Source organism: Kitasatospora cystarginea, from assembly GCF_039533515.1.
Classification (GTDB): Bacteria; Actinomycetota; Actinomycetes; order Streptomycetales; family Streptomycetaceae; genus Kitasatospora; species Kitasatospora cystarginea.
In genome coordinates this window covers 141231-197834 of sequence record NZ_BAAATR010000002.1, presented here as the reverse complement: position 1 = coordinate 197834, position 56604 = coordinate 141231, and the positions used below count along the sequence as shown (strand labels likewise).

50 protein-coding genes and 3 pseudogenes (2 of these 53 running past the window's edge) are annotated in these 56604 nt (G+C 72.2%); 28 read left to right on the top strand and 25 right to left on the bottom strand.

Annotated elements, in window-relative coordinates; translation table 11 throughout:
* Positions 1-282: the 5' end (the start) of a TetR/AcrR family transcriptional regulator gene (locus ABD369_RS02835; RefSeq protein WP_344634570.1), read on the bottom strand. 345 nt of this gene lie to the left of the window's left edge; only the first 282 of its 627 coding nucleotides appear in the window; it begins with the start codon at positions 280-282; its stop codon lies beyond the left edge, outside the window.
* Between the two features lie 261 nt (positions 283-543).
* Between ABD369_RS02835 and ABD369_RS02830 the strand changes: the two genes are divergently transcribed.
* Positions 544-2157 (top strand): MFS transporter, encoded by a 1614-nt coding sequence (locus tag ABD369_RS02830; RefSeq protein WP_344634569.1) that lies wholly within the window; start codon positions 544-546, stop codon positions 2155-2157.
* Between the two features lie 451 nt (positions 2158-2608).
* On the opposite strand, the gene ABD369_RS02825 is transcribed toward ABD369_RS02830, so the two are convergent.
* On the bottom strand, positions 2609-3457 hold the full coding sequence (locus tag ABD369_RS02825) for a patatin-like phospholipase family protein (RefSeq protein ID WP_344634568.1): 849 nt from the start codon (positions 3455-3457) through the stop codon (positions 2609-2611).
* Between the two features lie 85 nt (positions 3458-3542).
* On the opposite strand from ABD369_RS02825, the gene ABD369_RS02820 reads away from it, so the two are divergent.
* Positions 3543-4103, top strand: a complete 561-nt coding sequence (locus ABD369_RS02820; protein ID WP_344634567.1) for a TetR family transcriptional regulator — start codon at positions 3543-3545, stop codon at positions 4101-4103.
* 172 nt (positions 4104-4275) lie between these two features.
* On the opposite strand, the pseudogene ABD369_RS02815 reads toward ABD369_RS02820, so the two are convergent.
* Both ABD369_RS02815 and ABD369_RS02810 read right to left on the bottom strand, forming a co-directional pair.
* A pseudogene (locus ABD369_RS02815) lies at positions 4276-4416 on the bottom strand (IS5/IS1182 family transposase); the annotation flags it as partial.
* Positions 4417-4577: 161 nt separating this feature from the next.
* Positions 4578-5150, bottom strand: coding sequence for a TetR/AcrR family transcriptional regulator C-terminal domain-containing protein (locus tag ABD369_RS02810; RefSeq protein ID WP_344634566.1), 573 nt, complete (start codon positions 5148-5150; stop codon positions 4578-4580).
* Positions 5151-5276: 126 nt separating this feature from the next.
* Here ABD369_RS02810 and ABD369_RS02805 point away from each other — a divergent pair, with 126 nt between their 5' ends.
* Positions 5277-6446, top strand: coding sequence for an FAD-dependent oxidoreductase (locus ABD369_RS02805; protein ID WP_344634565.1), 1170 nt, complete (start codon positions 5277-5279; stop codon positions 6444-6446).
* A 111-nt stretch (positions 6447-6557) separates the two neighbouring features.
* Positions 6558-7271, top strand: a complete 714-nt coding sequence (locus tag ABD369_RS02800) for an alpha/beta fold hydrolase (RefSeq protein WP_344634564.1) — start codon at positions 6558-6560, stop codon at positions 7269-7271.
* A 134-nt stretch (positions 7272-7405) separates the two neighbouring features.
* Here ABD369_RS02800 and ABD369_RS02795 read toward each other — a convergent pair whose 3' ends face one another.
* The 5 genes from ABD369_RS02795 to ABD369_RS02775 form a co-directional block, all read right to left on the bottom strand.
* On the bottom strand, positions 7406-7987 hold the full coding sequence (locus ABD369_RS02795) for a GNAT family N-acetyltransferase (protein WP_344634563.1): 582 nt from the start codon (positions 7985-7987) through the stop codon (positions 7406-7408).
* The gene (locus tag ABD369_RS02790) at positions 7984-10038 is read right to left on the bottom strand and encodes a penicillin acylase family protein (protein ID WP_344634562.1); all 2055 of its coding nucleotides are present in this window, start codon (positions 10036-10038) and stop codon (positions 7984-7986) included. Before ABD369_RS02790 ends, ABD369_RS02795 begins: the two co-directional genes overlap by 4 nt.
* On the bottom strand, positions 10035-10973 hold the full coding sequence (locus tag ABD369_RS02785; RefSeq protein WP_425557520.1) for an ABC transporter ATP-binding protein: 939 nt from the start codon (positions 10971-10973) through the stop codon (positions 10035-10037). The genes ABD369_RS02790 and ABD369_RS02785 overlap by 4 nt, the downstream gene beginning before the upstream one ends.
* Positions 10974-11019: 46 nt before the next feature.
* Entirely contained in the window at positions 11020-12048 is a 1029-nt protein-coding gene (locus tag ABD369_RS02780; RefSeq protein WP_344634560.1) for a FecCD family ABC transporter permease, read from the bottom strand.
* Positions 12049-12118: 70 nt separating this feature from the next.
* Positions 12119-13183 carry a FecCD family ABC transporter permease gene (locus tag ABD369_RS02775; RefSeq protein ID WP_425557519.1) on the bottom strand — a complete coding sequence of 355 codons (1065 nt, stop codon included), beginning with the start codon at positions 13181-13183 and terminating at the stop codon, positions 12119-12121.
* A gap of 124 nt (positions 13184-13307) precedes the next feature.
* On the opposite strand from ABD369_RS02775, the gene ABD369_RS02770 reads away from it, so the two are divergent.
* The 8 genes from ABD369_RS02770 (at position 13308) to ABD369_RS02735 (ending at position 23016) form a co-directional block, all read left to right on the top strand.
* The gene (locus ABD369_RS02770) at positions 13308-14360 is read left to right on the top strand and encodes an ABC transporter substrate-binding protein (RefSeq protein WP_344634559.1); all 1053 of its coding nucleotides are present in this window, start codon (positions 13308-13310) and stop codon (positions 14358-14360) included.
* A 3-nt stretch (positions 14361-14363) separates the two neighbouring features.
* Positions 14364-15218: a siderophore-interacting protein gene (locus ABD369_RS02765; RefSeq protein ID WP_344634558.1), complete on the top strand. Its 855-nt coding sequence runs from the start codon at positions 14364-14366 to the stop codon at positions 15216-15218.
* 191 nt (positions 15219-15409) lie between these two features.
* The gene (locus ABD369_RS02760) at positions 15410-16948 is read left to right on the top strand and encodes a pyridoxal phosphate-dependent decarboxylase family protein (protein WP_344634557.1); all 1539 of its coding nucleotides are present in this window, start codon (positions 15410-15412) and stop codon (positions 16946-16948) included.
* 37 nt (positions 16949-16985) lie between these two features.
* Complete coding sequence (locus tag ABD369_RS02755) at positions 16986-18284, top strand: lysine N(6)-hydroxylase/L-ornithine N(5)-oxygenase family protein (RefSeq protein WP_344634556.1); 1299 nt, start codon at positions 16986-16988, stop codon at positions 18282-18284.
* Positions 18281-18856, top strand: a complete 576-nt coding sequence (locus ABD369_RS02750; protein WP_344634555.1) for a GNAT family N-acetyltransferase — start codon at positions 18281-18283, stop codon at positions 18854-18856. Before ABD369_RS02755 ends, ABD369_RS02750 begins: the two co-directional genes overlap by 4 nt.
* Before the next feature lie 86 nt (positions 18857-18942).
* Positions 18943-20670, top strand: coding sequence for an IucA/IucC family protein (locus ABD369_RS02745; protein WP_344634745.1), 1728 nt, complete (start codon positions 18943-18945; stop codon positions 20668-20670).
* Positions 20667-22241 carry an MFS transporter gene (locus ABD369_RS02740; RefSeq protein ID WP_344634554.1) on the top strand — a complete coding sequence of 525 codons (1575 nt, stop codon included), beginning with the start codon at positions 20667-20669 and terminating at the stop codon, positions 22239-22241. Before ABD369_RS02745 ends, ABD369_RS02740 begins: the two co-directional genes overlap by 4 nt.
* Positions 22234-23016, top strand: coding sequence for an arylamine N-acetyltransferase family protein (locus ABD369_RS02735; protein WP_344634553.1), 783 nt, complete (start codon positions 22234-22236; stop codon positions 23014-23016). The genes ABD369_RS02740 and ABD369_RS02735 overlap by 8 nt, the downstream gene beginning before the upstream one ends.
* Positions 23017-23069: 53 nt before the next feature.
* Here the strand turns inward: ABD369_RS02735 and ABD369_RS02730 are convergent, their stop codons facing one another.
* From ABD369_RS02730 to ABD369_RS02700, 7 genes and pseudogenes are all read right to left on the bottom strand, one after another.
* The gene (locus ABD369_RS02730) at positions 23070-23837 is read right to left on the bottom strand and encodes a VOC family protein (protein WP_344634552.1); all 768 of its coding nucleotides are present in this window, start codon (positions 23835-23837) and stop codon (positions 23070-23072) included.
* Between the two features lie 118 nt (positions 23838-23955).
* Positions 23956-24072: a hypothetical protein gene (locus tag ABD369_RS02725; protein ID WP_344634551.1), complete on the bottom strand. Its 117-nt coding sequence runs from the start codon at positions 24070-24072 to the stop codon at positions 23956-23958.
* A gap of 40 nt (positions 24073-24112) precedes the next feature.
* A pseudogene (locus ABD369_RS02720) lies at positions 24113-24514 on the bottom strand (FAD-dependent monooxygenase); the annotation flags it as partial.
* Positions 24507-25094, bottom strand: a complete 588-nt coding sequence (locus ABD369_RS02715; RefSeq protein WP_344634550.1) for a PadR family transcriptional regulator — start codon at positions 25092-25094, stop codon at positions 24507-24509. The pseudogene ABD369_RS02720 and the gene ABD369_RS02715, both read right to left, overlap by 8 nt.
* Positions 25095-25323: 229 nt before the next feature.
* Positions 25324-26325, bottom strand: coding sequence for a DUF1259 domain-containing protein (locus tag ABD369_RS02710; RefSeq protein WP_344634549.1), 1002 nt, complete (start codon positions 26323-26325; stop codon positions 25324-25326).
* A gap of 213 nt (positions 26326-26538) precedes the next feature.
* A complete protein-coding gene (locus tag ABD369_RS02705; RefSeq protein WP_344634548.1) occupies positions 26539-27594 on the bottom strand; it encodes a type III polyketide synthase in 1056 nt (351 codons plus the stop codon).
* A gap of 331 nt (positions 27595-27925) precedes the next feature.
* Positions 27926-29131 carry a cytochrome P450 gene (locus ABD369_RS02700; protein ID WP_344634547.1) on the bottom strand — a complete coding sequence of 402 codons (1206 nt, stop codon included), beginning with the start codon at positions 29129-29131 and terminating at the stop codon, positions 27926-27928.
* 777 nt (positions 29132-29908) lie between these two features.
* On the opposite strand from ABD369_RS02700, the gene ABD369_RS02695 reads away from it, so the two are divergent.
* Positions 29909-31615 carry a flavin monoamine oxidase family protein gene (locus ABD369_RS02695; protein ID WP_344634546.1) on the top strand — a complete coding sequence of 569 codons (1707 nt, stop codon included), beginning with the start codon at positions 29909-29911 and terminating at the stop codon, positions 31613-31615.
* Between the two features lie 89 nt (positions 31616-31704).
* On the opposite strand, the gene ABD369_RS02690 is transcribed toward ABD369_RS02695, so the two are convergent.
* Complete coding sequence (locus ABD369_RS02690) at positions 31705-32670, bottom strand: LppU/SCO3897 family protein (protein WP_344634545.1); 966 nt, start codon at positions 32668-32670, stop codon at positions 31705-31707.
* Between the two features lie 61 nt (positions 32671-32731).
* Complete coding sequence (locus ABD369_RS02685; RefSeq protein ID WP_344634544.1) at positions 32732-33271, bottom strand: LppU/SCO3897 family protein; 540 nt, start codon at positions 33269-33271, stop codon at positions 32732-32734.
* Between the two features lie 209 nt (positions 33272-33480).
* On the opposite strand from ABD369_RS02685, the gene dacB reads away from it, so the two are divergent.
* From dacB to ABD369_RS02655, 6 genes are all read left to right on the top strand, one after another.
* Positions 33481-35019 (top strand): D-alanyl-D-alanine carboxypeptidase/D-alanyl-D-alanine endopeptidase, encoded by a 1539-nt coding sequence (dacB, locus tag ABD369_RS02680; protein ID WP_344634543.1) that lies wholly within the window; start codon positions 33481-33483, stop codon positions 35017-35019.
* 118 nt (positions 35020-35137) lie between these two features.
* On the top strand, positions 35138-36763 hold the full coding sequence (locus tag ABD369_RS02675) for a peptide ABC transporter substrate-binding protein (RefSeq protein WP_344634542.1): 1626 nt from the start codon (positions 35138-35140) through the stop codon (positions 36761-36763).
* Positions 36764-36820: 57 nt separating this feature from the next.
* Complete coding sequence (locus tag ABD369_RS02670) at positions 36821-37747, top strand: ABC transporter permease (RefSeq protein WP_344634541.1); 927 nt, start codon at positions 36821-36823, stop codon at positions 37745-37747.
* Complete coding sequence (locus tag ABD369_RS02665) at positions 37740-38684, top strand: ABC transporter permease (protein WP_344634540.1); 945 nt, start codon at positions 37740-37742, stop codon at positions 38682-38684. Before ABD369_RS02670 ends, ABD369_RS02665 begins: the two co-directional genes overlap by 8 nt.
* Before the next feature lie 45 nt (positions 38685-38729).
* A complete protein-coding gene (locus tag ABD369_RS02660) occupies positions 38730-40103 on the top strand; it encodes a M20/M25/M40 family metallo-hydrolase (RefSeq protein WP_344634539.1) in 1374 nt (457 codons plus the stop codon).
* Between the two features lie 311 nt (positions 40104-40414).
* Positions 40415-41254 carry a poly-gamma-glutamate hydrolase family protein gene (locus ABD369_RS02655; protein WP_344634538.1) on the top strand — a complete coding sequence of 280 codons (840 nt, stop codon included), beginning with the start codon at positions 40415-40417 and terminating at the stop codon, positions 41252-41254.
* Between the two features lie 32 nt (positions 41255-41286).
* On the opposite strand, the gene ABD369_RS02650 is transcribed toward ABD369_RS02655, so the two are convergent.
* The 3 genes from ABD369_RS02650 to ABD369_RS02640 all read right to left on the bottom strand — a co-directional run bounded on the left by ABD369_RS02650 (position 41287) and on the right by ABD369_RS02640 (position 43507).
* Positions 41287-41898, bottom strand: a complete 612-nt coding sequence (locus ABD369_RS02650) for a VC0807 family protein (protein WP_344634537.1) — start codon at positions 41896-41898, stop codon at positions 41287-41289.
* A 242-nt stretch (positions 41899-42140) separates the two neighbouring features.
* The gene (locus ABD369_RS02645) at positions 42141-42539 is read right to left on the bottom strand and encodes a peptidase inhibitor family I36 protein (protein WP_344634536.1); all 399 of its coding nucleotides are present in this window, start codon (positions 42537-42539) and stop codon (positions 42141-42143) included.
* A 260-nt stretch (positions 42540-42799) separates the two neighbouring features.
* On the bottom strand, positions 42800-43507 hold the full coding sequence (locus ABD369_RS02640) for an RraA family protein (RefSeq protein WP_344634535.1): 708 nt from the start codon (positions 43505-43507) through the stop codon (positions 42800-42802).
* A gap of 215 nt (positions 43508-43722) precedes the next feature.
* Between ABD369_RS02640 and ABD369_RS02635 the strand changes: the two genes are divergently transcribed.
* The 3 genes from ABD369_RS02635 (at position 43723) to ABD369_RS02625 (ending at position 45837) form a co-directional block, all read left to right on the top strand.
* Positions 43723-44235 (top strand): mycothiol transferase, encoded by a 513-nt coding sequence (locus tag ABD369_RS02635; protein WP_344634534.1) that lies wholly within the window; start codon positions 43723-43725, stop codon positions 44233-44235.
* A gap of 186 nt (positions 44236-44421) precedes the next feature.
* Complete coding sequence (locus tag ABD369_RS02630; RefSeq protein WP_344634533.1) at positions 44422-45186, top strand: serine hydrolase; 765 nt, start codon at positions 44422-44424, stop codon at positions 45184-45186.
* A 252-nt stretch (positions 45187-45438) separates the two neighbouring features.
* Entirely contained in the window at positions 45439-45837 is a 399-nt protein-coding gene (locus ABD369_RS02625; protein WP_344634532.1) for a cupin domain-containing protein, read from the top strand.
* Between the two features lie 142 nt (positions 45838-45979).
* Here ABD369_RS02625 and ABD369_RS02620 read toward each other — a convergent pair.
* Positions 45980-46849: pseudogene (locus ABD369_RS02620) on the bottom strand (D-2-hydroxyacid dehydrogenase family protein); the annotation flags it as partial.
* A gap of 364 nt (positions 46850-47213) precedes the next feature.
* Between ABD369_RS02620 and ABD369_RS02615 the strand changes: the two are divergent.
* Complete coding sequence (locus tag ABD369_RS02615; RefSeq protein WP_344634531.1) at positions 47214-49433, top strand: NADP-dependent isocitrate dehydrogenase; 2220 nt, start codon at positions 47214-47216, stop codon at positions 49431-49433.
* 313 nt (positions 49434-49746) lie between these two features.
* On the opposite strand, the gene ABD369_RS02610 is transcribed toward ABD369_RS02615, so the two are convergent.
* On the bottom strand, positions 49747-50115 hold the full coding sequence (locus ABD369_RS02610; RefSeq protein ID WP_344634530.1) for a WhiB family transcriptional regulator: 369 nt from the start codon (positions 50113-50115) through the stop codon (positions 49747-49749).
* Positions 50116-50250: 135 nt separating this feature from the next.
* On the opposite strand from ABD369_RS02610, the gene ABD369_RS02605 reads away from it, so the two are divergent.
* The 3 genes from ABD369_RS02605 to ABD369_RS02595 all read left to right on the top strand — a co-directional run bounded on the left by ABD369_RS02605 (position 50251) and on the right by ABD369_RS02595 (position 52005).
* On the top strand, positions 50251-50415 hold the full coding sequence (locus ABD369_RS02605) for a hypothetical protein (protein ID WP_344634529.1): 165 nt from the start codon (positions 50251-50253) through the stop codon (positions 50413-50415).
* Between the two features lie 104 nt (positions 50416-50519).
* Complete coding sequence (locus ABD369_RS02600; RefSeq protein ID WP_344634528.1) at positions 50520-50777, top strand: GlsB/YeaQ/YmgE family stress response membrane protein; 258 nt, start codon at positions 50520-50522, stop codon at positions 50775-50777.
* 310 nt (positions 50778-51087) lie between these two features.
* Complete coding sequence (locus ABD369_RS02595) at positions 51088-52005, top strand: SigB/SigF/SigG family RNA polymerase sigma factor (RefSeq protein ID WP_344634527.1); 918 nt, start codon at positions 51088-51090, stop codon at positions 52003-52005.
* Here the strand turns inward: ABD369_RS02595 and ABD369_RS02590 are convergent.
* Entirely contained in the window at positions 51999-53999 is a 2001-nt protein-coding gene (locus tag ABD369_RS02590) for a hypothetical protein (RefSeq protein ID WP_344634526.1), read from the bottom strand. The genes ABD369_RS02595 and ABD369_RS02590 overlap by 7 nt on opposite strands.
* A 312-nt stretch (positions 54000-54311) precedes the next feature.
* Between ABD369_RS02590 and ABD369_RS02585 the strand changes: the two genes are divergently transcribed.
* Positions 54312-54650, top strand: a complete 339-nt coding sequence (locus tag ABD369_RS02585; RefSeq protein WP_344634525.1) for a hypothetical protein — start codon at positions 54312-54314, stop codon at positions 54648-54650.
* Between the two features lie 154 nt (positions 54651-54804).
* Here ABD369_RS02585 and ABD369_RS02580 read toward each other — a convergent pair whose 3' ends face one another.
* On the bottom strand, positions 54805-55590 hold the full coding sequence (locus ABD369_RS02580) for an HAD family acid phosphatase (protein ID WP_344634524.1): 786 nt from the start codon (positions 55588-55590) through the stop codon (positions 54805-54807).
* Between the two features lie 469 nt (positions 55591-56059).
* Here ABD369_RS02580 and ABD369_RS02575 point away from each other — a divergent pair, with 469 nt between their 5' ends.
* Positions 56060-56604 carry the beginning of a PP2C family protein-serine/threonine phosphatase gene (locus tag ABD369_RS02575; protein ID WP_344634523.1) on the top strand. The gene runs 562 nt beyond the window's last position, so 545 of the gene's 1107 nt are visible here — the first part of the coding sequence; its start codon is at positions 56060-56062; its stop codon lies beyond the right edge, outside the window.

The following is a 56604-nucleotide window of genomic DNA, read 5'->3' as shown; positions in this document are numbered from 1 at the left end:
GAACCGGGCGAACGCCTCCTCGGGGCCCGGTGCGGGACCTCCGGCGGTGGTCAGCACCTCCCGCAGGGCTGTCGCCGCCTCCTCGGCGAGCGCGTCGAGCAGTGCGGCGCGGCCGGGGAAGTGGCCGTAGACGGTGCGGCGGACCACCCCTGCCGCGCGGGCGATCTCGTCCAGCGTGGCATCGGGCCGGGCGCCGAGTTCGCGCCGCGCGACCTCGAGGATGCGGGCCCGGTTGGAGCGGGCGTGGCTCCGCTGGGGAGTGCCGTCGGCGGGATCCGCCATGCCAGGGACCTCTCAGGAAATGCGGTGGGGTGGGGCGGAGTCAGCCTATGCGATCGCGAGCCGGAGGCCGGAGCAGTATTTGCACGCCAATGTGCAAGTAGCTAACCTGCACATGAGTGAGCAAGTAACTCGGGTCGGGGCCTGCCACGGCAGGTACCCGCCCCGACCCGTGCTCGGCCCGTCCGGCGCCGCTTCTCTGCCCGTGCCCTTCCCGTCCGTGTCCTCGCCACCAGTGCTCGCGCTCTCCCGAAGGAGCGACCCATGCCCGTCCTCGCCTCCACACCCGTCGACCGGATGAACGGCCCCTATCCACGCCGCTGGTGGGCCCTGCTGGTGCTCTGCCTCAGCCTGCTGATCGTGGTGATGGCCAACACCTCACTGATCGTCGCCGCCCCCGACATGACCCGTGACCTGGGCCTGGACAGCAGTCAGCTGCAGTGGGTGATCGACGGCTACACGGTCCCGTACGCCGCGTTGATGCTGTTGCTCGGCGCAGTCGGCGACCGCTACAGCCGACGGGGCGGGCTACTGGCCGGGCTGGCCGTGTTCGCCGGGGGCGCGGTGCTGGGCGCCGCGGCACACAGCGCGGGCGCGGTGATCGCCGCCCGTGCGGTCATGGGCGTCGGCGCGGCCACCATCATGCCCGCGACCCTTTCGTTGCTGGTCGCGACCTTCCCGCGGGTCGAGCGGGCCCGTGCGATCACGGCCTGGACCGCCACCTCCGGACTCGCGGTCGCGGTCGGCCCGCTGGTGGCCGGCTGGCTGCTGGAGGACCACGCCTGGGGCGCCACCTTCCTGATCAACATCCCGATCGCGGCCGTCGCCCTGGTCGCCGCGCTCTTCCTGGTGCCGCCGTCCCGTGCCGAGCGGCAGGGCCGGCTCGACCTGGTCGGCGGAGTGCTGTCGATCGCCACCGTCGGTTCGCTGGTCTACGCGATCATCGAAGGGCCGCACTTCGGCTGGGGCGCCGGACCGGTCACCGCGGCCGTGGTGGCCGGGACCGGCCTGGTGGCATTCGTCCTTTGGGAGCTGCGGCACCCGCAGCCGCTGGTGAACGTGCGGATGTTCCGCCTCCGCGCGTTCAGCGGCTCGATGCTCGCCGTGCTGATGTTCTTCCTCGGCACCTTCGGCGCCCTCTACTACGCCACCCAGCACTTGCAGTTCGTGCTCGGCTACGCCCCGCTCGCCACCGGGGTGCGGCTGCTGCCGCTGGCCGGCGCGGTCTTCGCCGGCGCCGCGCTGACAGGTGTGGCCACGCCCCGGCTCGGGATGAAGCCGATGGTGGTGGCGGGCATGGCGATCGGCACGGCCGGCGTGCTGCTGCTCACCCGGATCGACGCCGGTTCGACCTACGCCGACTTCCTGGCCCCGTTCCTGCTGCTCGGCTTCGCCATCGGCCTCAGCGTCGCCCCCTGCACGGACACCATCATGGGCCTGTTCCCGGAGAGTGAACTCGGTGTCGGCGGCGGCCTCAATGACACCGCCCTCGAACTCGGCGGGTCGCTCGGCATCGCCGTGCTCGGCTCGATCCTCGCCACGTCCTACCGCCACAATCTCACTGCCGCGGCCGGCGACCACCTGCCGCCCGCCGCGCTGCACCTCGCCCAGGACTCGGTCGGCGGCGCCCTCGCGGTCGCCCAGCGGGTCGCCGCCGACCCGGCCGGCGGACCGCAGGCGGCCGCGCAACTGGTCGCCGCCGCCCACCGCTCCTTCGCGGACGCCGTCGCCCACACCAGCCTGATCGGCGGGATCGTGATGGCGGCCGGTGCGGTGCTGGTGCTGCTGATCCTGCCCGGGCGGGGCGACGGCCGACGGCCGCAGGCGTGGCTGGACAGTGAGCCGGTGGCGGAGGAGGTGCCGGCCGGCTCGGTGTGAGCAACCGGTGTGAGCTGCTGGAGCGAGCCTCCGGTGTGACCAGCTGTCGGCGGAGACCAGATCCACCCCGCTAGCCGGCCACCCGGCCGACCGCCGGCTGTCCGCAGCGGCCGATCGTCCGCAGTGCGAGGCGAGTTCCGCCCCGCACTGCGGACGGCTTTTTGGGCTGGGAGCTGCGCGAGCGGCAGGGTGCGCCGGGCGCCTCCGTCGCCGTGCCGCCCGGCCGACCCGCCGGGGTGCTTCGTCGTAGTGGGGCTACTTGGAGGTGGCGCAGATGGGGCGATGGCACCCCAGTAGCAGCGCAGGCACAGGTCTTGGCGATCATGGAGTTGCGACGCTTCTGTGATCACCGGGGAGACCTGTGCCTGTACTTCCAGCATGGCTGGCCGAACCGCCTCGGGGTCAATTCGGCGCTGGGCTGCCCGAGCGGTCGGCCTGACCTGATCGGCGGTCAGCCCGCGTCTGCTTCTGTCCTCCACGCGGAGCGGAGCTGCGCGCCGACGTCGCCGGCCTGGCGAAGACCCGCCCGGTAGGCCGGTTCCCAGGCTGCCAGGTCGCCCGGGTCCGAGCCGAAAGCGCGCACCGAGGCCGGGTCGGGGCCGATGGTCACCACGGCGTCCGCCCCCACTGCCGCCAACTGCTGGTTGAGCGGCTCGCGGGGAAACAGGTGGGCCATCGGCTCGACCACGACCAGCGTGCGGGCTCCGGCCGCGAGATCGGCGTTGGTGCCCGCCCGCAGCGCACCGTCCATGTACCGCCGACCGTCGATGACAACCGGCGGCGCGGCCCCGGGGAAGGTGCTGCTCGCCGCCACCGCGGGCACCAACGGCACGCCGCTGTCGCGGTCCCACACCACGGGCTCACCGGTGGTTGCGCAAACGGCGGTGATCAGCAGTCGTCGCTCCGGCCACGCGTCCGCACCGATCAAGGCAGCGCGTCCCGCGATCAGCGCCTCCTCGGCCTGGGGGTCGATGCCTTCGAGTGCGAGGCGGCCGACGCGACGCCTGGCCTCCCCGGGTTCCAGGCTGCGGTCGCCGAGCACGGAGAACACCGCGCCCATCCGCCCGGGGGCCGCCTCGAGCCGGTGAGCGGCCGGGCGAGCCGAAGTCGCGAGCCGCCCCGGGTCCTGCCCAGTGGCGAGTAGTGCGCCGACGATCGCGCCGGCCGACGTCCCGACGATCAGGTCGGCCTCGCCCAGATCCACGCCGTCGCGGCGCAAACCGTAGGCCAGCCCGGCCATCCAGGCCGTGCCAACGTGACTCCCGGGACCCAGGACTAGTACTCGGTCGAAGGTGTGCATGGTGGTCTCCCCTCGTTGTTGAAACAGTCGTACCATATACTCGCTAATACTGTTTCACTTCCGAGTCGCTGAGAGGAGATCCACCGTGGGGCGACCCGCAGATCCCGCCCGTCGCGAGCGCACGCTGGCGCGGGCGACCGATTACGTGCTGGCACACGGCTTGGGCGGGCTGAGCCTGCGACCACTGGCCGAGGCCCTCGATACCAGCCCACGGATGCTGCTCTACGACTTCGGCAGCAAACAGGAGTTGGTCGCGGCGGTCCTCGCCGAGGCCCGCCGCCGAGGTGCGGTGCGCCTGGCCGAGCACCTTCCGCCGAAGACGGGTTCCGTGCAGGAGCGGCTGCGTGGCATCTGGGCGTGGATCAGCGCAGACGAACGTGCGCCGTTCGTCCGGCTGTTCTTCGAGGTGCACGCCGACGGCCTGGTCCACCCCGAGAACTACCCCGACCAGGGCGAGGCGATCACGGACTGGTTCGACACTCTCGGTGCCGCATTCCGCGACGTCTCCACCGGTCCTGACGACACCGTCACGCCCACGTTGGTCATGGCCGTTGTCCGGGGTCTACTGTTCGATCTCACGGCCACCGGCGACCGCCACCGCACCGATCGTGCGCTGGACCGCTTCGCTGAACTCCTGAAGCAGTGAACGCGCGAGAGGTGTGGGGCCGCGCCCGGGGGGCACCGCCCCGGGCAAGGACGGAAGCCGATCCGATGCCAGTGTCGGGAACACCGCCGAGTGGGTCAGCGGTGCCGCGACCGCATCGGGCTGGTTGATGCCCGGCTTGGCCCAAAGGTCGGCGCCTGTCATGGACGGCGGTTCGGGCGTCTCCGGCCAGCACGCGACCCAACGGGATTCCACAACCATCCGTCATGCCGGAGCGTTCCAAGCCCTGTTCACCGCGATCGACCGGCGACCGCCCTGCGACATCACCACCGCCCGGGGCTCCGGTGATGGAGCCGGCGGTTGCCGGGACGCACCACCGCGCCCATCTGCGTGGCCTCCTAGCTGTTCCGATCCGGGCGCCTGGCACGTTCACCCGGAATTTCGGCCACGTGTCCGAACGAGCGGGGTCCGTGGCCGCGCCGACCCGCATGGCGACCGACCGGCGGCGAGTTCCGCTCAGTCGCGCAGCAGCCGCGCGCGGATGCCCGCGATCACGATGTCCAGCTCCAGGCGGAAGGTCGCGTCGCGCTGGTCCAGGGGGATCAGGGCAGCCTGGCGGGCCTGCTCCTCGAGGGTGTAGCCGTTGACGAAGCTGGTGATCACGTCCGCGCCGAGGTGGGCGGCCGAGTCGTCGGCACCGGCCGAGCGCAGGGCGTCGACCAGGGAGCCGAAGTAGGCGAGGGCGTTGGGCGGCGGGGCGGTGAAGGAGACCACGAGCCGGGCGCCGTCGCGGTGGGCGAGCATGGTCGCGCGGGCCCGGGTGGCCAGGTCCCGGAGCCGGTCGGGCCAGTCCTGCTCGGCGACGGGGGCGGCGCCCGGGCCACTGGCGGGCGGCTGTGTGAGCATCTCGCCGATGATCCGGTCGGCCAGCGCGTCCAGCAGTGCCGCCTTGCTCGGGTAGTGCCAGTACAGGGCACCGGCGCGGACGCCGAGCCGCTGGGCCAGGCGACGGGTGGTCAACTCGTCGAGGCCGTCCTCGTCGAGCAGTTCCATCGCGCCCTGCAGCACATCGGCCTGCCGGAGTGGCATCGGGTCCCCCTTTCGTATCCCTTCCTGCTACCGGAGCATCTTGCCACTTGAACACCGGCCAAGTAACTTGAACGGCGACCAAGTGAACGGTGTTCAAGTTACGGTGTCCAAGTTTGGGGGATCGACATGCGGGTTCTGGTGATCGGCGCCGGAATCGGCGGTCTGTGCCTGGCGCAGGGGCTGCGGCAGGCCGGGATCGACGTGCGGATCTACGAGCGCGAGGCGAGCGTGCGGGCCCGGTACCAGGGCTTCCGGATCGGCATCGGCGGCCCGGGACTGGCCGCGCTGCGCGAATGCCTGCCGCAGGGCTTGCACCCGCTGCTGGAGGCCAGCACCGGAGAGCTCTCGGGTGAGCGGCGGGTGGTCGACGAGCAGCTGCGCGAGATCCGCCAACTCGGCGCGCTGCACGGGGGCACGGCCACCGACCGGCACGTCCTGCGGCATCTGCTGCTGGCCGGGCTCACCGACCGGATCGAGTTCGGCAAGCGGCTGATCCGCTACACCGAGCTGACCGACGGCACCGTCCGGGCCGAGTTCGCCGACGGGAGCAGCGCCACCGGCGACCTGCTGGTGGGTGCGGACGGCGGCAACTCCCCCGTGCGCCGGCAACTCCTGCCCGACGCCGAGGTGGTCACCCTGGACGGCAACGGCCTGCTCGGCCGCACGCCGCTGACGGAGCGGTTCGCCGGTCTGGTCCCGGGCTTCGGCACCGTGGTCCACGGCCCCGAGGTGCGGATGCTGCTCGGCAAGATGGAGTTCCGCCGCCCGCCGCACCTCGTCGCCGCCGAACTGGCCCCCGATGTCGAACTCCCGGAAACCGGAAGCTACCTGCGCTGGGCTGCGTTCCTGCCCGAGTACATCAGGCCGCTGCCCGCAGACTGGCCGGCGGTCCGCGACCTGCTGCTGGGCGGCATCGCCGACTGGCACCCCGATCTGGTGGAGCTGGTACGGCAGTCGGACGTGGTGAACAGCTCCGTGCTGACGGTCCGTTGCGCGAAGCCGGTGCCGCACTGGGGCACCCGCCGGGTCACCCTGCTCGGCGACGCCATCCACGTCATGCCGCCGAGCGGCGGCATGGGCGCCAACACCGCGTTCCGGGACGCGGCAGGGCTCTGCCGCGCGCTCACCGCGGTCGAGCGGGGCGAGGCGGAGCTGCTGCCGGCCGTCGAGCGGTACGAGCGCGAGATGCTCGAGTACGGCTTCGCGGCGGTCGCGGAGAGTCTGGAGCAACTGCCAGCCTTCGCCCCGTCGGTCACGGCGGGCGCAGCTCCGGCGGGCGCGGCGAGCGCACACTGACGGGTGGCACCGAACCGTGGGCGTCGACGGCGTGCACGCCGGTCGATGAACGCGAACGGCTGAATGCGGACAGGTGGCCGCCGACGGGCAGACCGGGTTAGGTTCGGCGACATGACTGAGCGTCACGAGGTGGTTGTGAGTGGCGGGCTCCGGCTGGCCTACCAGGTGTCCGGGCCGGCGGGGGCACCGGCGTTGTTGCTGCTGCACGCGCTGGGAGAGGAGGCCTCGGGGTGGGAGGGCGTGGTGCCCGCGTTCGCGCGGGACTGGCGGGTCCATGCGCTGGACCTGCGGGGGCACGGGTGCAGTGACCAGCCGGGGGAGTACTCCTTCGAGCTGATGCGGGAGGACGTGCTCGGGTTCCTGGACGAGCTGGGCCTCGACCGGGTGGATCTGGTCGGGCACTCGATGGGCGGGGTGGTGGCCTATCTGCTCGCCCAGGAACACGGGGAGCGGATCCGGCGGCTGGTACTGGAGGACGTACCGCCACCGTTCCCGCGTGAGCCGTCCACCCCGACGAAGCCCGAGGAGCCAACGGTCTTCGACTGGGCGGTGGTCCCGGCGATCAGGGGGCAGGTGGACAGCCCCGACCCGGGGTGGCTCACGCGGATGCCGGAGATCACGGTGCCCACCCTGGTGGTGGCCGGCGGGTCCGGCAGCCATGTGCCGCAGGACCGGATCGCGGAACTGGCCTGGCGGCTGCCGGACTGTCGGATCGTCACTCTGGAGGCCGGACACATGGTGCACAACACCATGCCCGAGGAGTTCGCCGAGGTGGTCCTGGAGTTTCTGCGGCCGGCGGTGGGTGCTGCCACGGCCGGCCGCTGAGGGGCGGTTGTCAGCCCTGGAGTCCCTGGCCGTGACCGGGTAGCCCCGCCGCGGCGGATGCCCGGTCCGCCACGCGCCCGCGCGCGGCGCGCTACTGGTAGGCGGTCGTGGAACCGGGTGGCCCGGGCCGTCGGTCAGCCCGCGCCGGTGAAGTCGGCCCGGTCGAGGAAGAGCAAGCGGGCGCGCTTGTGCGGCAGTTGGATCTCCGGCCCGGGGGTGAAACCGGTCCGGATCAGCCGTGCGATCGCCCGGTCGTTCCGGGCGTCGGGTTCGGCGACCAGGCGCAGCCGGGCCGGGTCCGCCAGCACGTGGCCGAGGAAGACGGAGAGCAGGGTGCCGGTCCAGCCCGGCACCGGGTCGCCGAGCACGGGGCCGATCAGCAGGTGGATGCCGAAGTCGCCGGGCCGGACCTGGTAGCACTCGCCGACCGGGTCGTGCTCCGGTTGGTAGGTCTGGAACAGTGCGGCGGGCCGGTCCTCGTGGTGGATCAGGTACGCGTGGTGGGTGCTCAGCGAGTCCACGTACTCGTAGATCTCCTGGACGCGTGCCCGGTCGGCGTCGAGCATGCCCCAGAACCGGGCCCGCTCCTGGGTGACCCAGCCGTGGACCACCCCGGCGTCGGTCGCGGGGTCGAGCGGGAGGACGCGGACGGTGCCGAAGCCTTCGACGGTCCGCTCGTGGACGGCCGTGCGACGGTGGGCCAGGGGGTCAGTCATGTTCGTTCCTCGGTCAGCAGGGTGAAGTCGGTGATCACGGGGACGAGGTCGCCGCGCAGCCAGAGCGGCAACTGGTCGTGGTGGTGGGCGCTTCGGGGTCTGCCGCTGGCGCCGAGCGGTACCACCCAGAGGCTGTCCTCGCGGCGGGCCAGGTCCCACACGTAGCGGGCGGCGGGCCCTCGGGCACTGAGGTCGGTGACACCGGGGACGCTCGATGTGGAGAGCACGCAGTCGTGGTCGCCGGCCAGGGCGGGCCAGGCGCCCTCAGGTGGACCGCCGGGCAGCGCCTGCCAGGGCGCGAGCCGGTGGAGCATGCCCCAGGGGGTGTCCGGCTCCCCGGCGGTGGCCACCTCCTCGACGGCCGCGCGGATGAGCTCGGCCCGGTCGGACTCGGGCAGCAGGTCGCTGCCCAGCAGCGCCTGAAGGCCGTACGCCACGCGCGGGACGAGGGCCAGCCAGGGTAGGAAGACCTCCGGGTACGGCACCGGGCCGGACAGCGCGGACAGCGCGGGATGGGCGGCCAGTCTGCGGACCACCGCGCTGCGCAGGCGCGCGTATGACGTGGCGTCGGTGCTGTCCGCCGCCATCCGCCGGTCCCAGGCGAGGAGACGGTCCCGCAGGCGGGCGGCCTCCGGGCTCAGGCCGGGGAGCGCGGCCAGCGGGTCGAGCAGCGGGCGGGCCGAACCGAGGTGGGTGTCGGTGTGGACGGCCGCCATGTCCGGACCCGTCCAGGCGGAGTGCCGGCCGAGCAACTCGCCGATCCGATCGGCCCGGTGCGATGGGGCGAACTCGACGCCCAGCGGCTCGGCGATGCCGCGCTGGTTCGCCATCACCGCGACGCCCGTCACCACCTCGCGCGGCATCGGCCCGTACCAGCCACGCCATTGGTGGCCGGGCCGCCAGGCGTCCACCACGCGAAGGCGGTTGTCCGGGTGCCGCAGCGGTACCGTGCCCGCGACCCGGTGCAGCATGCCGCCCTCGGTGTCGGCCGCCTGGACCACGTTGACGGGCTCCGCCCAGTGGTCGAAGGCCCGGTCGACGTCGGCCACGGTGGTCGCCCGCAGCAGTGCGGGCAGTGCGGCGAAGCCCAGGTCCGCGCGGACCCTGGGTGGGTACCGCAGGCTGATCGCCTCGCCGTCCTCGGTGTCCGCGCCGGCGACGACGGGGCCGCGTTCGGTCTCGACGATCCGCACCGTGACCGGGTCGGCGCCCGCCACTTCGATGGTCTCGGTGCGGGTCGCCGCGGGCCGCCAGCCGTCCGGTCCGAGGGCCTCGATCCGGTCGCCGGTGCGCCGGAGGCGTTCGCGGTAGAGGTCCTGGTAGTCGGCCATCGCGTTGGTGATCGCCCAGGCGACCTTGCCGGTGTGGCCGAAGTGCGCGATGCCGGGCACGCCCGGCACGGCCAGTCCGACCACGTCGAACTCGGGGCAGACCAGGTGGATCTGCTGGTAGATGCCCGGTGCCTCGATGAAGCGGTGCGGGTCGCCCGCGATCAGGGCCGCGCCGGTCGCGGTCCGGTCACCGGGCACCAGCCAGCCGTTGCTGCCGGAGGTCGCCGGTCCGTCGGTGGCGAACAGGCCGATCGCGTGGTCGCCGAGCCGGTGGGCGACCAGGTCGCGCCAGAGCTTGGCCGGGAAGCCGGCGAAGAGGATGTGGTGGGAGAGCCAGAGGGCCAGCGGGGTCCAGGGTCGCCAGCTGCCGGGTTCGACCGAGGTTTCGGCGAACTCCGGTGCGTGATCGGCCTGTTGGGGGAGGGCGTCGTTGACGCCGTCGACATAGGCCCGTACCCACGCGGCGGTGTCGGCGTCGAGGGCGTCGAAGCAGCGGCGGGCGGTGTCCGCCAGGCGGGCCCGGCGGGCGAAGCGGTCCCACGGGACGGCCTCCGGCCCGAGGAACGCGGCGCTGGTGCCCTGTGCGCGGTGGCGCTCCACCTCGAGCTGCCAGGCGCGGTCGGTGGCGGCGTTCCGCCCCTGGGCGCGGGCGAGTTCGAGTGGGCTGCCGGCGCGCAGGTGGGGTATGCCCCAGGGGTCGCGGTAGACCTCGATGCTCAACGGTTCTCCTGATGGTGATTCGACTCTGCTCCGTGGGCGGGACGTAGGCGTTGCCAGGTCGAGGCGGGCGCGCCCGTCCGCGCCGTCCTGGCCGTCCTGGCCGCCGGGACGACCAGCGGTGTGCCCGTTTCGGGGTCGTCGATGACACGGCAGGGGAGGCGGAAGACCTCCTCGACCAGCTCGGCGGTGACGATGTCCTTCGGGGCTCCGGAGGCGACGATGCGTCCGGCGCGCATGGCGATCAGATGGGTGGCGTACCGCGCCGCGTGGTTGAGGTCGTGCAGCACGGCGACGAGCGTGCGGCCCTGTTCCTCGTGCAGGCGGGCGCACAGGTCGAGGATCTCGATCTGGTGGGCGATGTCCAGGTAGGTGGTCGGTTCGTCCAGGAGCAGCAGCGGGGTCTGTTGGGCCAGCGCCATCGCGATCCAGACGCGCTGGCGCTGTCCGCCGGAGAGCTCGTCCACCGTACGGTCGGCGAGTTCGGCGACGCCGGTCGCGGCCATCGACTCCTCGACGACGCGTTCGTCCTCCCCGGACCACTGGCGTAGCAGGCTCTGGTGCGGGTAGCGGCCGCGGGCGACCAGTTCGGACACCGCGATGCCCCCGGGCGCCACGGAGGACTGGGGGAGCAGGCCGAGGGTGCGGGCTACCTGCTTGGCCGGCCGGGTGTGGATGTCCTGCCCGTCCAGCAGGACTGTGCCGGCGGCGGGCTTGAGGGTGCGGGAGAGCGCGCGCAGCAGGGTGGACTTGCCGCAGGCGTTGGGGCCGACGATGACGGTGAAGGACCGGTCGGGGATGGTGACGGTGAGGTCCTCGGCGATGACCCGCTGCTCGTAGGAGAGGGTCAGCTCCCGGCCGGTCAGCCGGGCCGGGTCCGGCGCCTGATCGTGCTCCAAGGCAGGTGCTCCGTTTCGGTGCGTAGGTGTGTCGCTCATGGCCGGTGGGTGCGGCGGCGCCCGTCCCGGTTCCGCCCTGTGTCGCTCATATCCGGCCCGCCCTGCGCTGGGTGGCGAGCAGCCAGATCAGGTACCCGCCGCCGAGTACGCCGGTCACCACGCCGACCGGCAGCTGGCGTCCGGTGAACAGCTGCTGTGCGGCCAGGTCGGCGCTGATCAGCAGGGCCGCGCCGACGCACATCGAGGCGAGCGGGTTGGGCCCGGGGTTGCGGGTGAGCCGGCGGGCGACCTGGGGTGCGGTGAGTGCGACGAAGGAGACCGGGCCGGCGGCGGCAGCGGCGAGGGAGGCGAGGATGACGGCGGCTGCCAGCAGGACCAGGCGCAGCCGTTCGACCGGGACGCCGACTCCGGCCGCCGCGTCGTCGCCCATCTCGATCATCCGCAGGGCGCGTCCGCAGCCGAGCAGCACCACGGTGGCCAGCACCGCGAGTGCGGCCAGCACGGGCAGTGCGTCGTCCCAGCCGCGGCCGTCGAGGCTGCCGGTGAGCCAGAGGACTCCCCTTGCGGCGTCCATGAGTTGGGCGCGGGTGAGCAGGTAGCCGTTGACGCCGGTGAGGATGGCGGCGCTGCCGATGCCGACCAGGACGAGCCGGCTGCCGTGCACGCCGCCGCGCCAGGCGAGGGCGTAGATCACGGCACCGGTGACGAGGCCGCCGGCCACCGCTCCGGTGGCCAGTGCCAGGCTGCTGCCGCCGGTGACCACCACGACGAGGGCGCCGGTGGAGGCGCCCTGGGTGAAGCCGAGGATGTCGGGGCTGCCCAGCGGGTTGCGGACCAGGGACTGGAACAGCGCTCCGGCCAGTGCCAGCGCCGCGCCGACGGCGAGGGCGGTGACCTGGCGGGGCAGCCGTAGTTCGTTGACGATGAAGTCCTGGGCGGGTGAGCCGCCACCGGTGAGGGTGGCGAGCACCTCGGCCGGGCTCATCGGGTAGTCGCCGCTGCCGAGGGCGACCACGCCCACCGCGAGCGCCAGCAGCGCGCACAGCGTCCCGGCCACCAGTGCCCGGGGCCGGTAGCGCAGGGAGAGGGTGTCGCCGATCCGTAGCACGCTCATCCGGCCCTCCCGGCCTGGTCCGTCGGGCGCGAGGCCAACGCGCCTTTGCTGATGGAGAGTTCGCGTTCGTTCATGCTCGCGCCACCTTTCCGCGTCGGGCGAAGTAGAGGAAGAACGGGCCGCCGAGGACGGCGGTGACGATGCCGACCTGGAGTTCGCCCGGCCGGCCGAGCAGGCGGCCGAGCACGTCGGCGCCGAGCAGCAGGACGGGGGCGAGCAGCGCGCAGTAGGGGAGCAGCCAGCGCAGGTCCGGGCCGGTGTGGGCGCGTACCAGGTGCGGGACCATCAGGCCGACGAAGACGATCGGGCCGCAGGCGGCGGTGGCCGCTCCGCACAGCAGGGTGACGGCCAGGATCGCGGCGGCCCGGACCAGTGCGGGCCGGGCGCCGAGGGCGCGGGCCGAGTCGTCGCCGAGGGCCATGGCGTTGAGCGGCCGGGCCAGGGCGAGGGCGAGCAGCACTCCGGCGGCGACGAAGGGCAGCAGCCTTGCGATGGTGGCCGGCTGGGCGCTGGCGAGCGAGCCGACCGTCCAGAACCGCATCTGCTCCAGTGAGGCCGTGTCGAGCAGCATGGCGGCGCTGACGAACGAGTAGAGCATCGCGTTGAGCGCGGAGCCGGCGAGGGCCAGCCGGGCGGGGGTGGCCCCGCGTCCGCCGCCGACCGCGTAGACCAGGACCGAGACCAGGGCGGCCCCGGCCAGTGCGAACCACACGTAGCCGGTGAAGCCGGTGACACCGAGGAGGGTGGTCGCGGCGGCGACGGCGGCCGAGGCGCCGGCGTTGATGCCCAGCAGCCCGGGGTCGGCGAGCGGGTTGCGGGTCAGCGCCTGCATGACGCCGCCGGCCAGCCCGAGGGCGGTGCCGGCCAGCAGTCCGAGCAGGGTGCGCGGCAGGCGCATCCGGTGGACGGCGGTGTACCCGGGCGAGTCGCTGTCGAAGAGCCCGTGCCAGACCTCGCCGGGTGGGAGCTGCTTGGCGCCGAAGGCGATGCTGAGCAGCAGGACCAGGAGCAGGGCGAGCAGGCAGCCGAGCAGTCCGGCGGCCCGCACCGTGTTGCGCCGGCTCGGCGGGCGCCCGCGAGGTGACTGCGGGATCTCCGGGTCCCGGCGGGCCTGAAGTGACGTGGTGGCAGACACAGGAGGGCTCCGGAGCGGACGGGGAGGTGACGGGCACTCCCACTGGACAGGGACTTAGGTTAGGTTAACCTAATCCTGCCGTCTGGTTCTGACCGTATTTCAATCACACGAGCGAGAGTCCGTCATGCCGCGTTCCACCACCTCCGCCCGCCTCTCCCGTCGCGGCCTGCTGGCCGCCGGCGGTGCCGCCGCCGTCGGAACCCTGCTCACCGCCTGCAGCGGGAAGGGGAGTTCGAGCTCGGCGGGGAAGGACTCGACCGACGCGAAGGGCGGATCCTCCGGCCCGTGGTCCTTCACCGACGACCGGAAGAAGGAGGTCACCGCCAAGACCACCCCCATCCGCATCGTGGCCTTCACCGGTACGGCGGCCGCCCTGGTCGACTTCGGCCTGGACCGGCAGATCGTCGGCGTCTTCGGCGAGACCAAGCTGGCGGACGGCAAGCCCGATCCGCAGGCCGGCGACCTCGACGTCGACAAGGTGGCGGTCCTCGGCAACGTCTGGGGCGAGTTCAGCATCGAGAAGTACGCGAGCCTGCGGCCCGAGCTGCTGGTGACCCACATGTACAACCCGGACGCGCTCTGGTACGTCCCGGACGAGAGCAAGGACAAGATCCTCCAGCTCGCCCCCAGCGTGGCCATCGCCACCGCCCGGCTGCCGATGACCGAGCCGATCAAGCGCTATGCCGAGCTCGCCGCCGCGCTCGGTGCGGACCTGAACGCAAGGAAGGTCACCGACGCCAAGGCGCGGTTCGAGGCGGCGGCGGAGCGCGTGCGCAAGGCGGCCAAGGCGAACGGCGGTCTCAGGGTGCTCGCCGCGTCCGGCAGTTCGGACGTCTTCTACGCCTCCAACCCGAAGATCAGCACCGATCTGATGTACTTCGCCGAACTCGGCGTGGACCTGATCGTCCCGGACAAGCTGGACGAGGGCGGCTACTTCGAGAGCCTCAGCTGGGAGAACGCCGGCAAGTACCCGGCGGACCTGATCCTGCTGGACGAGCGCAACACCGCGCTGCAGCCGTCCGACCTCGCGTCCAAGCCCGCTTGGTCCCAGCTGCCCGCCGTCCGGGCGGGGCAGATCACCCCGTGGAACTCGGTGCCGCGGTTCTCCTACGCGGGTGCCGCGCCGCTGCTGGAGAGCCTGGCCAAGGCCATCGAGGCTGCCAAGAAGGTGAGTTGACCGATGGCGACCGAACTCGCCCCGGTGACCTCGCAGTTCCGGCTCTTCGCGGCCGAGGTGGTGCGCACCTGCCGCCTCGGACCGACGATGACGCGGATCACCTTCGGCGGTGAGCAGTTGAAGGACTTCGCCTCGGGCGGCCGGGACCAGAGCTTCTCGCTCTTCCTGCCGCGCCCCGGGCAGCGCGAGCCGGTGGTGCCGGCGCGGTTCGGCGAGAGCTGGTACGCCGACTGGCGGGCCATCCACCCGGAGCGGCGGGCGGTCATGCGCTCGTACACGATCCGCGCGCAGCGGCCCGAACTCGCCGAGTTGGACGTGGACTTCGCGCTGCACGGCGCCGAGGGGCCGGCGGCCGGTGCGGCGGCGGGGCCGGCGGCCCGCTGGGCCGCGCGGGCGTCGGCCGGCGACCGGGTCTGCCTGCTGGGCCCGGCGATGGCAGACAACCGCAGTGTCGGGTTCCGTCCGCCGGCCGGCACCGACTGGGTGCTGCTCGCCGCCGACGAGACCGGCCTGCCAGCCGTCGGCGGGATCCTGGACTGGCTGCCGGCCGGGACCAGGGCCAGGGTGTGGATCGAGGTCCCCAGTCCCGAGGACATCCAGGACCTGCCGAGCTCGGGCGAGGTGGAGATCACCTGGCTGATCCGCAACGGCCGGAGCACACTGCCGGACGCGATCCGGGCGGCCGAACTCCCGGACGGTTCGCCGTACGCGTGGATCGCCGGCGAGTCCGGCCTGGTGAAGGCGGTGCGGCGGTACCTGGTGGGCGAGCTGGGGATCGACCGGCGGCTGGTCAACTTCTCCGGCTACTGGCGCAAGGGCGTCTCCGAGGAGGACCTCCGGGTCGAGGCACGAGCCTAGTTCTCTTCCGAGGGGCGCCGTGTGGGCAACCCTGCTGCGGTGGCGGCGGGTCGCCCGCACGGCGCCCCTCACGCATGTCTGACGCCGGATCGGTCAATCGTGACGATCCATCACGAACGTGGTCGAACTCTTGGTAAAAATTAGGATAGGCTTACCTAAGTAATGGCAGTAGCGACTGTTGAGGACCACTCATGAGTTTCCAGGGACACCCCGTCGAGACCCGGCCGGCAGGCGCCAGGGAGCACCTCTTCAACGGCCGTACGGTGGAGGGATACCGGCACTCGCTCACCGCCGGGATCGACCGGGTGGCCGCCCGGATCGCCCGCACCGAACGCCCCTTCAGTGGAACCACCCCCGACCGGCTCGCACCCGAGATATCGGCCGTCGACCTGGAACAGCCGCTGCACGACCCCGCCGCCGCCCTCGCCGAGCTGGAGGACGTCTACCTGCGGGACGCCGTGTACTTCCACCACCCGCGCTACCTGGCGCACCTCAACTGCCCGGTGGTCATCCCGGCCCTGCTCGGCGAGGCCGTCCTCAGCGCCGTCAACTCCTCGCTCGACACCTGGGACCAGAGCGCCGGCGGCACCCTGATCGAGCGCCGGCTGATCGACTGGACCGCCGAGCGGATCGGCCTCGGCCCGGCGGCCGACGGCGTGTTCACCAGCGGCGGCAGCCAGTCCAACCTGCACGCCCTGCTGCTCGCCCGCGAGGAGGCCCGTGCCCGGGCCGCCGCCGGTTCGGACACATCGCCGACCAGGGCCGAGCTCCTCCCGAAGCTGCGCATCCTCGCCTCCGCGGCCGGCCACTTCAGCGTCCAGAAGTCCGCGAAGCTCCTCGGCCTCGGCCCGGACGCGGTCATCCCGGTCGCCACCGACCAGGACCGCCGGATGCGCCCCGCCGTCCTCGCCCGCGAACTCGACCGCTGCCGCCGCGAGGGCCTGACGGTGATGGCCGTGGTCGCCACCGCCGGCACCACCGACTTCGGCTCCATCGACCCGCTGCCGCAGATCGCCGACCTGTGCGCCACCGCGGGCGCCTGGCTGCACGTGGACGCCGCGTACGGCTGCGGACTGCTCGCCTCCCGCACCAGGCGGCACCTGCTGGACGGGATCGAGCGGGCCGACTCGGTGACCGTCGACTACCACAAGTCCTTCTTCCAGCCGGTCAGTTCGAGTGCGCTGCTGGTCCGCGACGCCGCCGTGCTGCGTCACGCCACCTACCACGCCGACTACCTCAACCCGGCCCGGATGGCCGAGCAGAAGATCCCCAACCAGGTCGACAAGAGCCTGCAGACCACCCGCCGGTTCGACGCCCTCAAGCTCTGGCTCACCCTGCGCATCATGGGCGCCGACGCGATCGGCGAACTCTTCGACGAGGTCGTCGACCGCGCCGCGCAGGCCTGGGAACTGCTCACCGAGGACCCCCGCTTCGAGGTGGTCACCAGGTCCCAGCTGAGCACCGTGGTCTTCCGCTACCTGCCCGAGGCCGGGCCGGCACGCGAACTCGCCGACGACGCCAACCTGTTCGCCCGCGAGGCGCTGGCCGCCTCCGGCGCGGCGGTGGTCGCCGGCACCAAGGTGGACGACCGGCACTACCTGAAGTTCACCCTGCTCAACCCCGAGACCACGCTCGCGGACATCGCCCACGTCCTCGACCTGCTGGCCGGCCACGCAGAGGACTACCTGAGCCGGAAGGCCGCCCCCGAGCTCTGCCGCCAGGCCGGCTGACCCCCGCCCACCCCCGACACCCACCCCGGAGACGCGCATGACCACCTACGACTTCATCGGGATCGGGCTCGGCCCCTACAACCTGGGCCTGGCCTGCCTGACCGAGCCGCTCGACGAGCTGAACGGCCTGTTCCTGGAGAGCAAGCCGGACTTCGACTGGCACCCCGGCATGCTGCTGGAGTCCGCCACCCTGCAGACCCCCTTCATGGCCGACCTGGTCACCCTGGCCGACCCGACCTCGCCGTACTCCTTCCTCAACTACCTCAAGGAGACCGGCCGGCTGTACCCCTTCTACATCCGCGAGATGTTCTACCCGGTGCGCAGCGAGTACGACGAGTACTGCCGCTGGGCGGCCGCCAAGCTGCGCGGCATCCGCTTCGACCAGGAGGTGACCTCGGTCGAGTACGACCCGCGCGCGAGCGTGTACCTCGTCCACGCGGTGCGGCCCGGCACCTTCGAGACCACCACGTACCGCGCCAGGCGCCTCGTCCTGGGTACCGGCACCCCGCCGTACGTTCCCGAAGCCTGCCAGGGCCTCGCCGGCGACGCCGTGCACAACTCCGGTTACCTGGAGGCCAAGGCGGCCCTGCAGACGAAGGAGAGCATCACCGTCGTCGGCAGCGGCCAGAGCGCCGCCGAGATCTACTACGACCTGCTGTCCGAGATGGACGCCCACGGCTACCGGCTCAACTGGGTGACCAGGTCGCCGCGGTTCTTCCCGCTGGAGTACACCAAGCTCACCCTGGAGATGACCTCGCCCGAGTACGTGGACTACTTCCACGCCCTCCCCGAGGACACCCGCCACCGGCTGGAGTCCGAACAGAAGGGCCTGTTCAAGGGCATCAACGCCGACCTGATCAACGGCATCTTCGACCTGCTCTACCAGAAGAGCGTCAAGGGCCCGGTGCCCACGCGGCTGATGACCAACACCGCGCTGCACAGCGCCGTCCACGACCCCGCCACCGGCCTCTACACCCTCGGACTGCGCCACGAGGAGCAGGGTCGGGACTTCCGCCTCGCCACCCACGGACTGGTCCTGGCCACCGGCTACCGCTACCGGACCCCGGCCTTCCTCGCGCCGCTGCACGAGCGGATCCGCTGGGACGGGCACGGCCGCTTCGACGTCGCCCGCAACTACAGCATCGACACCACGGGCCGCGAGATCTTCCTGCAGAACGCCGGCACCCACACCCACAGCATCACCTCACCCGACCTGGGCATGGGCCCGTACCGCAACTCCTGGATCATCCGCGAGCTGCTGGGCCGCGAGGTCTACCCGATAGAGAAGTCCATCGCCTTCCAGGAGTTCGGCGCGCCGGAGGGGCTGGTCGCATGAGTGGCATCCTCTTCTCCCGCACCGACGCGCGGCTCGGCACCATGGCGGTGCGCCCGCTCGACGCCGACGCCGACGCCGAGCTGCTGCACGGCTGGGTGACCCACCCCAAGGCGGCGTTCTGGATGATGCAGGACGCCGATGTGTCCGAGGTCCGCAGCGAGTACCGCAAGATAGCCGAACACCCGTGCCACGACGCCTACATCGGCCTGGTCGACGGCGAGGCGGCCTTCCTCGTCGAACGCTACGACCCGGCCCGGCTGGAACTCGTCGGCCTGTACGACGCCCAGCCGGGAGACGTCGGCATGCACTTCCTCTGCGCACCCACCGACCAACCGGTGCACGGCTTCACCCGGGCCGTGATCACCACCGTGATGGCGTTCGTCCTCACCGATCCGGCCGCCCGCCGCGTGGTGGTCGAGCCGGACGTCCGCAACACGGCGGTCCACGCGCTGAACGCCGCCGTCGGCTTCGAGGTGGTCGGCCCGGTCACCAAGCCCGAGAAGGAGGCGCTGCTCAGCGTCTGCACCCGCGAGCAGTTCCTCGCCGCCACCCAAGGAGTGACCCCGTGCTGAACCTTCCGGGGGCAGACCCCCGCACTCCGGGCCCGATCGACGCCGTCGCCCATCTGACGCCGGAGCACTGGGCCCTGGCCAACCGGATGCTGGTCCGCAAGGCGCTCGCCGAGTTCGCCCACGAGCGCCTGCTCACCCCGCGGCAGCAGGCCGACGGCCGGTACGGCGTCCGCAGCGACGACGGCGCCGTCGAGTACCGCTTCACCGCCCGGCTGCTCTCCCTCGACCACTGGCAGATCGACGCCGGAAGCATCACCCGGAACCGCGAAGGCGCCGAACTCCCGCTCGACGCAACCGACTTCATCATCGAGCTGCAGGAGACCCTCGGCCTCACCCCGCAGATCCTGCCGGTCTACCTGGAGGAGATCGCCTCCACCCTCGCCGGCAGCGCCTACAAGCTCGGCAAGCCGCAGACCTGCGCCGCCGAACTCGCCAAGGCCGGCTTCCAGGCGATCGAAACCGGGATGACCGAGGGCCACCCGGGCTTCGTCGCCAACAACGGCCGGATCGGCTTCGGCATCCACGAGTACCACGCCTACGCGCCCGAGGCCGCCCGCCCGGTCCGGCTGATCTGGCTCGCCGCCCACCGCGACCACTCCACCTTCACCTCCTGTGCCGACCTCGACTACGACACCCTCGTCAGGCAGGAGCTGGGCGAGGAAGTGCTCGGCCGCTTCGCCGGCACCATGGCCTCCCTCGGCCTCGACCCCGCCGACTACCACCTGCTGCCCGTCCACCCCTGGCAGTGGTGGAACAAGCTCTCGGTGACCTTCGCCGCCGAGGTCGCCCAGCGGCGGATCGTCTGCCTCGGCCCCGGCGACGACGAGTACCTGGCCCAGCAGTCCATCCGCACCTTCTTCAACACCACCGACCCGTCGAAGCACTATGTGAAGACCGCCCTCTCGGTCCTCAACATGGGCTTCATGCGCGGACTCTCGGCCGCCTACATGGAGGCCACCCCCGCCATCAACGACTGGCTCGCCGAACTGATCGCCAGCGACGAGGTCCTGCGCGCCACCAGGCTGACGGTGATCCGCGAAAGGGCCGCCATCGGCTACCGCCACCCCCAGTTCGAGGCCGCCACCGACCGGTACTCCCCGTACCGCAAGATGCTCGCCGCGCTCTGGCGGGAGAGTCCCGTCGCGGGCCTGCGGCCCGGACAGCGGCTGGCCACCATGGCCAGCCTGCTGCACACCGACCGCGAGGGCCGCTCGCTGGCCGCCGCGCTCATCGAACAGTCCGGCCTCGCCCCCGAGGTGTGGCTGCGCCGCTACCTGGACGCCTACCTCACGCCGCTGCTGCACTGCTTCTACGCCCACGACCTGGCCTTCATGCCACACGGCGAGAACGTCATCCTCGTCCTCGACGCCGACGGCACGGTACAGCGCGCGATCTTCAAGGACATCGCCGAGGAGATCGTGGTGATGAACCCGGACGCCGACCTGCCCCCGCAGGTCGCGCGGATCAGGGCCGACGTCCCGGAGCACATGAAGCTGCTCTCCGTCTTCACCGACGTCTTCGACTGCTTCTTCCGCTACCTCAACGCCATCCTGGCGGATGGGGGCACCCTGGACGAGGACACCTTCTGGCGCACCGTCGCCGAGTGCGCGGCCGACTACCGGGCCTCGGTGCCGCAGCTCGCCGACCGCCTCGCCAGGTACGACCTGTTCGCCGAGGAGTTCCCGCTCTCCTGCCTCAACCGGCTGCAACTGCGCAACAACCAGCAGATGGTGGACCTCGCGGACCCGTCCGGCGCCCTCCAGCTGGTCGGCACCCTGCGCAACCCCATCGCCCGGTTCGCCCCGACGCCGTGACGCTCACCACCGGCACCACCGCCGGGCCGGGGACCGGACAGACCCGGTCCCCGGCCCGGTGGGCGATCCTCGCCGTCATCTGCCTCGCCCAGTTCGCGGCGGTACTCGACAACACCGTCCTGAACGTGGCGATCCCCTCGCTCACCCGGGACCTGGACGCGACCACCAGCGACGTCCAGTGGATCGTCAACGCCTACTCCCTGGTCCAGTCGGGGCTGCTGCTCGCCGCGGGCAGCGCCGCCGACCGCTACGGCCGCAAACGGCTGCTGCTGGCCGGCCTCACGGTCTTCGGCGCCGGCTCACTGGCCGCCGGACTCGCCGACACCACCGGCCAGTTGACCGCTGCCCGGGCGGGCATGGGGATCGGCGGCGCACTGCTGCTCACCACCACCCTCGCCGTGGTGGTCCAGGTCTTCGATGCCGCGGAGCGCCCCCGGGCGATCGGCGTCTGGGGCGCGGTCAACGCCCTCGGCTTCGCCGCCGGGCCGCCGATCGGCGGCCTGGTGCTCGCCCACTTCCACTGGGGTGCGCTCTTCCTGGCCAACCTCCCGGTGGTGGTGTTCGCCCTCCTGGCGGTGCGGCTGCTGGTCCCCGAGTCCAGGGCACCCGGCGGCGGTCCGCCCGACCTGCTCGGCGTACTGCTGTCCACCGTCGGCATGACGGCGGTGGTCCTGGCGATCACCCAGGGCCCGGAGTCCGGCTGGTCCTCGCCCCGGGTGCTGCTGCCGGCGGCGGGCGGGCTGCTCGTCCTCGCCGTCTTCGCACGGTGGGAACACCACGTCCGCCACCCGATGCTGGACCCGCACTTCTTCCGGGACCGCCGCTTCGTCGGCGCGGTGGTGGGCGTGGTCCTGATCACCTTCGGCAGCGCCGGGGTGCTCTTCCTGCTCACCCAGCAGCTCCAGTTCGTCCACGGCTACTCGCCGCTGGCGGCCGGACTGCACCTCGCGCCGTTCGCACTCACCGTGGTCGTCCTCAACGCCACCGGGCTCACCGCCCGGGTGGTCGGCCGACTGGGACACCCGCTCGCCATCGCCTCCGGCATGAGCCTGCTCGCGGGGGGCTTCGTGGCCGTCGCACTCTCCGCCGGCTACGGCCCGCTGCTGCTCGGCCTGCTCCTGATGGGCACCGGCTGCGCCTTCGCCAACCCGGCCATCGTCGAGGCCGTCATGAGCGCCATCCCCCCGGACAGGGCGGGCGCCGGCGCCGGCGTCGACGGCACCATGGCCGAGATCGGCAACAGCCTCGGAGTCGCCGCCCTGGGCGCCGTCCTGAACGCCCGCTTCGCCGCGCTGCTCCCCGCCGCCGCGGCGGGCGCCGGCTCCCTGCCGGCCGCACTCGCGGCCGCCCGCACGGAGGCGGACCGCGCCGCCGTCCTGGAGGCCTTCACGGCCGGGATCTCCACCAGCCAACTCCTCGGCGCGGCCGCCGTGCTGGTCGGCGGTTGCCTGGCGGCGGTGCTGCTGCGTAGCGCCGGAAGGGTGGTCCACCCCGTCCCACCGCCCGAGGACGTAGGTCCCCGGCCCGATGACAACGCTTCCCGCGGACTGGCAGAAAAGATCCATGAGTGAGACCCGGATCGACGCGTCATCGGCCGACGCCTACCTCGACCGCATCGGTGCCACCCGCCCGTCCCGGCCGGATGCGGACGCCCTCCGTGAACTGCACCAACGACACCTGCGCAGCGTCCCGTTCGAGAACCTGAGCATCCATCTCGGCGAGGACATCGTGCTGGAGCCGAAGGCGCTGGTCGAGAAGGTGACCGTGGCGCGGCGCGGTGGCTTCTGCTACGAACTCAACGGCGCCTTCGCCGCGTTGCTCAGCGAACTGGGCTACCCCGTCAGCCTGCTCTCCGCGCGGGTCTTCCAGAACGGCGGGTACGGGCCGCCCTTCGACCACCTCGCGCTGCGGGTCGACACCCCCGAACCGTGGCTGGTGGACGTGGGGTTCGGACGGCACACCGAGTTCCCGCTCCGGCTGGACCGCCGGGACGACCAGGCCGACCCCGGCGGCGTCTTCCGGATCACCGAGACCGCCGCCGGGGACCTGGACGTGTACCGGGACGGCGAGCCGCAGTACCGTCTCGAACAACGCCCGCGCGTGCTGGCCGACTTCGAGCCCACCTGCTGGTGGCAGCGCACCTCCCCGAAGTCGCACTTCAGCCGCTCCCTGGTCTGCTCCCGCCTCACCGAGCACGGCCGGATCACGCTCTCCGGTCGCACCCTGGTCACCACCGTCGCGGGGGAGCGCCAAGAGGAGGAGCTCGCCGAGGCCGCGCTGCTCGCCGCCTACCGGGACCACTTCGGCCTGGCACTGGACCGGATCCCGACGCTCCCCGGGCAGTGACCGCCGCACCGCCCCGGACGGCTCCGCCCGGGGCGGTGTGCGGCTGCCGCAGGCTACTTCTCCGGCTGGGAGATGAGGCAGAAGGCCGCGCCGAGGTCGTCCCGGACGACGGCCACCCGGCCATAGGGGGTGTCGAACGGCTCGACCTCGACCCGGCCGCCGAGCTCGACCACCCGTGAGCAGCACCGGTCGGTGTCGGCCACCGAGAAGTAGGTGTTCCAGAACGACGGCGCGCCCGCCGGGACACCCGACGGCTGCTCGCCGATGCCGCCGACCGGGTTCCCGGCCACCTTGGCGACGGTGTAGTCCATGTCCGGCATGGCCTCGTACTCGTACCCGAAGACCTGCTGGTAGAAGGACCGGGCGGTGGCCGGGTCGGTGGACAGGTTCTCGTTCCAGGTGAAGGTGCCCGGCTCGTTGGCGAGCCCGGAGCCGCCGTGCGACTTGCCCTGCCAGAGGCCGAAGGCCGCGCCCGCCGGGTCGGCGGCCATCGCCATCCGGCCCTGGTCCGTCACGTCCGTCGGCTCCATCAGCACGGTGCCGCCCGCCTCCCGGATCCTGGTGGCGACCTGGTCGACGTCGTCGGCCGCGAGGTAGGCCGTCCACCTGGGCGGAGCCTGGTCCCCGGGCTGCCGGGGACCGATGCCGGCGACGCGCAGGCCGTGCAGGGTGGCCAGTTGATAACCGCCGCCCGCCTCGCCGGTGTCCTCGTACTTCCAGCCGAACAGCTCGCCGTAGTACTGCTTGCCGGCGGTGACGTCCGGCGTCGTGAGGTCGGTCCAGCACGGGACGCCCTCGCGGTAAGTGGTGATCCTGGACATGGCCTGCGTCCTTAACGCCGAGGTTCCCGGGACGCGTCTTCGCGCCCCTCAGCCAGCGTCGGCCCGGCCGCGGGCCCCCTGCAACCGCTGGGCGGCACCGTCCCGCCGGGCCGAGGGGTCAGCCGCCGAGCCCGGCTCGCACCGGTGCCACCGGGTGCTGCGGCCCGAACCAGTCACCCAGCGCCGCACGCAACCCGGCGGCAGCGGCGGCGGGGGACGCCGACGGTGTGCCCACCCAGGCGGCGTGGCCGTCCGGGCGGACCAGCCTCGGCGAGCAGCTCCTCCACCCGGGTCTGCGGGATCCCCAGGACGTACGGGTGCCGGGTGCGCATGGCGGTCAGGTCGAGTTGGGCCGAACCGGCGAACGCGGTGGCCGGCACGGTCGGGCCCTCGGTCAGGAAGCGGTCCGCGAGGCCCCGGAGGTCCAGCAGCTCCAGGCTGCGGGCGTTGAGGTTGAAGCCGCGGCAGTAGCCGGGCGGGGCCGGGTGGCGTTCGAGCACCAGGGTGCGAACCCCGGTCAGCCCCAGCTCGCAGGCCAGCATCAATCCCGCCGGCCCGGCGCCGGCCACCAGCACCTGGGCGTCCTCGCCGGCTCCGGACGAGTACGGGGCGGACGACGGCGCGTCGGACAGGGGCCGCCCGGCCGGGACCGGCGCGGTCACAGGAGTCTCAGGCATCGGGGGAGACCTCCGGCCACTCCAGGCCGCCCTGCTCGATCTCCTCGGCCGTGTGCAGCACCCACTGCAGCTCCGCCCGGGCCATCGCCTGCGCGTACTCGGCCTCGATCACGAACAGCCGGGGCGCCTTGTGTTGCTCCCTGGCCTCCCGGTACGCCCGCTCACCCGCCGCGATCCGCACCTCCAGCGCCGCCGCCCGTTCGCGCAGCGCCTGTGCCGCCCGCTGCCGTCCCAGCGCGCCCAGGTAGCTGATGGCGGACAGGAACCTCGGGTACTCCTGGGACGGCTCGCGGATCAGTTCGTCCAGCCACTCGGTGAAATGCCGCTGCCCCTGCGGCGTGTGCCGGTAGACGGTACGTGCCGGGCGGCCGCCCACCTGCTCGGTGTCGGCCGCCTCGATCCAGCCGTCGCGGGCCAGCGCCCGCACCGTGTCGTACAGCGATCCGGTGGTCAGCTTGAAGGCCAGGTCCAGCTGCCGCTCCCGCAGCGTGATCGCCATGGCGTGGGGGTGCATGGGCTGCTCCAGCAGCAGGCCCATTACCGCGAGGGCCATGGGGTTCGCGGGTCGTTTGACGGTCATCTCACTCCATACGGTCTTCGGCTCGGAAACGACTACTAGGAAGCAATTACTCGGATCCGAGTTGCCTTTGCGAAGACTGTAGCCGCCACCGCTGGGGACCGGCTACCGCTTTCGGCCGCCGCCGTATCGACCGCGATCGTCCGCCTCCCCGCCGCGGTCGAAAGGCGGGCGGCGCAGCAGCGGTACTGCCGGGTCACGCCGGGGGCTGGGAGCAGCCGCCGGCCCGGGCTCAGGCGGAGGACGCGGCGACGTTGGTGGCGGTGAGCGCGGGACGGACCGCCTTGGCCAGTGCGACGGCGTCGCCCACCGCCCAGACATGGGTGAAGAAGAGGCGCGGTTCGTCCGTCAGGCCGTGGTTGTGGAGTTCGATGATCTCGATCCCGCCGTGCCGCAGCGCCGAGAGCACCCGCTGGACCTCGCCGGCGACCATGACGAGGTCTCCGTTGAGCGCGGCCCGACCCCCGCCCAGCGGCTGGAAGTTGAAGGCCGAGGTCGCGCCGAGGCCGGGTGGAAGCACGCGGCCGTCGTTGACGATGGTCTCGCGGCGGACGAACACGGTGGTGTACACCTCGCCGCTGTTGGCACCCTTGGCGCCCATCGCGGCGTCGATTCCGGCGGTGTCCAGTTCGAGCGGCTTGGGCGGAGCGGCGGCCGCGACGTGCGCCGGGGTGGCGGTGTGGTTGAGCGCGGCGCGCAGGCCGCGCGCCAGTTCCCCGGCGTCGTGGCCGTGGGCGCAGACGTGGGTCCACCAGACCTCGGGTGTGTGCGACAGCAGGTGCTTGTGGATGGCGGTCTGCGCGATGCCCTGGGCCTGCAGGGCATCGGTCATCCCCTGCAGCTCGCCCTCGGTCACCACCAGGTCGCCCATCAGCATCACCATGCCGTCGTCGTACCGGACGAAGGACGCGTGCGAGCCCAGTGCCAGTCCCGTGCTGACGGGGACGCCGCGGGAGACCAGATGCAGGTCCCCGCGCGGGAACGGCGTGTGATGGTACGTCCCGCGGATGAGGTTCCCCGGCCGGCCGAGTGCCTTGACGACGTCCTTCCAGTGCTCCTCGCTGGTGGGTACCGGCCTGAGCTTCTGCCCCCTGCCCATGTCGTGGTGGTCGGTCGATGCGGAGCAGGCGGCCAGTCCCAGGCCGCCCACGGTCAGCCCGGCCGTGGTGAGCAGCCGGCGTCGTGGTACACCGGTCCGGGCGGGCTTCTCGCGGTAGTCGTCTCCGGTCGTCACGGGCACACCTCCAGGGGCCGATGCAAACACAGGAACGACCTCCCGCGTCGTAGCCACGGCGGTGGGGGCGCCGGTGACCCTCCGGAGCGACCAGCGCGATGTGATTGAGCGTCAGATGCGTACGGTGGCAAGGCCCGGGGGAGCGGGACACCCGGTCGAGGGGCATCCCGCTCCCCCGGGAGCGGTGTTCCGCTGCCTGCGGTGCGCCAGGGCTCAGCCCTCCGGAGCGGTCCAGCTGCCCAGGGACATCTCGGCGGTGATGCCCGGGCCGAAGCCGGCCAGCAGTCCGTGGTGGCCGTCGAGGGCCGACTGCTCGTCGAACATCCGGGCGAGCGCGTCGAGCACGACCGCACTGGCGATGTTGCCGTACTCGGTCAGGGTGGCCCGGCTGAAGCGGAACGCCTCGGACGGCACCTCCAGGAAGTGGCTCAGGTCGTCCAGGATGCGGGGACCGCCCGCGTGGATGATGTAGAAGTCGAGCTTGCCGACGTTCCACTGGTGCTGCTCGGCCAGTGCGCGCAGCGCCGGGCTGAGGGGCTCCATCGTCCCCGGCACCCGCTTGTCCAGCTGGAAATGGAAGCCGGTCGAGCGGACCGCGTAGGAGATCCAGTCCTCGGTGTTGGGGATGAGGTACGAGGCGTTGCGCTCCAGGCGCATTCCGGTGCCGCCCTCGCCCCGGACCACCGCGGCGGCGATTCCGTCGCCGAACAGACCGTTGGACAGCAGCGATCCCACGCCCAGGTCGGTGGGCTGGTAGCAGAGCGAGCAGAACTCGCAGGCCACGATCAGCACGTTGGCGTCGGGGTACGCAGCGCAGAAGTCATGCGCCCGGTTCACGGCCGCACCGCCGGCGGCACAGCCGAGCTGGGCGATCGGCAGCTGCCGGGTGTCCGACCGGAAACCCATCTTGTTGATCAGCCAGGCCGTCAGCGACGGCATCATGAAGCCGGTGCAGGACACGTACACGATCAAGTCGATCTGCTGCGGCTCCAGTTCGGCCTGGTCGAGGGCTCTGGACACCACGGCCGGGACGCGCGCCTTGGACTCCGCCTCGAAGACGAGGCTCCGCTCGGCCAGGCCCGGGTGTTCCAGCACCACCTCGATCGGCTGGATCAGATGGCGTTTCCGCACTCCGGTGTTCTTGATCAGACGTAGCGCCAGCTCCAGTTGCGGATGGTCGCCATGGAGCCTCCGGGCCAGGTCGAGGGTCTCCTCGTTGGTGATGACATGGTCGGGGACAGCAATCGCCGGTTTGCACAGAACTGCCATGGGGATTTCCTCCTGACGGGCGGTGCTCCCGGTGCGATCCCGGGGGATCGAGGGGATTCACCAGTCGACGGCAGCCGCTGCGGACCGGGCGCGCGGAGGTGGCGCGGCGGTGGGACTCACCAGGGGAAGGCAGACGGGCCGACAGTTGAGGATCGGATGCTCGCTGTGCGGGCGGTCTTGCCGGCCACGAGTCGGCTCGGGCCAGGTCAACCCAGCCTAAGCGGACCGGGGCGATCGCGCACGTCGGCCCGCACACCCACCGGGTGCGCGGGCCGACACGTGCTGCCGCCGGAGCCCCTCCGGCCGTGTTCCCCGGCCGTGGCGACCTCCGTCACCACGTCACCGGCAGCTCCAGGGGATAGCGCCAGATCGACGTGGTGTTCCACTGGATCTCCTCGGCGGGCTTCGCCAGGGCGATCCGGGGGAAGCGCTCCAGCAGCGTGCCGAAGGCGACCTCGAGCTCGGTGATGGCGAGCGGAGCACCGAGGCAGTGGTGCGCGCCCCAGCCGAACGTCATGTGCGGCGGACTGGTCCGGTCCAGGTCCAGCTCGTCGGGCCGGTCGAACTTGTCGCCGTCCCGGTTGGCGGTCAGGTAGGAGACGTGCACGATGTCGCCCGCCCGGATCGTCACCCCGCTCAGCTCGACGTCCTCCAGGGCGACCCGCGGGATGCCGACGCCCTTGCGGAAGGGAATGAAGCGCAGCATCTCCTGGAGCGCCTGCGGGAGCATCTCGGGCCGCTCGCGCAGCACGGACAGCACGTCGGGCCGGGTGAGCAGGGTGTAGGAGAGGTTGCCGAGCTCGTACGTCGTGGTGTCCTGGCCGGTGATCAGCAGGACCATGGCCATCACGGTGAGTTCCTGGTCGTCGAGGAGCTCGTCCCCGTCACGGGCCGTGGCCAGCGCGCTGATCAGGTCCTCGCCGGGGTTCCTGCGCCGCTGCGCAGTCAGGTCGGCGAAGTACGCCCGCAGGTCGGCCTTGGCCCGGACCGCGTCGGGCTTGTTCTCCAGGCTGACGTTCATCATGGTCCGGGCGTGGGCACGCAGCTGTGCGCTGTCGGGCTCGGGGATCTCCAGGACCTCACAGATGGTGATCAGCGGCAGCGGGTGGGCCATGTGCTCCATGAGGTCGGCCGGGGTGCCGTGCTCCGTCATGGCGTCCAGCAGGCCGTCCACCACGTGCTGGGTGCGGACCCGCATGCGTTCGATGTTGGCGGGCGTGAAGCCCTTGGACACCAGGCTGCGCAGGCGGCTGCTGGCCGGCGGGTCCATGACGTTGATCGCCTCGGCCTGGACGATCGGCTCGGGGGTCATCCGCGGGAAGTCCCGGCCGATGACGGCGTGGCGGCTGAACCGACGGTCGGTGGTCACCGTACGCACGTCCTCGTAGCCGGTGACCAGCCAGGCCTCGCCGTCGCCGTAGGGCAGGCGGATGCGGGACACTGGTGCGTCGTTCATGAGCTCCCTGAGCGTCGGGTCGAACTCGAGGGCCTCGGCGAAGTCGAATGGGCAGTTCCGTGCGCTGGCTCCGGTGGACATGAGGATCTCCGGTCTGGGCTGTGCGGGCTGGATCGGGAGACGGACGGGATGGACCTGGCACCGGTACCCGATCGGTCGGCCGGGCACACCGGAGGGGGTCCGGTACCCCCGGTAATTCATCCGTGCTGATCAGTGCCCGACGGCGGCCGCGTCCCGATCGGTGCCGGCGGAGCGGACGGACGTGCATCCGGGAGGCCCCGCCGTCCGGACGGCGGGGCCTCCCGGGACGGACCCGCCGATGATCTCTCCCCGGAGCGGTCAGATGACCCCCAGCCGGCTCTCCGTGATCCCCAACTGACATGCGCAGTACGGTTGTTCACAAATGCCGGATGGGATCCACCTGGTGTGTCCGCACCCCGCTCCCGGCGGCGGACGGAACATCCGTACCGCCACGGCTGGTTGAGGGGATTCACCCGTTCGAGCATGGGGTGGTGCGGGGGGAAACCGGGATGCGGCCGGTAGTTTCGGGCTTCGCATACGGATCCTCATGAGGGGTGTGACTGTGCGGGGTTCTGTCCGCGGGTGTGGGCGCGCCTCGGGCCGTCAGCGCGTCCTCGGTCCGGGAGATCGACAGTACGCCGGCACCGGCGGCGGCCCCGTCCTCGCGCGCCCTCGCCCCCGTCCCGGCCCAGCGCCGTCCGTTCCCGTCGCAGCGCCGCCGGCCCGCCCCGGCTCGTGGCCGGCACGGACCGGTCACGGCACCCCGCCGATATGCCGGCCAGGCCGCCGAAGGTACCCGGGTCACGATCCACACCACCACCAGAACAGGGCACCCAGATGACCAGTAAAGAGGCCAGGAAGCCGGCCAAGAAGACCAGCAGGAAGAGGAGCGGCCCGTCCGCGTCGGCGACCACGCCCCAGGGCGGCGCGGCGAAGGCGCTGTACCAGGCCATGATCGGCGGCACGGGCCCGGCGGCGACCGGGTGGACCGGTCCGCTCGAGATCGCGCCGCCGCCGAGACCGGGGGAGAAGGTCCTGATCCTCGGCGCCGGCGTCGCGGGCCTGACCGCCGCGTACGAGCTGAGCCTGCTCGGCTTCGACTGCACCGTCCTGGAGGCCCAGAACCGGGTCGGCGGGCGGAACCGCACCGCCCGCAAGGGCGACAAGCTCTACGAGATCGACGACGAGACCGGCGAGATCGTCCACACCCACACCTGCCGCTTCGACGACGGGCTGTACCTCAACCTCGGCCCCGGCCGCATCCCGTACCACCACCGGCGGGTGCTCAAGTACTGTCGGGACTTCAAGGTGGCGCTCGAACCGTACGTCATGGAGACCACGGCCAACCTGGTCCGGCCGGCGGGGCTGGAGGTGACCTGGCCCAACCGCCGGGTGGCCAACGACACCCGCGGGTACATCGCGGCGAAGCTGGCCGAGACGCTGACGGCCAAGGACCGGTTCACCGGTGAACTGCGCGACCTGCTGCGGGCGTTCGGCAAGCTCGACACCAACGGCAAGTACGAGGGCTCCACCCGCTCCGGATACCTGTACGACCCGGTGATCGAGGAGCCGGCCCCGGAGCCGGCGCCGCCGCTGGACTTCGAGGACCTGGTGGAGTCGGGCTTCTGGCGGGCCCGGTTCTACCAGCCGGTGGACTACCTGTGGCAGGCCACGATGTTCCAGCCGGTGGGCGGCATGGACAGGATCGTCGACGCGCTGGCCCGCGAGGCCAGGCTGGCCGGTGCGGAGATCCTGCTGGAGGCCGAGGTCACCGACATCGAGATCGACCCGGACGGGCCCGGGGTCACCGTGACCTACTGGAAGGACGGCGAGGCGTACGAGACCGAGGCCCGCTACTGCGTGAGCAACATCCCGATCCCGGCGCTCAAGCAGATCGGCCGGGACGGCTTCTCGGACGAGTTCGAGGCCGTGATCGACGTCGTCGAGTTCGACAAGACCTGCAAGGTGGGCTGGCAGGCCAACAAGCGCTTCTGGGAAGGCGGTTTCGACGGCGGCAACGACCTCGAGGGCATCTACGGCGGCATCAGCTGGACGTCCCACAACATCACCCAGCTGTGGTACCCCTCCAACGACTACTTCACCGAGAAGGGCACCCTGACCGGCGCCTACAACTTCGGCGACGAGGCCGAGGAGCTCGGCGACCTGCCGGTCAACGAGCGGCTGGAGCTGGCCCGCGAGGGTGCGATCCAGCTGCACCCCGAGTTCGAGAACGACGACCTGGTGCCGGCGAGCAAGGGCGTCACCATCGCCTGGCACAAGGTGCCCTACCAGCTGGGCGGTTGGGCCCACTGGGAGCCGGGCAACCCGGACCACGAAGAGGCCTACCGGCAACTGCTCCAGCCCGAGGGCGGTGACGTCTTCTACGTCACCGGCGACCAGATCTCCCCGCTGCCGGGCTGGCAGGAGGGCGCCATGATGTCGGCCCACTTCGTCACCCAGCAGATCCTCGGCTTCATTCCGCTCACCGTCCCCGAGGTGGTCGCCGTCCCGGACAGCGTGGCGCTCACCCAGGGCACGTTCTGACCCGCTTTGGCGGGCACGCTCCAAGAAAGCCGTGGCCCCGGCCACCGCTCGCGGTCCTCGGACCGGAGGGCGGCCGGGGCCACCGGCCGTCAGGAGCTGCCGAAGGGAGCGGCCGCGGAAGGGGCGGAGGAGGCGCCGCCGTCGTCCGCGGGCTTGGTGGACTTCAGGCAGAGCACGTAGTTCTTGCCGGTCTCCATGTGGACGAAGGTGTTCTCGGCGTCCGGGTAGGCCTCGCAGGCGGTGTGGTCGTCGGTGGTGCCGTTGACCCGCGCCTCCACCTTGTACTCGGCGGTCGGGTCGGAGCAGCCGACCACCTTCATCTTGGGAGTGAAGCTGGTCCCGTCGTTGTGCAGGCAGTCGCCGGTCTGCGGGTCGGCCCCGGACGAGGTGCTGGAGCCGCTGCCGCCGTAGTGGTAGTCCGTGGTGTGCTTGTCCGCGAGCGCGCCGACCAGCAGCAGGGCGAAGACGAGGGCGAACGACAGGATCGGGAACAGCAACATCAGCATCGCCGGACGCTTGGTCAGCGGAACGCCCGGGTTGAGCTGCGGCCCGAGCGGGCCGGGCGCGGCCGGCGGCAGTGCCTTGATCTTGTTGTAGGCGCCCAGGTTGCGCAGCAGCGTGATGATGTTGATGATGCCCGAGCAGTAGCTCCACCAGCCCTGCACCAGCGAGCGGGCCGACATGTCACGCACCATCGCGATACCGCAGGTGTGGCAGTACGGACCGGGCTGGCGGAGGAACCGCATGATCACGATGATGCCCTGGTGGCCCCGGACGGTGACGTCCACGGCCGGGAAGCCGCCGCAGAAGCGGCAGGTGAGCCCGCCGGGCGGCGGCGGGGCGAAGCCGGGCGCACCGTACGGCGCCGGCTGCTGGGGCGGGGCGCCGTACGGGCCGGGCTGCGGCGGGGCGGCCGGGTAGCCGTAACCGCCGGCCGGCGGGGGCGCGGCCGGGTAGCCGTAGCCGCCGGGGGGCGGCGGGGGCGGTGCGTAGCCCGGAGCCGGCTGCGGGGGCGCGGAGTTGTAGGGGTTGGACGGCGGGTAGGGCGAGCTCAAGTTTCTGATCCTGTTGGCTGGTGACGGTGCGGAAGCTGGTGCTGCGGGCCGGGAGCGCCGCTCAGTGGAAGGTCTGCGGCTTGGTCACCGACGGGGTCGGGTCGCCGGGCCGGTGGGGACCGAGGCACAGAACGTAGTGCCTGCTGATGCCGAACACGCGGCTGGTGCCCTTGTAGGACTTGCTGGCGGCGCTGCTGAGCACGCAGGAGAGGGTCGAGGTGCCGCTGTAGTGCTTGGTCACGACGAACTCCGCATTGGCGGAGGAGCAGTTGACCTTGGCGAACACACCCCTGCCGGGGTTGGTCACGCACTCGCCGACGCGCGCCTTCTCCGGTTTGTTGTCGAAGATCGCGATGATGGCCACGAGGACCACCAGGCCGACGGCACCCCACAGCACCCAGAGCCCGCACCCCGTGCGCGGCTTCTCCTGGGCGGCCGGCGCGGGCGGCGGGTACGTGCCGGGCGGCGGCGGGAAGCCCGGTGCCCCCGGGCCCGGCTGCGGCGGCTGCCCGAAGGGCGCGGCCGGCGGGGCGGCGTACGGGCCCGTCGGGCCGCCGGGTGGCGGGCCTCCGAACGGATTGGGCGGTGGCGGAGTAGCCACGGTGTTTCCCCCGATGTGGTGACTGCTAGACAAGAGTGCTGACGTACCTTAGCGACTCGACGGCTGGTCAGTCAGAACGGGCACCCTCGCGGCCCGGACCACGGGCCGTGCTCCGTACGGGGGAATTCCGGCCGCGGGCGTGTCACCAGCCGCGACCGCGGCCTTCCGGCGCCAAGGTGGTGGTCGCCCACCCGCCTTGTGGAGGTCCTGTGCGTAGCCATCCGGTACGGCGGCTGTGCGTGCCGCTCGCCGCCGTTCTCGCCGCCCTGCTGCTCACCGGCTCGGGGCCGCTGGCCGAGGGCAGGTCCCGCACCACGGTACCGGAATCGCTCTCCGCCGACCTGGACCGGCTGTTCGAGGACCAGCGACTGACCGGCGCTCAGGCCTCCGCCCTGGTCACCGACACCGCCACCGGCCAGGTGCTCTACCGGCGCTCGCCCGGCGCGCTGCTGCTGCCCGCCTCCACCCTCAAGACCGTCACGGCGGCCGCCGCCCTCGAACTGCTGGGACCCGGCCACCGCTTCGGCACCGACGTGCTCGCGGCGGGCCGTCACGCCGGCAGCACGCTGGAGGGCGACCTGGTCCTGCGCGGCGGGGGAGACCCCAGCCTGCTGCCCGCCGACCTGGACACGCTCGCCCACGGGGTGGCCGACTCCGGCATCACCACCGTCTCCGGCGCCCTGCTGGCCGACGCCTCCCGCTACGACGGCGTGCCGCTCGGCCCCAACTGGGCCTGGGACGACCAGGCCGCCTACTACAGCCCGCAGATCTCCGCACTCACGCTGGCGACCGACACCGACTACGACCCGGGCACCGTCCGGCTCACCCTGACGCCCGGCGGGCAGGCCGGCCTGCCCGCCGCGGTGCGGCTCACCCCTCAGGAGGCCCCGGTACGGCTGAGCGGCCGGATCGACACCGGCTCGGCGGGCAGCGAGCGCAGCGTGGACGTGGGCAGGCAGCCCGGGACCAACGACCTCGTCCTCACCGGCAGCGTCCCGTCCGACGGCGGCACCAGTGAGGAGTGGGTCGCCGTGGAGAACCCGGCCGAGGTTTCCGCCACGGTCTTCGCCGCCGCCCTCGCGCGCCACGGAGTGACCGTACGGGGCCAGGTACGGGCGGGCCGTGCTCCGGCGGACGCCGCGGTCCTCGCGCACCACGACTCGGCGCCGCTGTCCGCGCTGCTGGTGCCGTTCCTCAAGCTCAGCAACAACGGCATCGCCGAGCACCTGGTCAAGGAGATCGGCCGGGTGAGGGCGGGATCAGGCAACTGGTCCGCCGGGCTCGACCAGATCACCGCCTTCGTCCACCGCAACGGACTGGACGTCACCCCCGCCCGTCAGGCCGACGGCTCGGGTCTGTCCCGGCACAACCTGATGACCACACAACGGCTCTGCCAGCTGCTGGAGTTCGCCCGCAGCCGACCCTGGTTCAGCACCTGGTACGACGCACTGCCGGTGGCCGGTGACCCGCGCCGGATGGTCGGCGGCACCCTCGCCGGCCGGCTGCGCGGCACCGCGGCCCAGGGCCGGCTCCACGCCAAGACCGGCTCGATGACCGGGGTCGACGCGCTGGCCGGCTACCTGGACCGCCCGGACGGGCACCGGCTGGTCTTCACCGTCCTGCTGAACAACTTCGCCGGCGCCGGCCCCCGCCCGGTCATCGACGCCTTCGTCCTGCGCCTGCTCGGCGACCGCACCCGGGCGGCTGCAGGTGGGCACCCCGGCCGCGCTCCCCACGGCTGGGACTGACCCGTCGCCGCCCCGCAGGTGAGTCGTACGGCCGGCGGGTGGGAAGTGCTCCACCGAAGTGCCCGGTCGTTCACGTACCCGTCCACCCCGCGGCTGTTCTCACCCGGAACGGATTCCCATGACGACGATGCCGCACCACCGGTCCGTCCGCACCGCAGCCCTGCTGGCAGCACTGGTCCTGCTCGCGGTGCCCGCGTGCACCCGCGCCGGGGAGGGCGACGACAGCCCGGTCCCGCAGGTGCCCGGCGGCGCGTTCTCGGTCGGCCTCACCGAGCCCGACCACCTCACCCCCGGCCGGACCACCAGCAGTTACGCACTCCAGGTCCTCCAGGGCCTGTTCGACACCCCGGTCGCCCTCGACCCGGGCGACGGCCACGTCATCCCGCAGGCCGCGACCTCGGTGCAGTCTCCCGACCAGCGGGTCTGGACCCTCAGGTTCCGCCCCGGGGCGACCTTCCACAACGGCGAACCGGTCACCGCACAGAGCTTCGCCGACGCCTGGGACGCCGCCGCCTACGGGCCCAACGGCTGGGAGGCCAACTCCTACTTCGCCCAGATCGACGGCTACGCCGCCCTCAACCCCGCCGACGGACGGCGGCCCGCCACCGACCGCCTCTCCGGCCTGCGCGTACTGGACCCGACCACCCTCCAGGTCACCCTCGCCGCCCCGTTCAGCCAGTTCCCGATGCTGCTGGCCTTCCCCGCCTTCGCACCGCTGCCCAGGGCCGCGTTCACCGACCCGGACGGCTACGACCGGCACCCGGTCGGCAACGGACCCTTCGCGATGGACGGCGACTGGCAGCACAACCAGCGGATCGACCTGGTGCGCGCCGCCTCCTACACCGGCACCCGCCCGGCGACGGCCGACGCCGTGCACTTCAGGATCTTCACCAGCAAGGACACCGCCTTCACCGAACTGCGCGCCGGACACCTCGACTTCATGAGCACCGTCCCGGCCGCCCGGGCCTACGAGGCCAAGCGCACCTTCGGCAAGCGCTACTCGGTCCGGCCCAGCGGCACCATGGACTACCTCGGCCTGCCGCTGTGGGACCACCGCTACGCCAACCCCGATGTGCGCCGCGCCATTTCGATGGCCATCGACCGCGGGGGCATCACCCGAGCCATCTACAACGAGGTGCACATCCCGGCCGACTCGGTGGTCGCCGCGATGATCCCGGGCCACCGGGCGGGCGCCTGCGGCGAGACCTGCGGCTACCAGCCGGTGAAGGCCAGGGAACTCCTCGACCGCGCCGGGGGATTCAGCGGACCGATGGAGCTCTACTTCGCCAACTCCGACCCCACGTACGAACAGTGGATGACCGCGGTCGCCAACGAACTCCGCCAGAACCTCGGCATCCGGGACGTCACCTTCCGCAAGATGGCCGCCGCCGACCTCGGCCCGATCCTCAACAGCCGGAAGACCACCGGCCCCTACCGGCAGAACTGGGTCATCGACTACCCCAGCATGCAGAACTACCTGGCCGGCCTCTACAACCACGACAACCGCATGGGCTGGCGGAACCCGCGCTTCGACGAGCTGCTCGCGAAGGGCGACGCCGCCCTGACCCGGCAGCAGAGCACCGCCTACTACCAGCAGGCCGAGGACATCGCCCTCGCCGAACTGCCGCTGATCCCGCTGTGGAACTGGCAGGACCAGTCCGTCTGGAGCAGCCGGGTCGGCAACATCGTGACCGATCCGTACGTCGCCGGGTTGCACCTGGACAGGGTGACCGTACGCCACTGACGCCACGGCCCCCGAGAGGGCCGGAACGAGAAGCGAGACACCAGAAACGGAGGTCCGATGGGACGGTTCGTCGCCCGCCGCCTGCTGTACGCCCTACCCGTACTGCTGGCCACCACCTTCCTGATCCACGCGCTCGTCTTCGTCCTGCCCGGCGACCCGATCCAGGGCCTGGCCGGCGACCGCCAGGTCCCGCCCGCAGTCCTCGCCGAACTGCACCGCCGCTACCACCTGGACGACCCGCTGGCCGTCCAGTACGCCAAGTACCTCGGCGGGCTGCTCACCGGGGACCTCGGCCGGACCTTCACCGGCGAACCGGTCGCCGACGTCCTCGCCGGACGCTGGCAGGTGACCGTACGGCTCGGGCTCACCGCCTGGTTCCTGGAGACCGCGCTCGGCATCGCGCTCGGCGTGCTGGCCGGACTGCGCCGCGGCGGGTGGGCGGACCGGATCGTCCTCGCCGGAACAACACTGGCCATCGCCGTACCCGTCTACATCGTCGGCTACCTGGCCCAGCTGATCCTCGGCGTCCGGCTCGGCTGGTTCCCGGTCTCCGGCGACCAGGACGGCTGGCCCGCCGCGTACGTCCTGCCCGGGCTGGTGCTGGCCTCGTTCGGGGTCGGCTACGTCGCCCGGCTCACCCGCTCCTCGCTGCTGGAGAACCTCCGCGCCGACTACGTCCGCACCGCCGAGGCCAAGGGCCTCAGCCGGCGCCGGGTGGTGGTCCTGCACACCCTGCGCAACTCGCTCGTCCCGGTGGTGACCTTCCTCGGCGTCGAACTGGGCTCGCTGATGGCCGGGGCCGTCGTCACCGAGTACATCTTCAACCTGCCCGGCATCGGCCAGCAGGTGTTCCAGTCCATCCAGCTCCGGGAAGGGCCCACGGTGGTGGGCATCACCACCGTGCTGGTCCTGGTCTTCTGCCTGGCCAACCTGGTGGTGGACGTCCTGTACGGCGTACTCGACCCAAGGATCCGCCATGACTGACCTGGACGACAGCCCGGGCACCCCCCGCGTCGACGACGTCCTGCCACCGCCCGCCGCCCCGCCCGAGCCGCGCGGCCGGAAGGCCTCCGGCTCGCTCTCCTCCGACGCCTGGCGCGAACTGCGCTCCCGCCCGCTGGTCGCGCTCTGCGCGGGCGTGGTGCTCCTGATCGTCCTGATGGCCGCCGTACCCCGGCCGTTCATCGCCCTGCTGACCCACGACAGCGGACGCTGCGAACTCGCCGACTCCCGGGTCGGCCCCAGCCTCGACCACCCCTTCGGATTCGACCTGCAGGGCTGCGACTACCTAGCCCAGGTGGTGCGGGGCAGCCGCCCGTCGCTACTCATCGGACTGGCGGTGACCTGCGGCGCGCTGCTGCTGTCCGTGCTGCTCGGGCTGCTCGCGGGCTTCTACGGCGGCTGGGTCGACTCCCTGCTGTCCCGGGTCACCGACGTGTTCTTCGGCCTGCCGTTCGTCCTCGGCGCCACCGTCATCCTGGTCGCCTTCCCCTCACACGGACTGGGCGCCATGACACTCGTCCTGGTCGGCCTCGGCTGGACCACCATGACCCGGGTGATGCGCGCCCAGGTGATCGCGCTGAAGGACGCCGACTACGTGCACGCCGCCCGCTCCACCGGGGCGGGACCGTTACGGCTGATGGTCCGCCACATCCTGCCCAACGCCGTGACGCCGGTCGTGGTGGTGGCCATGCTCAACATCGGGAACGTCATCTCCGGGGAGGCGACCCTGGACTTCCTCGGCGTCGGACTGCAGTACCCCGCGCTCTCCTGGGGGCTGCAACTCAACGCCGCGCAGAGCTACTTCCTCGACTTCCCGCACCTGCTGCTCTTCCCGGCGCTGTTCCTGTCCGCGACCGTGCTGAGCTTCATCCTGCTCGGCGACGCGGTCCGCGACGCCTACGACCCGAAGCTGCGCTGACCCTGCCTCGCCCGGCTTTCCACCGCACCCGAAAGAAGCACGTCGATGACCGTCACCCCGCCCTCCTCGGTCCTCGGAGACACCCCGCACCCGGACGACGCACACGCCGGAGCCGACGTGGTCCGGATCTGCCAGGACCTGCTGCGGATCGACACCACCAATCCCGGCGACGACAGCGGGCCGGGCGAGCGGGCCGCCGCCGAGTACGTGGCGGCCCGGCTCGCCGAGGCCGGGATCGAAGCGCTGATCACCGAGTCGGCGCCGCGCCGGGCCAGCGTGCTGGCGCGCGTCCCGGGCACCGCCTCGGGCCGCCCGGCGCTGCTCGTCCACGGGCACCTGGACACCGTGCCGTTCGACGCCGCCGAGTGGTCCCGGCACCCGCTCTCCGGCGAACTGCACGACGGCTGCCTGTGGGGCCGGGGAGCGGTGGACATGAAGGGCGCCGTCGCCACCACTCTCGCCCTGGTGCGCTCCTGGGCCAGAACCGGCCGCCGCCCGCGCCGGGACCTGGTGCTCGCCTTCCTCGCCGACGAGGAGACCACCGGCGAGCTCGGCTCGCGCTTCGTCGCCGCGCGGCACCGCGACCACTTCGCGGACTGCGCCGAGGCCATCGGGGAGTCCGGGGGCTTCTCGGTGCCGATCCGGCCGCAGCCCGGCGCGGACGGCGCCGAACTGCGGCTCTACCCCATCGCGCTGGGCGAGCGCGGCACGGCCTGGATGCAGCTCACCGCCACCGGCCCCGCCGGGCACGGCTCCAGGGCCGCCGCCGACAACGCCGTCGCCACCCTGGTCCACGCCCTGTCCCGGCTGGCCGCCCACCCCTGGCCCACCCGGCTGATCCCGCCGGTCGAGGCCCTGCTCGGCGAGCTCGAACGCATCCTGGGCACCACCATCGACCGCGACCGGCTGGAAGCCGAGGCCGCCCGCCTCGGCCGGGCCGGCGACCTCTTCGCCCCCACCGTCCGCAACTCCGCCAACCCCACCGTCCTGCATGCCGGCCACAAGATCAACGTGATGCCGGGCACCGCCCGGGCGCTGGTGGACGGCCGCTTCCTGCCCGGCACCCGGGAGGAGTACCTGGCCACCGTGGCGGAACTCCTCGGACCCCGGGTGACACGTGAGTTCATCAACCTGGAGGACGCCGCCACCGGCGACCACACCGGCCCGGCCTTCGCCGCGATGGCCGCCGCACTGCGGGCCGAGGACCCCGCCGGGCACCCCGTCCCGTACCTGATGTCCGGCGGGACCGACGCCAAGACCTTCTCCCAGCTGGGCATCGACTGCTACGGCTTCGCGCCGCTGCGTCTCGACGCCACCCTGCACTACCAGCGGATGTTCCACGGCGTCGACGAACGGGTCCCGGTGGCGGGCCTCGGCTTCGGGCTCCGCGTCCTGGACCGCTTCCTGAGGGCCTACTGACCCCCGGGCGGGCGGTCGGTCGCGGGGGCGGGGCCGATCACGCGGTCGGCGACCGCCCCCGCGGCGTCGCGGTACGAGCGGCTGCTGCGCGACTACGCCAGGGGCTGCCAGAAGGGCGGCGAGCGGACCGGGAGGTTCCTCGCTCCCGGGGCGGCCGGTCTGCGGATCCGCAACGGGCTGCTGAAGCGGAAGTTCCTGCTGGGGCTGATGCTCAAGGCGGGCAGGCAGGTCAGCACCGTGGCGCTGTCCGACTAGGGCTCGCCGGTGAACCTGATTGTCAGAAGGGTCTGCCCCTGCCATGCTCGTTGTACATGATCCTCAATCGCCGCACACTGATCACGGCGCTGGCGACGGCACCGGTTCTGAGCACGGCATCCGGTGTCGTGGGAAGCTCTCCGGCCAGGGCCGCAGGTGACACCTACGCCTCCAACACCGCCCTCTACGCGGACATAGCACTGGTGGAGGGCGTGGACTACCGCCGGCGCTACCGGCGACATCCGATCGACGACACCGGTTCGTCCGGGCGTTCGGCCCTCGTACGGACCGCCGTGATCGCCCCGCACGGCGGCGGTATCGAGGGCGGCACCTCCGAACTCTGCCTGGCGATAGCGGGATACCACCCGGCGGAGCCGGCCTCCACCACCACGGCCGCCGGACCGCTGCACGACTACTGGATGTTCGAGGGCCTGCGCGCCACCGGGAACAGCGCACTGCACGTCACCTCGACACACTGCGACGACACCATCGCCCGATCGCTCTGCGCGGGAAGCCTCAACGTGGTCTCGCTGCACGGTTGTACGCCCGCCCGGGCGGGCCTGCCGGCCGGGGCCGCGGTGGTGCTGGTGGGCGGGCTCAACGCCACCCTGCGGCAGCATCTGATGGACGAGTTCACCGCGGCCGGCATCCGGGCGGTGGCGGCCTCGGGGGACGAGGAGATCGCCGGCCTCTCCCCGGAGAACATCTGCAACCGCACCCTGCTCGGTATGGGTGCCCAGCTGGAGATCACCACCGAGCTGCGCGCCGCGATGTTCGCGGACGGAAGGAACAACCTGGTCGGACGGGCCGCCAACACCCTGCCGCTGTTCTGGTCCTTCGTGCACGCGGTGCGTACCGCCGTCGAGCGGGTCGAGGCCGGGCAGCGGGTCCTCTGACCGGGGGCGGCACACCGTGTCGCCGCCCGTCCTCAGACGGTCCGCAGCCGCCGCCGGTACCACACCGTCCATGCCAGCAGCACCGCGACGACGGCCAGTTCCACCCCGGTGGACAGTCCGGCCACCGCCGTCATCGGCAGGGTCCAGAGCAGTGCCAGCCGGATCACGGCCTCGGCGGTCAGCGCGGCGCCCCACACCGCGGTCTGCAGTCGTACCGCGCGCCGCACCCGAGGAGGGTCCGGTGCGCGGCCCGGGTGCATGCGCCGCGTGAGGTAGCCGAGCGCGGGCGTACGGGTGCCGCAGCTGGCGAGGAACACCAGCCCGGTCAGTCCGCTTGTGGCCGGGTCGCGGGCGAGCAGCATCCGCTCGTCCCGGGCCAGCAGCGCGATGACCAGCATCAGCGCGTAGGTGCCGAGCATCAGGCCGGCCGGCGCGTCGACCCGCCGACTGCGCACGGACGTCCGGAGCAGCCGGGTGCCGGCGGCTCCGGCGGCGGCGAACAGCGAGGTGGTGACCGTGCACCCGGCGGCCTGGGTGCCGTAGAAGACGGCGGGCGAGAGCCCGAGATCGCAGGCCAGTCCGATGATCCTGGCCCTGGTGGCGGTTTCGGTGCCAGTGCCGATGACGGTCTGCTGAGTTGTCATGACCGAAAGGCTAGGAACGGGCCCGGCGGGCGGGATCGGCCGACGGGGGGAGAGGTGCGTGGAGAAGCGGCCGCCGGACTCTCCACCCGTGGTGGGAGACGGGCCGCCGTGGGTGTCCGGTCTCGGGGTACCGTCGACCGGTTTGCACCAGGGTGCTGCCCGCCGGGCCCGCGGTCCGGGAACGGCGCGCGGGCGGCCGCAGGGGGTCGGGCTCCGTACGGCCGCCACGGTGTGCGGGGCGGTTACTGGGGCTGGAAGGAGCGGATCTGGTAGTTGCCCATCAGGTTTCCGCCGCTCCCGGCGGCGGTGGATCCCACGCGCGCCTTGTAGTTGGTCTGGGTGTAGTACTGCACGCGATGCCCGGTGCCGTTCCAGACCGAGCGGACCGGCCAGCCCTTCCGGATGAACGAGCAGTCGTCCGCGGTGTTCGGATTCCTGCTCTCCGTCCACTGGCACCGGGTTCCGCCCCCGCTCCAGTCGCTGTAGATGCAGAAGTGCCCGGGATCGCAGCTGAACGAGGAGAGGCCGCGGGACGTGGCGGTGGCCGGTCCGGGCTCGGTGGCGGCGGTGGCGGCGGGCCCGGCACTCAGGGCGGCGAGCAAGGTGGTCAGGGTGACGGCGAGCTTGGCGGTACGGCGCATGGCGGCTGTCCCTTTCTGATCGACGGCCGGGAGGGGCCCGGCGGCGCCGTCGAGTCTGCTGGGTGGCGGCGGCCACCGAAAGGGCGTACACCAACGGCGCGCGGAGCGGGATGCCAGGGGCGTATGCCTCAGTCCGACCGCCGGGGGCCTGCGCGCGGGCGCATGCTTGAGTGGCCCCGCGCGAGGGCGTGTTCGGGCGCCCATCGATGAGACCCCGCTCGCCCGAACCCCCGACCTACGATGACTGGCGGTACGTCAGTTCACTCCTCGATCGCCCCGCCCACGGACCGCAGGTGGTCGCGGAAGGTCAGTGACCGGTCGTCCCGGCGCGCGGAGAGGTAGGCGTCGAACCCGACCTGGCTGCGCAGGGAGGTGCCCGCGTGGATCCGTTCGGCCTGGCGGCGCTCGGTGTCGCGGATCGACTCCGCGAGGGTGAGGAGCTCCTCGGCGCGGGTGGCCGGTACGAAGAGCACGCCGTCGTCATCACCGAGGACCAGGTCGTCACAACTCACCGTCCACTCACCGACGGTGGCGGATTCCAGTGCGTCCTCGGGCCGCTCGTCGAGGCGCTGCGGCCCGGTCGGGATCGCGCCCAGACTGAAGACCGGCAGCCCGAGCGCGCGGAGGTCGGCGGTGTCGCGGTGCAGCCCCCAGATCACGATTCCGCCCAGCCCGGCGGTCCGGGCCTCCAGCACCACGAGATCGCCGACGCACGCCTCGTCGAGCCGGCCGCCGTTGTCGACGACCAGCACGTCACCGGGTGCCGCCCCCTCGAAGGCCTCCAGGAAGATGTCGACGCTGCCGACATGCCGCGTCGGACACGCCCGCCCGAAGACCCGGCCGCCGGGCACCGCGGCGTGCAGCCCCGCGGGTGCGCAGCGAACGGGGAGCCGAGCGCGGATGCAGGCGTCCGCCACATGAGCGGTCGTCAGTGCCGCGAATCGCTGCCGGAGTTCCTGGTGGTCCATGCCGGGGGTCCTCCCGCCGTTCCGTCGTGCCGCTCGGACCCCATTGTGCGGGGCGGCCCGGCCGCATGGAATCGCCTTTTCCGGAACGGCGTTCTCCGCAGGGCACGCCGTGTCGACTCCGCACCGTCATTGCGCTGCACCGACTTGTCGGAGCGGCACAATCGGAGCGTCGCACCGTCGGACGGCGGTGCCCAGCACCGAGTACGGAGGCCCGGATGACCAGTGCGACGGACCTGTTGGCCGATGCGTTCAACCGAGTGAACGAGACCGTCCACGAAGCGGTCAAGGGTCTCGCCGCCGCTCAGCTGACCGTGCGCCCGGACGAGCACTCCAACACGATCGCCTGGTTGATCTGGCATCTGACGAGGATTCAGGACGACCACGTCGCCGACGCCGCCGGAACCGATCAGCTGTGGACCGCCGACGGCTGGTACGACCGGTTCGGGCTGCCCTTCCCCGCGTCGGCAACCGGCTACGGCCAGAGCGCCGACGAGGTGGCCGCCGTACGCGTCAACTCCCGCAAGCTGCTGACCGACTACCACGACGCCGTGCACGAGCGCACCATCGCCTTCGTCGACGGGCTGCGCGACGCGGACCTGCGCCGGGTGGTGGACGAGAGCTGGACCCCGCCGGTCACCCTGGCCGTGCGGCTGGTGAGCGTGATCTCCGACGGTCTGCAGCACGCCGGCCAGGCGGCGTACCTGCGCGGCCTGGTGCGCCGGCAGTAGCGGCGGCGCCGGGACCGGCGACAGCGGGGCACCGGGATGGGATGCTCCTCGCCGGAGACGCCGGAGACGCCGGAGACGCCGGAGACGCCGGAGACGCCGGAGACGCCGGAGACGCCGGAGACGCCGGAGACGCCGGAGACGCCGGAGACGCGGGGGACTCGCAAGCGGTCGCGGATCGGAGTGGGCATGCTGTCTGTCGTCGTAGGGCCCTGGCGCGGGGCGCCGGTCGTACTGCGGAACGCCGAGGTGCCGCACGATGCGGCGAGCACCATGAAGATGGCCGTGCTCGCGGCGGTGTACCGCAGCGGTCTCGACCTGGACGCCGCGGTACCGGTGGTCAACGAGTTCACCTCGGCGGTGGGCGGCACCTATGCCAACGACCAGGCGTACGACAGCGATCCCGAGCCCTGGCGGCTGCTGGAGAGCGGCGCGCCGGAACCGCCCACCGCGACGCTGCGCTGGCTCGCCGAACGGATGATCACGCACTCCTCGAACCTGGCCACCAACCTCTGCCTGGCGCAGGTCGGCCAGGCGGCCGTGGCCGAGGCGTGGCGGCGGGCGAACGCCACCCGGAGCGCGAGCCCGCGCGGGATCGAGGACTACGCCGCCCGCGAGGCGGGGGTGCACAACCGGGTCACCGCGCTCGACCTGGTACGGCTGCTGGAGTCGCTGGAGCCGGAGCCGCTGGAACTGCTGGAGCGGAACACCTGGCGGGTGGACCTGGCGGCCGGGCTGCCGCCGGGCACCCGGATCGCCTTCAAGAACGGCTGGTTCGAGGGCGTGCGGCACAGCGCGGCCGTCGTCCGCCCCGAGGACGCCCCGCCGTACGCACTCGCGGTCTGCTACACTGGTCCGCTGGCCTCGGGGCACGACGAACTCGACCCGGCCGCCGGGCTGCTGGCGCGGATCTCGGCCCAGGTCTGGGAACGGCGGCACCAACTGGCCTCGTGACTCGACGATTCCGGGAGCCGGCCGCCCCGTCGATCAGTCCGCGGGCCGCAGGCGCTCCACCGCAGGGAGTTCGGGCCGGCTGAGCGTTCGCAGCGGTGACGCGGTCGGCTCTCCGGGACACGGGAGCGCTGCTGACTCGTCCTCAAGCCAAGCGTACGAAAGACCGCTGCAAGGCCACCCACCCCGCCTCCGGTGGCCGGACGGCCCGACTGCAGCGCCGGTCAGCGGACCCCGAGCAGCCGTAGTGCGGCGGTGACAGCGGCGGCGGTCAGTACGGCGGCCAGGAACGGTGCCTGCGCCAGGCGAGCACCCCGGCCGCACACGCAGTTGATCAGGGCCGACGAGGGCCCGGCGGTCGCCGCCTCGGACGCCGACTACCGGGCCACCCTGCTCGCGGCCAGCCCGCCCGGCGCCCGCCGCGACATCTACCGCATCGACGCCTCCCCCGGCACCGTGCGGGCCTCCGACCCGCACATGCCCGGCGTGGTCGAACACGTCCTGCTCTCCGCCGGCCGCGCCCTGGTCGGGGTGGCCGGTGAGGCCGTCGAACTCCACCCCGGCGACCACATCGCCTACCCCGGCGACCTTCCGCACGTCTTCGAGGCCCTGGAGCCCGGGACCAGGGCGGTGTTGGTCCTGGAGCACGCCTGACGGGCTGCTGGTGGACGGCCCGGTGCCGTGAGCGGGAAGGTTCGCCGGGGGCGGGGCCGCCGCACGGGCGGTTCCCGGTGCGCACACGGTGGACGCCGCAGGCGGCCCCACAGGCCGTGGGAGAGCGGTGCGCGGGCCGGTCTCAGGCGGTCAGGGTGCGGATCGGGGTGCCGTCGAGGTAGGCAGTGACGTCGGCGACCGCCTCGGTGAAGTAGGTGCGGTAGTTGGCGTCGGTGACATAGCCGAGGCGGGGGGTGGCCAGCACGTTGGGGAGGGTGCGCAGCGGGTCGTCGGCCGGAAGCGGCTCGGTGTCGAAGACGTCCAGGCCGGCGCCGGCGATGCGGTGCTCGGACAGCGCCGCGATCAGCGCGGTGCGGTCGACGATGGCGGCCCGTGCGGTGTTGACCAGATGGGCCGAGGGGCGCATCAGGGCGAGTCCGGAGGCCGAGACCAGGCCCCTGGTCCGGTCGCCGAGCACCAGGTGGATCGAGACGAAGTCGCTGCTCGCCAGAAACTCCTCCGTGGACGGCGCCAGTTGGACGCCGACCTGCTCGCGGCGCTCCTCGGTGAGGTGCTCGCTCCAGGCGGCCACGTCCATCCCGAAGGCCGGACCAACGGCGGCCACCTTGCTGCCGATCTTGCCGAGGCCGAGCAGGCCGAGCCTGCGGCCGGACAGGTCGGTGCCGATGGTGCTCTGCCACGGGCCGCCGGTGCGCAGCGCGGCGCCCTCGATGGTGAGGTTGCGGGCCAGACCCAGGATCAGGGCCCAGGTCAGCTCGACCGGGGGCGTGGAGGAGCTCGTCGTGCCGCAGACCGTCACGCCGTGCGCGGCGGCCGCGGCCAGGTCGATCGAGGCGTTGCGCACGCCGCTGGTGACCAGCAGCCTCAGCCGGGGGAGCCGGGCGAGGAGCGAGGCGGGGAAGGGGGTCCTCTCCCGCATGACGACCACGATCTCGCAGTCGCCGACGGCGCCAGTGATCTCACCAGTGTCCGGTCCAGGCGTAAGCCGGACGGCCTGCGGGCCGCATACTCCTGAGGCGTACTCGGCAAGGCTTGGTACTTCCTTCCCAGTCCCGGCGGCTTGGCCCGAACGGCGTCCGTGATCTGAACGACATCCCCCGCCCCGACCGCGTCGCCGGTGCCGCCGGCCTTTTTCCGGCCGCCGTGAGGGCCGAGCCCCGTCGCCGCCGCGGTGAGCGGCGCCGTTCGGGGGTGGGGCCTACGGTGGAGGTCCACCCGTTCGGGCGGGCGCTCGGGGCCGGACGGGCTCTCGGGCGGGTGCGGACGGCCGCCGCCGCGCGGGGGGCGGTTGTGGTGGAGGGGCGATCACGAGATATCTTGATATCAAGACGTTGTAGCCGTGAAGCGGAGCACCGATGACTGACTCGACCATCATCTACACGCACACCGACGAGGCCCCTGCCCTGGCCACGTATTCGTTCCTGCCGGTGGTCCAGGCGTACGCCGCGACGGCGGGCGTCAAGGTGGAGACTCGCGACATCTCCCTGGCCGGGCGCATCATCGCGAGCTTCCCGGAGCGGCTGGAGGAGGGCCAGCGCATGGGCGACGCCCTCGCCGAGCTCGGTGAGCTGGCCAAGACCCCCGAGGCCAACATCATCAAGCTGCCGAACATCTCGGCCTCCATCCCGCAGCTCAAGGCCGCGGTCGCCGAGCTGCAGGCGCAGGGCTACGCGCTGCCGGACTACCCGGACGACCCGAAGACCGACGAGGAGCGGGAGATCCGCGCCCGTTACGACAAGGTCAAGGGCAGCGCCGTCAACCCGGTGCTGCGCGAGGGCAACTCGGACCGCCGCGCCCCCGGCTCGGTGAAGAACTACGCCAAGAAGCACCCGCACCGGATGGGCGCCTGGACGGCCGACTCCAAGACCAACGTCGCCACCATGGGCGCCGACGACTTCCGCTCCACCGAGAAGTCCGCCGTCGTCGCCGAGGCCGGCGCCCTGCGCATCGAGCTGGTGGCCGAGGACGGCAGCACCACCGTGCTGCGCCAGTCGGTGCCGGTGCTGGCGGGCGAGGTCGTCGACGCCTCCGTGATGCGCGTCGCCGCGCTGCGTGAGTTCCTGGCCGCGCAGGTGGCCCGGGCCAAGGCCGAGGGCGTGCTGTTCTCGGTCCACCTGAAGGCCACCATGATGAAGGTCTCCGACCCGATCGTCTTCGGCCACGTGGTCCGCGCCTTCTTCCCGAAGACCTTCGCCGCCTACGGCGAGGTCCTCGCCGCGGCCGGCCTGAGCCCGAACGACGGCCTCGGCGCCATCCTGAACGGCCTGGCGGCGCTGCCCCAGGGCGAGGAGATCAAGGCATCCTTCGACGCCGAGCTGGCGGACGGCCCGGCCCTGGCCATGGTCGACTCCGACCGCGGCATCACCAACCTGCACGTACCGAGCGACGTCATCGTCGACGCCTCGATGCCGGCCATGATCCGCACCTCCGGCCACATGTGGGGCCCGGACGGCCAGGAGGCGGACACCCTCGCCGTCCTCCCGGACAGCAGCTACTCGGGCGTCTACCAGGCCGTCATCGAGGACTGCCGCGCGCACGGCGCCTTCGACCCGGCCACCATGGGCTCGGTGCCGAACGTCGGCCTGATGGCGCAGAAGGCCGAGGAGTACGGCAGCCACGACAAGACCTTCGAGATCCAGGCCGCCGGTTCCGTCCGGGTCGTCGACGCCGAGGGCAACGTCGTCCTGGAGCAGCCGGTCGACGTCGGCGACATCTTCCGGATGTGCCAGACCAAGGACCTGCCGATCCAGGACTGGGTCAAGCTCGCCGTCACCCGCGCCCGCGCCACCGGCGACCCGGCCGTGTTCTGGCTGGACGAGAACCGCGCGCACGACGCCGCCCTGATCGAGAAGGTCAAGGCGTACCTGCCGCAGCACGACACCGAGGGCCTGCAGATCGAGATCAAGTCGCCGGTCGAGGCGACCGAGTTCTCGCTGGAGCGCATCCGCCGCGGCGAGAACGCCATCTCGGTCACCGGCAACGTGCTGCGTGACTACCTGACCGACCTGTTCCCGATCCTGGAGCTCGGCACCAGCGCCAAGATGCTCTCGGTCGTCCCGCTGATGAACGGCGGCGGCCTGTTCGAGACCGGTGCCGGCGGCTCCGCCCCCAAGCACGTCCAGCAGCTGGTCAAGGAGAACTACCTGCGCTGGGACAGCCTGGGCGAGTTCTTCGCGCTCGCGGCCAGCTTCGAGCACCTGGCGCAGACCACGGGCAACGCGCGCGCCCAGGTCCTCGCCGACACGCTCGACCGCGCCACCGGCACCTTCCTGGACGAGAACAAGTCGCCGAGCCGCCGCCTTGGCGGTATCGACAACCGCGGCAGCCACTTCTACCTGGCCATGTACTGGGCCCAGGAGCTGGCCGAGCAGACCGACGACGTCCAGCTGGCCGAGGCCTTCGCGCCGCTCGCCAAGACCCTGACCGAGCAGGAGCAGGCCATCGTCGCCGAGCTGATCGCCGTCCAGGGCTCGCCGGCCGAGATCGGCGGCTACTACCAGCCCGAGCCGGCCAAGGCCGCTGCCGTGATGCGCCCGTCGCAGATCTTCAACGAGGCCATCGCGACCCTCGCCTGATCCGCGCCGTAGTACCGACGGGGGAGGCCCCCGGATCCAGCTCGCCGCCCTGTGCGGCCGGCGGATCCGGGGGCCTTTCCCGTCGGCCTCGCCGCCCTGCCGGCGGGGGAGGCCCATCGCCCGGTGCCGGTCCCCGTGCCCGAAGGCCGCGGACCCGGGGACCGGTGTGCGGGACCTGCTCCGGGCGGAGGGAGCGGCCGGCGGCGCGGGAGGGGGGAACCGCGCACCGGCCCGGGCCCACGGACACCGTCTCACCGCGAAGCGCGGGATCAAACCCTCTCGTGCCGGACAGACCTGCCGCGCGGGCCGGACGTCACGGGCTCCGCCGCCCCGCCTGCCGACGGCCGGACCGGCTTCCCCGCGTCATGCCCGACGCCGCCCGACGACGCTCGGGGCCCTGCGTGCGCTGCCGGGTGCGCAGTGCGGCGCGGCGCTCCTCCACCGTCAGGCCGCCCCAGACGCCGTGGGCCTCCCGGGAGTCGAGCGCGTACTCCAGGCAGGCTGTTCGAACGGCGCAATGGGCGCAGACCCTCTTCGCGGCCGCGTCCCGGTCGTCGTGGGCGGGGCCGCGCTCCCCGGGCGGGTGGAAGAACAGGCGGAAGTCGGCGTCGCGGCATGCGGCTCGGTACTGCCACTCCCAGCGGTCTTCGAAGGCACCGGGCAGACGGGATGCGTCGGACATGGGATCTCCTTGCGTACGAGCGGGGTCGCCCGGCCCTGGCTCAGCGGGCACCGGTGGACCGGAGTCGCGCAGTCCGGGCCGAGCGCCGCCCGTCTACCCCCGCCGGTCGGAGCCATGCGTTCCGGCGGGTAGGTCGTGGACACCACGCCGAGCACCATCGTGGTGCGCGCGCTGATGACGGCGCGCAACGCCTCGGACGCCTTCGAGCTGCGCTGCCGGATCCGGGAGCGGTTGATCCCCTACCTACGGGAGCGGCTTCCGGAGTCGCTGCCCAGGATCACCGTGGACAGGCCGGACTGACGGCGCCTCTGTCCGACCGGGGTGCATGAAGCCGGGACCGACGGGCAGACGGCCCTCGCGCCGGAGTACTCCGGTCCTGGACACCGAACGGGAGGAAGAAACCGATGGCGATCCTCTGGGCTCTTCTCGCCGGCCTGGTGGTCGGCCTGCTCGCCAGGCTCGTGCTGCCGGGCCGCCGGTCGATACCGCTCTGGCTGACCGTGCTGCTCGGGATGGTGGGGGCACTGATCGGCAACGCGCTGGCCTCCGTGGCCGGGGTCCGCCACACCGACGGCATCGACTGGACCAGGCACCTGCTCCAGGTGGGCGTCGCGGCTGCCATGATCGCCGCGGTCGCCCCCGCCTACCTCGACCGCCGCTGACCGCGTACGCGCCCCGGCGCCCGCGCGGCGACGAGGAGGTCCGGGTATCCACTGCGCGCCGGGCTGTGGCCGCCCGAGCCCGCTTTTCGAGCCCGCTCCCCGAGCCCGCTCCCCGAGCCCGCTCCCCGAGCCCGCTCCCCGGGCTCGGCCTCGGGCTCGGGCGGGAGGCTGTGCGCATTTCGCGCCGCCACCGTGACAGCTGACGGTGATTCGGTGAAGCCCCCGTGCCCCGATGAGTGGCCTGGCCGGGGAGGGGCACCCGAATCCGTGTCGTGTCCGAACCGAGCGCACCGTCGCCAGAGGAGAGAACATGCCGGCCACCGTCACCAGCCCCACGCCCGCCGCGCGCTTCGACCAGGCCCCTCCCGGGGAGCGAGGGGCACCGAGCGCGATCACCGGGGCGGAGGAGCTCGCCGCGCTCGCGACGGGTCTCGGAATCAGGGCGGACGACCTGGCGGAGGTGAGCCCGGCCGACGCGCGCGACCTCTCCAGGGCGCTCCTCGCCAGGCTGCGTGCGGTGGGGGAGGGCACCGCCGAGTACTCCTATGTCCGCGGCACCCTGGTCGAGTTGAACATGACCCTGGTCAACCTCGCGGTGAGCCGGTTCCGGCACCGCGCGGAGCCGGTCGAGGACCTCGTCCAGGTCGGCACGATCGGTCTGCTGCGGGCCATCGACCGGTTCGACCTCTCCTACCAGGTCGAGTTCTCCACCTTCGCGATCCCGACCATCACCGGTGAGATCAAGCGTTTCCTGCGTGAGACCGGCTGGATGGTGCACGTCCCCCGCCGGCTGCAGGACCTGCGGCTCACCCTCGCCAAGACCTCGGACGAGCTGGCGCAACTGCTGGACCGCGCACCGACCGCCGCCGAACTCGCCGACCGGCTCGGGCTCACCGAGGCCGAGGTGACCGAGGGGCTGACCGCCTCCCGGGCCCAGTCCGCACGTTCCCTGGACCTGCCCACCGGCACCGCCGACTCCGGCCAGCCGGTGGCCGACCAACTCGCTGTCGAGGAGCCGGCCTTCGAGACGGTGCTCGACCTGCACACGCTCAAACCGCTGATCGCCCTGCTGCCCGAGCGCGAGCGCAGGATCCTCTCGTTGCGCTTCGGCGCCGAACTCACCCAGGCCGAGATCGGCCGGGAACTCGGGCTCTCCCAGATGCACGTCTCCCGACTGCTCAACCGAACGCTCGCCGGGCTGCGCACCGCCCTGCTCGCCGATCAGTGAGTGCCGGGCCGGCGTCCCTCTCCCACCACGCGCGTTATAGCCCTGGTGCGAAACGGTAGTTCGGAGAACGGGGGCGGTATGGACGACGGTGGCGCGACCGGGTCGGACCGGATGAGTACCAGGCCGGGCGGGCCCGGGGCGCCTGCCGTCCCAGCCGGCCGGGCGGTGGTGCCCGGTGCCGGGGGAATGGCCGGCATCGCCCGGATGGCCGGGCTCGCCTGCGGGCTGCGCGAGGCGTCGCGGCGCCAGACCACGAGGCGGTTGGCCGGGTCGGACCGAACGACGCTCCAGCCGCGCGGTGCCCGGGGCCAGCTCGCGGTGGGCGGACCGTGGCGCGGGGTGGGCAGAACGGCAACGTTCGCTTCGGACGGTGCGGACTGCCGGGCGAAGTCCACGTACCAGACCCGGCCCCGGTCGATCTGGAAGGCCTGCGCGCACTGCACCGCACGGGGGAGGGAGCTGCTGAGCGCCACCAGGTCGTCGGGCCGCAGACCGGCCGCGCGCGGGAACCCGGTGACCGACCAGCGCGGTTCGAGCCCCGGCTGGGAGACTCGGACGGTGATCACGCAGGTCGCCGTCACCGCCCAGACGGCCAGCGCCGCCGTCACGTACGGGACGGCGCGCCGTCCCGGCGCGGCGACCGGTCCGACGCTCAGGGCCAGCACGGCGAGTGCCGCCGCGGTGCTGCGCAGCAGGTGGAAGGCGTGCCAGTCGCCCGCGAGGAAGGAGGAGTCCGGCAGGGCCCACAGCAGGAACTGTTCGGTGCGCAGCCGGTGGCCGGCCAGGACCAGCACACCCGAGCCGCACAGCCCGACCAGCCCGACGGTCGCGGCCGTGTGGCGCAGCAGGGACGGCCTGGGCAGCCGGTGGAGCGCGGCACTGCCCACCAGGAACAGCGCGGGGGCGAAGAGCGAGAGGTAGCGGGCGTAGACGTTGTCGTCGAGCCGGTGGTCCTCCGGCAGGGCGGTGGCCGCACCACCTGCGACGAGTATCGGCGTGATCAGTATCACGGCGGCCACCACCCGCTCTGCCAGGGGGATGTGACGTTGCATCAGCAGCGCGGCACACGCCGTGAACCCGATCCCGCCGATGCCCCAGGTCGAGACGGTGAGGTACCAGAGCTGGCCCAGCACCCGGCCACAAGTGCGGTCGAGCAGAGCGGTGTTCAGCATCCCGGTCAGCGCCTGCGAGCCGACCGAGGACGGCGGAGCGTCGGAGAACCGGTCCTGCAGATATCGGGCCAGCAGCACGGCGGCCGTCGCCGAGGCGCCCAGTGCCGCACCGGCGAGCAGTGTCGCCGCCCGCGGAGTCCAGCCGCGTACCAGGGCGAGGAGCAGCACGCCCGCCGTCACCACGGCGAGCACCACGCCCCGGTCGTGCACCGAGATCGCGTAGCCCGCCAGCAGGCCGAGGCCCGCTCCGCCGGCCGTCCTTCGCCGCAGCGGGCCGTCACGGAGCAGGGAGTGCAGACAGAGCAGCCAGCCGAGTAGCAGGGCGGGCAGGATCGCGTCGGTCAGCGCGAACTGCGAGTAGAACACCGCCGGCGGCAGCAGGGACGCGGTGCCCGCCACTGCGAGGGCCGGTAGGTCCGCAACTCCGGTGCGCCGCAGCGCGAGCAGGCCCAGCGGCAGCACCGAGGCGGCGACCAGCGCGTTCACCGCCAGCACCAGCCGGTACGCCGTCGCCGGATCGTGCGCGAGGGCCAGAGCCGGCGCTACCAGCAGCGAATAGCCGCCGGGCACGACCACCCCGGCCGGGCTGGCCGTGGCCCGGCCGCCGGCGAGCGCCCGGGCGAGTACCAGGTAGGCGTCCTCGTCCGGGTGGACCCTGGGTACCACCCGGTGTCTGATCAGGAACAGCCGGAAGGCCACCTCGGTGAGGTACAGCGTCAGAACGGTGGACCACCGGGCCGCCGGGCGCGCGGTCCGCCGCCGCTCGGTTCGGGATTCGGCGCTCCTCGATCGGTCGGTGGTCTCGGCGGCGGCAAGCGGCACGGCGAACCTCGGCAGTCGGACGGGAGAGCTGCGGGCAGCACTGCGCGCCCGTCCCGCCCCCAGCCGGACCGCATCGGCTCACCGCCCGTTCGTCACCGGGGACCAACGCCCTGGCCCGGCGGGCGGATGCGGACCGGCGGCCCCGGTCAGCCTTACGGGTGATGCCGGCCCCGGCGCCGTGTCGGGGGACCGCCCGGAGGCGGCAGGGCGGCTACCGCCCCGAGGCCGACCGGATGACGGAGATAGGTTGACCCAGTGATCGAACTTCGACGTTTTCCACCGCATCCGGTCCGAGGTGTGCGGATTTACAAGGTGTCACGGGGATGCGGTCCGTTCATCGACGTCACCCTTGACTTCGAACCCGCCGACGAGGGATTCGAGTTCGAGGTGCAGGACGGGATACTCGCGGACTGGGAGTGGCCCGAGGACCTGCCGAGGTTCTTCTCCGCGCTGGCCAGGGGCGTCAGGGAGGAACTCGGCCACGAGGCGTACCGGATGGCCGTCGCCGTGCGCGCGGTGCTGCGGGCGGCGCGCGCCCACCCGATCGACTCCGGCGAGTTCTCCTTCTACGCCGGCGGCGAGCGGGCGGCCCGGGAGGCGGTCGCTCGTGCCTTCGGTGAACCGCCGAGGGCCGAGGAGTGGACGGACTGACGCGCACGCACCGGCCGTTGCCGCGAGGCGCAGGGATCGAGGGCTGCGCGGCCGGTCGTCCCCCGGCCCGGGGCGCGCGGGGGGCACGCCCCGCCCGGGGGCGCCGTGCCTCCGGGCGGGGCGGACGGAACCGCCTACTGCGGCTGACTTTGCGTCAGGGCAGGTAGTACATCGGGTTGGGGATCTTGTAGGTCTTCTCGGCGTAACCGCCCGACAGATCGCTGTACTGGTCACCGAAGTTGGCGACGATCCGGTAGCCGAGGCTCTCGATGTGCGCGCGGGTGCCGGACTTGTACTGGATCACCGTGCAGGTCTTGCCGCAGGGCAGGTACGACGGCGGGGTGACGGTGTTCTTCAGGAACAGGTGCGCCTCGTCGGCCTTCGGGAACCCGACCGCGGCGAGGTTGGCTGCGGTGGCGGCGCGCTGGGTCTCGGGACGCCCGGTGACGTAGAACACGGTGTAGCCGTGCTGCTCGGCCCAGGTCGCCAGGGTGTTCATGCCGAAGACGGCCGGCATGGTCTTGGTGGCGATGTACTGCGCGTTGCTGGCCGGGTTGTAGACGAAGGTGGTCTCCAACTCGTAGTTGTAGGTCGACAGCGAGGTGTCGTCCACGTCGAGCACGATCGCCTTCTTGACGCCGCGCTCGTGCTTGGCCTTGCTCTCCAGGTACTTCTGGGCCTTGTTCTCTATGCCCCGGACCTGGATGGCGTAGTTGCTGTCCGGCGAGGCCCAGTGCTCGCCCTTGGCGTCGACGGTGTCGCCGTAGTACGCCTTGATCTTGCTGACCTCGTCGGTCATGTTGGTGATCTGACGGTCCGTCTTCGGCACCGAGGAGTCGGCGACCGCGAAGCCGCCGCCGGCCACCGCGCCGCCGACGACCACGCCGACCGCGAGGGTGGCGAGGGTCCGGGAACGGCCGTTGAGGGTCTTTCCTGCCATAGTGGTTGATGCTCCTTCTACCGCCGGGCCGCGACGGCGTGGTCCGCCTGTCGCTGGTCGTCCGGATACGGCGCCCCAGAACCTACTGTTGGGTAACTCGGCAGGTCAAGGCGCTCTATGCGCGTCGTCTATGCGCGTCGTCTGCGCGCGGTTCCGTACCGGCGGCCAAGTTCGGCGAGCACGACGTGCGGCCACGACCGATGGCCGTGTCCGGCGGCACCGACGGCGGGAGCCATCTTGTCCGACTGTCTGCGGCATGCCGCGTTCGGCGTAATGGCCGGGACGCAATGTCCGGCCGCGTCAGGCTGTGAGCCTTGATCACGGTCGGTTCGGGAGCCCGTGTGTACAGGTCGCGTGAGCGGATCTTCTGCCTGGATCTCCACCCGCTTTCGTCGCGGCCCCGGAGCCGGTGGTGAGGCGCCGGGCCGCCCGCCGATCGGCGGCGAGGCTCAGCGCCACCGGCCTCGAGGTGCCCGCTCCGCCGGCCTGGGTGCGCTGGCTGCCGGCCGCCTACGTCGCGGGCGTCCTGATCCTGGAGCCCGTGACCCCGGTCCAGTGGCCGGTGAGCTTCCTGCTCATCGCCGTGCCGGTGATCGCCGCCTTCACCTGGGGCCCGGTCGGCGTCGCCGGTGTCACGGCCTTCGCCGTCGGGTTCGAAGCCGTCCTGGCCGGCACCCCCTGCTGCGCCGGCCGCGTCTCGCACGACCTGTGGGAGCGCCACTACGTGGCCTCCTACATCTCCACCGCACTGGTCGGCCTACTCGGTGCCGTCCTGGCCACCCACCGCAAGCGCCAGGAAGCCCACCTGGTCAACGCCAACTCGGTCGCCGAGGCACTGATGCGCACCCTGCTGAGACCGGTACCGCCCCGGGTCGGCCGTCTGTTGGCGGCCGCCCTGTACCGCCCGGCGGTGGTCGGCAGCCTGGTCGGCGGCGACCTCTTCGACATCTGCGCCACCCCGGCGGGCGAACGCGCGATCATCGGAGACGTCCGCGGCAAGGGACTGCGGGCCGT

Bases quoted from the DNA above. Each gene is read 5' to 3' on its own strand.
- ABD369_RS02735 (WP_344634553.1), top strand. From the start codon at position 22,234: ATGAGTGAGACCCGGATCGACGCGTCATCGGCCGACGCCTACCTCGAC.
- ABD369_RS02715 (WP_344634550.1), bottom strand. From the start codon at position 25,094: ATGACCGTCAAACGACCCGCGAACCCCATGGCCCTCGCGGTAATGGGC.
- ABD369_RS02695 (WP_344634546.1), top strand. From the start codon at position 29,909: ATGACCAGTAAAGAGGCCAGGAAGCCGGCCAAGAAGACCAGCAGGAAG.
- ABD369_RS02610 (WP_344634530.1), bottom strand. From the start codon at position 50,115: ATGTCCGACGCATCCCGTCTGCCCGGTGCCTTCGAAGACCGCTGGGAG.
- ABD369_RS02635 (WP_344634534.1), top strand. From the start codon at position 43,723: ATGACCAGTGCGACGGACCTGTTGGCCGATGCGTTCAACCGAGTGAAC.
- ABD369_RS02600 (WP_344634528.1), top strand. From the start codon at position 50,520: ATGGCGATCCTCTGGGCTCTTCTCGCCGGCCTGGTGGTCGGCCTGCTC.
- ABD369_RS02640 (WP_344634535.1), bottom strand. From the start codon at position 43,507: ATGGACCACCAGGAACTCCGGCAGCGATTCGCGGCACTGACGACCGCT.
- ABD369_RS02770 (WP_344634559.1), top strand. From the start codon at position 13,308: ATGCCGCGTTCCACCACCTCCGCCCGCCTCTCCCGTCGCGGCCTGCTG.
- ABD369_RS02830 (WP_344634569.1), top strand. From the start codon at position 544: ATGCCCGTCCTCGCCTCCACACCCGTCGACCGGATGAACGGCCCCTAT.
- ABD369_RS02765 (WP_344634558.1), top strand. From the start codon at position 14,364: ATGGCGACCGAACTCGCCCCGGTGACCTCGCAGTTCCGGCTCTTCGCG.
- ABD369_RS02700 (WP_344634547.1), bottom strand. From the start codon at position 29,131: ATGTCCACCGGAGCCAGCGCACGGAACTGCCCATTCGACTTCGCCGAG.
- ABD369_RS02825 (WP_344634568.1), bottom strand. From the start codon at position 3,457: ATGCACACCTTCGACCGAGTACTAGTCCTGGGTCCCGGGAGTCACGTT.
- ABD369_RS02655 (WP_344634538.1), top strand. From the start codon at position 40,415: ATGATCCTCAATCGCCGCACACTGATCACGGCGCTGGCGACGGCACCG.
- ABD369_RS02670 (WP_344634541.1), top strand. From the start codon at position 36,821: ATGGGACGGTTCGTCGCCCGCCGCCTGCTGTACGCCCTACCCGTACTG.
- ABD369_RS02805 (WP_344634565.1), top strand. From the start codon at position 5,277: ATGCGGGTTCTGGTGATCGGCGCCGGAATCGGCGGTCTGTGCCTGGCG.
- ABD369_RS02665 (WP_344634540.1), top strand. From the start codon at position 37,740: ATGACTGACCTGGACGACAGCCCGGGCACCCCCCGCGTCGACGACGTC.
- ABD369_RS02750 (WP_344634555.1), top strand. From the start codon at position 18,281: ATGAGTGGCATCCTCTTCTCCCGCACCGACGCGCGGCTCGGCACCATG.
- ABD369_RS02795 (WP_344634563.1), bottom strand. From the start codon at position 7,987: ATGACTGACCCCCTGGCCCACCGTCGCACGGCCGTCCACGAGCGGACC.
- ABD369_RS02580 (WP_344634524.1), bottom strand. From the start codon at position 55,590: ATGGCAGGAAAGACCCTCAACGGCCGTTCCCGGACCCTCGCCACCCTC.
- ABD369_RS02800 (WP_344634564.1), top strand. From the start codon at position 6,558: ATGACTGAGCGTCACGAGGTGGTTGTGAGTGGCGGGCTCCGGCTGGCC.
- ABD369_RS02755 (WP_344634556.1), top strand. From the start codon at position 16,986: ATGACCACCTACGACTTCATCGGGATCGGGCTCGGCCCCTACAACCTG.
- ABD369_RS02785 (WP_425557520.1), bottom strand. From the start codon at position 10,973: ATGAGCGACACACCTACGCACCGAAACGGAGCACCTGCCTTGGAGCAC.
- ABD369_RS02760 (WP_344634557.1), top strand. From the start codon at position 15,410: ATGAGTTTCCAGGGACACCCCGTCGAGACCCGGCCGGCAGGCGCCAGG.
- ABD369_RS02595 (WP_344634527.1), top strand. From the start codon at position 51,088: ATGCCGGCCACCGTCACCAGCCCCACGCCCGCCGCGCGCTTCGACCAG.
- ABD369_RS02810 (WP_344634566.1), bottom strand. From the start codon at position 5,150: ATGCCACTCCGGCAGGCCGATGTGCTGCAGGGCGCGATGGAACTGCTC.
- ABD369_RS02660 (WP_344634539.1), top strand. From the start codon at position 38,730: ATGACCGTCACCCCGCCCTCCTCGGTCCTCGGAGACACCCCGCACCCG.
- ABD369_RS02630 (WP_344634533.1), top strand. From the start codon at position 44,422: ATGCTGTCTGTCGTCGTAGGGCCCTGGCGCGGGGCGCCGGTCGTACTG.
- ABD369_RS02615 (WP_344634531.1), top strand. From the start codon at position 47,214: ATGACTGACTCGACCATCATCTACACGCACACCGACGAGGCCCCTGCC.
- ABD369_RS02675 (WP_344634542.1), top strand. From the start codon at position 35,138: ATGACGACGATGCCGCACCACCGGTCCGTCCGCACCGCAGCCCTGCTG.
- ABD369_RS02705 (WP_344634548.1), bottom strand. From the start codon at position 27,594: ATGGCAGTTCTGTGCAAACCGGCGATTGCTGTCCCCGACCATGTCATC.
- ABD369_RS02645 (WP_344634536.1), bottom strand. From the start codon at position 42,539: ATGCGCCGTACCGCCAAGCTCGCCGTCACCCTGACCACCTTGCTCGCC.
- ABD369_RS02650 (WP_344634537.1), bottom strand. From the start codon at position 41,898: ATGACAACTCAGCAGACCGTCATCGGCACTGGCACCGAAACCGCCACC.
- ABD369_RS02780 (WP_344634560.1), bottom strand. From the start codon at position 12,048: ATGAGCGTGCTACGGATCGGCGACACCCTCTCCCTGCGCTACCGGCCC.
- ABD369_RS02745 (WP_344634745.1), top strand. From the start codon at position 18,943: ATGCTGGTCCGCAAGGCGCTCGCCGAGTTCGCCCACGAGCGCCTGCTC.
- ABD369_RS02730 (WP_344634552.1), bottom strand. From the start codon at position 23,837: ATGTCCAGGATCACCACTTACCGCGAGGGCGTCCCGTGCTGGACCGAC.